At 66.5% G+C, this 56,115-nt stretch carries 56 protein-coding genes, 1 tRNA gene and 2 pseudogenes (2 of these 59 cut by a window edge); 33 read left to right on the top strand and 26 right to left on the bottom strand.

The annotated features are described in order from the left end of the window. Both SLQ30_RS19515 and SLQ30_RS19510 read left to right on the top strand, forming a co-directional pair. Window positions 1-355: the 3' portion of a TetR/AcrR family transcriptional regulator gene (locus SLQ30_RS19515; RefSeq protein ID WP_319447737.1), read on the top strand. 245 nt of this gene lie to the left of the window's left edge; only the last 355 of its 600 coding nucleotides appear in the window; its start codon lies beyond the left edge, outside the window; it ends in the stop codon at window positions 353-355. Further along, window positions 352-708: a DoxX family protein gene (locus tag SLQ30_RS19510; protein WP_319447738.1), complete on the top strand. Its 357-nt coding sequence runs from the start codon at window positions 352-354 to the stop codon at window positions 706-708. The genes SLQ30_RS19515 and SLQ30_RS19510 overlap by 4 nt, the downstream gene beginning before the upstream one ends. Here SLQ30_RS19510 and SLQ30_RS19505 read toward each other — a convergent pair. Then, on the bottom strand, window positions 699-1,913 hold the full coding sequence (locus tag SLQ30_RS19505; protein WP_319447739.1) for a cytochrome P450: 1,215 nt from the start codon (window positions 1,911-1,913) through the stop codon (window positions 699-701). The two genes, SLQ30_RS19510 and SLQ30_RS19505, sit on opposite strands and share 10 nt — an antisense overlap. 8 nt (window positions 1,914-1,921) lie before the next feature. Next, the gene (locus tag SLQ30_RS19500) at window positions 1,922-2,779 is read right to left on the bottom strand and encodes an SMP-30/gluconolactonase/LRE family protein (protein WP_319447740.1); all 858 of its coding nucleotides are present in this window, start codon (window positions 2,777-2,779) and stop codon (window positions 1,922-1,924) included. 254 nt (window positions 2,780-3,033) lie between these two features. Here SLQ30_RS19500 and SLQ30_RS19495 point away from each other — a divergent pair, with 254 nt between their 5' ends. Next, window positions 3,034-4,125 carry a phosphotransferase gene (locus SLQ30_RS19495; protein ID WP_319447741.1) on the top strand — a complete coding sequence of 364 codons (1,092 nt, stop codon included), beginning with the start codon at window positions 3,034-3,036 and terminating at the stop codon, window positions 4,123-4,125. Between the two features lie 32 nt (window positions 4,126-4,157). On the opposite strand, the gene SLQ30_RS19490 is transcribed toward SLQ30_RS19495, so the two are convergent. The 4 genes and pseudogenes from SLQ30_RS19490 to SLQ30_RS19480 all read right to left on the bottom strand — a co-directional run. After that, window positions 4,158-4,709: a TetR/AcrR family transcriptional regulator gene (locus SLQ30_RS19490; protein ID WP_319447742.1), complete on the bottom strand. Its 552-nt coding sequence runs from the start codon at window positions 4,707-4,709 to the stop codon at window positions 4,158-4,160. A gap of 42 nt (window positions 4,710-4,751) precedes the next feature. Further along, the gene (locus tag SLQ30_RS19485) at window positions 4,752-5,786 is read right to left on the bottom strand and encodes a spirocyclase AveC family protein (RefSeq protein ID WP_319447743.1); all 1,035 of its coding nucleotides are present in this window, start codon (window positions 5,784-5,786) and stop codon (window positions 4,752-4,754) included. A 100-nt stretch (window positions 5,787-5,886) separates the two neighbouring features. Beyond that, window positions 5,887-6,156: an AMP-binding enzyme gene (locus SLQ30_RS33145; RefSeq protein WP_413468097.1), complete on the bottom strand. Its 270-nt coding sequence runs from the start codon at window positions 6,154-6,156 to the stop codon at window positions 5,887-5,889. Between the two features lie 213 nt (window positions 6,157-6,369). Beyond that, window positions 6,370-7,362: pseudogene (locus SLQ30_RS19480) on the bottom strand (class I adenylate-forming enzyme family protein); the annotation flags it as partial. A 120-nt stretch (window positions 7,363-7,482) separates the two neighbouring features. Between SLQ30_RS19480 and SLQ30_RS19475 the strand changes: the two are divergent. After that, the gene (locus SLQ30_RS19475) at window positions 7,483-7,776 is read left to right on the top strand and encodes a hypothetical protein (protein ID WP_319447745.1); all 294 of its coding nucleotides are present in this window, start codon (window positions 7,483-7,485) and stop codon (window positions 7,774-7,776) included. Between the two features lie 17 nt (window positions 7,777-7,793). Then, the gene (locus SLQ30_RS19470; RefSeq protein ID WP_319447746.1) at window positions 7,794-9,347 is read left to right on the top strand and encodes an acyl-CoA synthetase; all 1,554 of its coding nucleotides are present in this window, start codon (window positions 7,794-7,796) and stop codon (window positions 9,345-9,347) included. Here SLQ30_RS19470 and SLQ30_RS19465 read toward each other — a convergent pair. The 3 genes from SLQ30_RS19465 to SLQ30_RS19455 are packed head-to-tail and all read right to left on the bottom strand — an operon-like array spanning window position 9,344 to window position 13,797. Then, on the bottom strand, window positions 9,344-10,246 hold the full coding sequence (locus SLQ30_RS19465; protein ID WP_319447747.1) for an SCO6745 family protein: 903 nt from the start codon (window positions 10,244-10,246) through the stop codon (window positions 9,344-9,346). The genes SLQ30_RS19470 and SLQ30_RS19465 overlap by 4 nt on opposite strands. Before the next feature lie 9 nt (window positions 10,247-10,255). Continuing rightward, entirely contained in the window at window positions 10,256-12,802 is a 2,547-nt protein-coding gene (locus SLQ30_RS19460) for a PEP/pyruvate-binding domain-containing protein (RefSeq protein ID WP_319447748.1), read from the bottom strand. After that, window positions 12,799-13,797 carry a hypothetical protein gene (locus SLQ30_RS19455; RefSeq protein WP_319447749.1) on the bottom strand — a complete coding sequence of 333 codons (999 nt, stop codon included), beginning with the start codon at window positions 13,795-13,797 and terminating at the stop codon, window positions 12,799-12,801. The genes SLQ30_RS19460 and SLQ30_RS19455 overlap by 4 nt, the downstream gene beginning before the upstream one ends. Before the next feature lie 74 nt (window positions 13,798-13,871). Here SLQ30_RS19455 and SLQ30_RS19450 point away from each other — a divergent pair, with 74 nt between their 5' ends. From SLQ30_RS19450 to SLQ30_RS19440, 3 genes are read left to right on the top strand one after another with little or no spacing between them, the layout of a single operon-like run. Beyond that, window positions 13,872-14,501: a TetR/AcrR family transcriptional regulator gene (locus SLQ30_RS19450; protein ID WP_319447750.1), complete on the top strand. Its 630-nt coding sequence runs from the start codon at window positions 13,872-13,874 to the stop codon at window positions 14,499-14,501. Next, the gene (locus tag SLQ30_RS19445) at window positions 14,501-15,130 is read left to right on the top strand and encodes a TetR/AcrR family transcriptional regulator (RefSeq protein WP_319447751.1); all 630 of its coding nucleotides are present in this window, start codon (window positions 14,501-14,503) and stop codon (window positions 15,128-15,130) included. Before SLQ30_RS19450 ends, SLQ30_RS19445 begins: the two co-directional genes overlap by 1 nt. Beyond that, window positions 15,030-15,899, top strand: a complete 870-nt coding sequence (locus tag SLQ30_RS19440) for a hypothetical protein (protein WP_413468096.1) — start codon at window positions 15,030-15,032, stop codon at window positions 15,897-15,899. Before SLQ30_RS19445 ends, SLQ30_RS19440 begins: the two co-directional genes overlap by 101 nt. Before the next feature lie 6 nt (window positions 15,900-15,905). Here the strand turns inward: SLQ30_RS19440 and SLQ30_RS19435 are convergent, their stop codons facing one another. Next, window positions 15,906-16,352 carry a hypothetical protein gene (locus SLQ30_RS19435; RefSeq protein ID WP_319447753.1) on the bottom strand — a complete coding sequence of 149 codons (447 nt, stop codon included), beginning with the start codon at window positions 16,350-16,352 and terminating at the stop codon, window positions 15,906-15,908. Between the two features lie 412 nt (window positions 16,353-16,764). Between SLQ30_RS19435 and SLQ30_RS19430 the strand changes: the two genes are divergently transcribed. Then, on the top strand, window positions 16,765-17,067 hold the full coding sequence (locus tag SLQ30_RS19430) for a hypothetical protein (RefSeq protein ID WP_319447754.1): 303 nt from the start codon (window positions 16,765-16,767) through the stop codon (window positions 17,065-17,067). A gap of 22 nt (window positions 17,068-17,089) precedes the next feature. Further along, window positions 17,090-18,379 (top strand): glutaminase A, encoded by a 1,290-nt coding sequence (gene glsA, locus SLQ30_RS19425; protein ID WP_319447755.1) that lies wholly within the window; start codon window positions 17,090-17,092, stop codon window positions 18,377-18,379. A gap of 2 nt (window positions 18,380-18,381) precedes the next feature. Here glsA and SLQ30_RS19420 read toward each other — a convergent pair whose 3' ends face one another. Beyond that, window positions 18,382-19,986, bottom strand: a complete 1,605-nt coding sequence (locus SLQ30_RS19420) for an adenylate/guanylate cyclase domain-containing protein (protein ID WP_319447756.1) — start codon at window positions 19,984-19,986, stop codon at window positions 18,382-18,384. Window positions 19,987-20,032: 46 nt separating this feature from the next. Here SLQ30_RS19420 and nucS point away from each other — a divergent pair, with 46 nt between their 5' ends. Further along, window positions 20,033-20,704 carry an endonuclease NucS gene (gene nucS / locus SLQ30_RS19415; RefSeq protein WP_319447757.1) on the top strand — a complete coding sequence of 224 codons (672 nt, stop codon included), beginning with the start codon at window positions 20,033-20,035 and terminating at the stop codon, window positions 20,702-20,704. A 19-nt stretch (window positions 20,705-20,723) separates the two neighbouring features. Then, window positions 20,724-21,017 carry a hypothetical protein gene (locus SLQ30_RS19410; RefSeq protein ID WP_319447758.1) on the top strand — a complete coding sequence of 98 codons (294 nt, stop codon included), beginning with the start codon at window positions 20,724-20,726 and terminating at the stop codon, window positions 21,015-21,017. 3 nt (window positions 21,018-21,020) lie between these two features. Here SLQ30_RS19410 and mce read toward each other — a convergent pair whose 3' ends face one another. Beyond that, window positions 21,021-21,497, bottom strand: a complete 477-nt coding sequence (mce, locus tag SLQ30_RS19405) for a methylmalonyl-CoA epimerase (protein ID WP_319447759.1) — start codon at window positions 21,495-21,497, stop codon at window positions 21,021-21,023. Between the two features lie 84 nt (window positions 21,498-21,581). On the opposite strand from mce, the gene SLQ30_RS19400 reads away from it, so the two are divergent. From SLQ30_RS19400 to SLQ30_RS19390, 3 genes are all read left to right on the top strand, one after another. Further along, the gene (locus SLQ30_RS19400) at window positions 21,582-22,763 is read left to right on the top strand and encodes an acetyl-CoA C-acetyltransferase (protein ID WP_319447760.1); all 1,182 of its coding nucleotides are present in this window, start codon (window positions 21,582-21,584) and stop codon (window positions 22,761-22,763) included. Between the two features lie 63 nt (window positions 22,764-22,826). Next, the gene (locus SLQ30_RS19395; protein WP_319447761.1) at window positions 22,827-23,201 is read left to right on the top strand and encodes a DUF3817 domain-containing protein; all 375 of its coding nucleotides are present in this window, start codon (window positions 22,827-22,829) and stop codon (window positions 23,199-23,201) included. A gap of 13 nt (window positions 23,202-23,214) precedes the next feature. Beyond that, on the top strand, window positions 23,215-24,111 hold the full coding sequence (locus tag SLQ30_RS19390; protein WP_319447762.1) for a tetratricopeptide repeat protein: 897 nt from the start codon (window positions 23,215-23,217) through the stop codon (window positions 24,109-24,111). Window positions 24,112-24,127: 16 nt separating this feature from the next. Here SLQ30_RS19390 and glgB read toward each other — a convergent pair whose 3' ends face one another. Continuing rightward, window positions 24,128-26,320 carry a 1,4-alpha-glucan branching protein GlgB gene (gene glgB / locus SLQ30_RS19385; protein ID WP_319447763.1) on the bottom strand — a complete coding sequence of 731 codons (2,193 nt, stop codon included), beginning with the start codon at window positions 26,318-26,320 and terminating at the stop codon, window positions 24,128-24,130. 4 nt (window positions 26,321-26,324) lie between these two features. Next, entirely contained in the window at window positions 26,325-28,415 is a 2,091-nt protein-coding gene (locus SLQ30_RS19380; RefSeq protein WP_319447764.1) for an alpha-1,4-glucan--maltose-1-phosphate maltosyltransferase, read from the bottom strand. Between the two features lie 179 nt (window positions 28,416-28,594). On the opposite strand from SLQ30_RS19380, the gene glgP reads away from it, so the two are divergent. The 3 genes from glgP to SLQ30_RS19365 all read left to right on the top strand — a co-directional run bounded on the left by glgP (window position 28,595) and on the right by SLQ30_RS19365 (window position 32,870). Next, window positions 28,595-31,204: an alpha-glucan family phosphorylase gene (glgP, locus tag SLQ30_RS19375; protein WP_319447765.1), complete on the top strand. Its 2,610-nt coding sequence runs from the start codon at window positions 28,595-28,597 to the stop codon at window positions 31,202-31,204. Continuing rightward, the gene (locus SLQ30_RS19370) at window positions 31,201-32,058 is read left to right on the top strand and encodes a virginiamycin B lyase (RefSeq protein ID WP_319447766.1); all 858 of its coding nucleotides are present in this window, start codon (window positions 31,201-31,203) and stop codon (window positions 32,056-32,058) included. The genes glgP and SLQ30_RS19370 overlap by 4 nt, the downstream gene beginning before the upstream one ends. A 95-nt stretch (window positions 32,059-32,153) precedes the next feature. Next, on the top strand, window positions 32,154-32,870 hold the full coding sequence (locus tag SLQ30_RS19365; RefSeq protein WP_319447767.1) for an MspA family porin: 717 nt from the start codon (window positions 32,154-32,156) through the stop codon (window positions 32,868-32,870). A 65-nt stretch (window positions 32,871-32,935) separates the two neighbouring features. Here SLQ30_RS19365 and SLQ30_RS19360 read toward each other — a convergent pair whose 3' ends face one another. The 3 genes from SLQ30_RS19360 to SLQ30_RS19350 all read right to left on the bottom strand — a co-directional run bounded on the left by SLQ30_RS19360 (window position 32,936) and on the right by SLQ30_RS19350 (window position 37,836). After that, window positions 32,936-34,372: a neutral zinc metallopeptidase gene (locus SLQ30_RS19360; RefSeq protein ID WP_319447768.1), complete on the bottom strand. Its 1,437-nt coding sequence runs from the start codon at window positions 34,370-34,372 to the stop codon at window positions 32,936-32,938. A gap of 70 nt (window positions 34,373-34,442) precedes the next feature. After that, window positions 34,443-36,452: an ATP-dependent DNA helicase gene (locus SLQ30_RS19355; RefSeq protein WP_319447769.1), complete on the bottom strand. Its 2,010-nt coding sequence runs from the start codon at window positions 36,450-36,452 to the stop codon at window positions 34,443-34,445. A gap of 43 nt (window positions 36,453-36,495) precedes the next feature. Continuing rightward, window positions 36,496-37,836 (bottom strand): nicotinate phosphoribosyltransferase, encoded by a 1,341-nt coding sequence (locus tag SLQ30_RS19350; protein WP_319447770.1) that lies wholly within the window; start codon window positions 37,834-37,836, stop codon window positions 36,496-36,498. A 54-nt stretch (window positions 37,837-37,890) separates the two neighbouring features. Between SLQ30_RS19350 and clpS the strand changes: the two genes are divergently transcribed. The 11 genes from clpS to SLQ30_RS19295 all read left to right on the top strand — a co-directional run bounded on the left by clpS (window position 37,891) and on the right by SLQ30_RS19295 (window position 46,348). Next, window positions 37,891-38,193: an ATP-dependent Clp protease adapter ClpS gene (gene clpS, locus SLQ30_RS19345; protein ID WP_319447771.1), complete on the top strand. Its 303-nt coding sequence runs from the start codon at window positions 37,891-37,893 to the stop codon at window positions 38,191-38,193. Between the two features lie 6 nt (window positions 38,194-38,199). Then, window positions 38,200-38,784 (top strand): DUF2017 domain-containing protein, encoded by a 585-nt coding sequence (locus SLQ30_RS19340; RefSeq protein WP_319447772.1) that lies wholly within the window; start codon window positions 38,200-38,202, stop codon window positions 38,782-38,784. Window positions 38,785-38,851: 67 nt separating this feature from the next. Continuing rightward, window positions 38,852-39,898, top strand: a complete 1,047-nt coding sequence (locus SLQ30_RS19335) for a P1 family peptidase (protein ID WP_319447773.1) — start codon at window positions 38,852-38,854, stop codon at window positions 39,896-39,898. A 59-nt stretch (window positions 39,899-39,957) separates the two neighbouring features. Beyond that, the gene (locus tag SLQ30_RS19330; RefSeq protein ID WP_319447990.1) at window positions 39,958-40,338 is read left to right on the top strand and encodes a M67 family metallopeptidase; all 381 of its coding nucleotides are present in this window, start codon (window positions 39,958-39,960) and stop codon (window positions 40,336-40,338) included. Window positions 40,339-40,358: 20 nt separating this feature from the next. Continuing rightward, window positions 40,359-40,631 carry a MoaD/ThiS family protein gene (locus SLQ30_RS19325; protein ID WP_319447774.1) on the top strand — a complete coding sequence of 91 codons (273 nt, stop codon included), beginning with the start codon at window positions 40,359-40,361 and terminating at the stop codon, window positions 40,629-40,631. A gap of 2 nt (window positions 40,632-40,633) precedes the next feature. After that, a complete protein-coding gene (locus tag SLQ30_RS19320; protein WP_319447775.1) occupies window positions 40,634-41,605 on the top strand; it encodes a cysteine synthase in 972 nt (323 codons plus the stop codon). Further along, window positions 41,596-42,243, top strand: coding sequence for a rhomboid family intramembrane serine protease (locus tag SLQ30_RS19315; RefSeq protein ID WP_319447776.1), 648 nt, complete (start codon window positions 41,596-41,598; stop codon window positions 42,241-42,243). Before SLQ30_RS19320 ends, SLQ30_RS19315 begins: the two co-directional genes overlap by 10 nt. Before the next feature lie 171 nt (window positions 42,244-42,414). Continuing rightward, a complete protein-coding gene (locus SLQ30_RS19310) occupies window positions 42,415-43,188 on the top strand; it encodes a cyclic nucleotide-degrading phosphodiesterase (protein WP_319447777.1) in 774 nt (257 codons plus the stop codon). Between the two features lie 18 nt (window positions 43,189-43,206). Continuing rightward, on the top strand, window positions 43,207-43,989 hold the full coding sequence (gene rph / locus SLQ30_RS19305; RefSeq protein WP_319447778.1) for a ribonuclease PH: 783 nt from the start codon (window positions 43,207-43,209) through the stop codon (window positions 43,987-43,989). Then, window positions 43,986-44,585, top strand: coding sequence for an RdgB/HAM1 family non-canonical purine NTP pyrophosphatase (gene rdgB / locus SLQ30_RS19300; RefSeq protein ID WP_319447991.1), 600 nt, complete (start codon window positions 43,986-43,988; stop codon window positions 44,583-44,585). Before rph ends, rdgB begins: the two co-directional genes overlap by 4 nt. A gap of 62 nt (window positions 44,586-44,647) precedes the next feature. Continuing rightward, complete coding sequence (locus SLQ30_RS19295) at window positions 44,648-46,348, top strand: MFS transporter (RefSeq protein WP_319447779.1); 1,701 nt, start codon at window positions 44,648-44,650, stop codon at window positions 46,346-46,348. Here the strand turns inward: SLQ30_RS19295 and SLQ30_RS19290 are convergent. From SLQ30_RS19290 to SLQ30_RS19280, 3 genes are read right to left on the bottom strand one after another with little or no spacing between them, the layout of a single operon-like run. After that, window positions 46,345-47,190 (bottom strand): GAF and ANTAR domain-containing protein, encoded by an 846-nt coding sequence (locus SLQ30_RS19290; protein WP_319447780.1) that lies wholly within the window; start codon window positions 47,188-47,190, stop codon window positions 46,345-46,347. The two genes, SLQ30_RS19295 and SLQ30_RS19290, sit on opposite strands and share 4 nt — an antisense overlap. Window positions 47,191-47,239: 49 nt before the next feature. Then, complete coding sequence (locus tag SLQ30_RS19285; protein ID WP_319447781.1) at window positions 47,240-47,620, bottom strand: DUF3817 domain-containing protein; 381 nt, start codon at window positions 47,618-47,620, stop codon at window positions 47,240-47,242. After that, window positions 47,617-47,997: a hypothetical protein gene (locus tag SLQ30_RS19280; RefSeq protein WP_319447782.1), complete on the bottom strand. Its 381-nt coding sequence runs from the start codon at window positions 47,995-47,997 to the stop codon at window positions 47,617-47,619. Before SLQ30_RS19280 ends, SLQ30_RS19285 begins: the two co-directional genes overlap by 4 nt. A 120-nt stretch (window positions 47,998-48,117) precedes the next feature. Between SLQ30_RS19280 and SLQ30_RS19275 the strand changes: the two genes are divergently transcribed. Next, a tRNA-Leu gene (locus SLQ30_RS19275) sits at window positions 48,118-48,201 on the top strand. Window positions 48,202-48,205: 4 nt separating this feature from the next. Here SLQ30_RS19275 and SLQ30_RS19270 read toward each other — a convergent pair. From SLQ30_RS19270 to SLQ30_RS19260, 3 genes are all read right to left on the bottom strand, one after another. Further along, window positions 48,206-49,060 carry an oxygenase MpaB family protein gene (locus SLQ30_RS19270; RefSeq protein WP_319447783.1) on the bottom strand — a complete coding sequence of 285 codons (855 nt, stop codon included), beginning with the start codon at window positions 49,058-49,060 and terminating at the stop codon, window positions 48,206-48,208. Between the two features lie 30 nt (window positions 49,061-49,090). Next, on the bottom strand, window positions 49,091-50,716 hold the full coding sequence (locus tag SLQ30_RS19265; protein ID WP_319447784.1) for an NAD(P)/FAD-dependent oxidoreductase: 1,626 nt from the start codon (window positions 50,714-50,716) through the stop codon (window positions 49,091-49,093). A 64-nt stretch (window positions 50,717-50,780) separates the two neighbouring features. Continuing rightward, on the bottom strand, window positions 50,781-51,041 hold the full coding sequence (locus SLQ30_RS19260; RefSeq protein ID WP_319447785.1) for a hypothetical protein: 261 nt from the start codon (window positions 51,039-51,041) through the stop codon (window positions 50,781-50,783). Between the two features lie 260 nt (window positions 51,042-51,301). Between SLQ30_RS19260 and SLQ30_RS19255 the strand changes: the two genes are divergently transcribed. The 3 genes and pseudogenes from SLQ30_RS19255 to SLQ30_RS19250 all read left to right on the top strand — a co-directional run bounded on the left by SLQ30_RS19255 (window position 51,302) and on the right by SLQ30_RS19250 (window position 53,651). Beyond that, the gene (locus SLQ30_RS19255) at window positions 51,302-52,345 is read left to right on the top strand and encodes a GGDEF domain-containing protein (RefSeq protein ID WP_319447786.1); all 1,044 of its coding nucleotides are present in this window, start codon (window positions 51,302-51,304) and stop codon (window positions 52,343-52,345) included. A gap of 85 nt (window positions 52,346-52,430) precedes the next feature. Then, a pseudogene (locus tag SLQ30_RS33140) lies at window positions 52,431-52,542 on the top strand (twin-arginine translocation signal domain-containing protein); the annotation flags it as partial. Between the two features lie 128 nt (window positions 52,543-52,670). Beyond that, on the top strand, window positions 52,671-53,651 hold the full coding sequence (locus SLQ30_RS19250; RefSeq protein WP_413468095.1) for an N-acetylmuramoyl-L-alanine amidase: 981 nt from the start codon (window positions 52,671-52,673) through the stop codon (window positions 53,649-53,651). A gap of 7 nt (window positions 53,652-53,658) precedes the next feature. Here SLQ30_RS19250 and SLQ30_RS19245 read toward each other — a convergent pair whose 3' ends face one another. The 3 genes in view from SLQ30_RS19245 to SLQ30_RS19235 are tightly spaced (each overlapping or abutting the next) and all read right to left on the bottom strand, a layout consistent with a single transcriptional unit that may run on beyond the window. Then, the gene (locus SLQ30_RS19245) at window positions 53,659-54,639 is read right to left on the bottom strand and encodes an acyl-CoA dehydrogenase family protein (RefSeq protein WP_319447787.1); all 981 of its coding nucleotides are present in this window, start codon (window positions 54,637-54,639) and stop codon (window positions 53,659-53,661) included. After that, entirely contained in the window at window positions 54,639-55,832 is a 1,194-nt protein-coding gene (locus tag SLQ30_RS19240; protein WP_319447788.1) for an acyl-CoA dehydrogenase family protein, read from the bottom strand. Before SLQ30_RS19240 ends, SLQ30_RS19245 begins: the two co-directional genes overlap by 1 nt. Further along, window positions 55,829-56,115 carry the final stretch of an acyl-CoA dehydrogenase family protein gene (locus SLQ30_RS19235; protein WP_319447789.1) on the bottom strand. It continues 652 nt past the right edge of the window, so 287 of the gene's 939 nt are visible here — the last part of the coding sequence; its start codon lies beyond the right edge, outside the window — the gene reads right to left on this strand; its stop codon occupies window positions 55,829-55,831. The genes SLQ30_RS19240 and SLQ30_RS19235 overlap by 4 nt, the downstream gene beginning before the upstream one ends.

Raw genomic sequence — 56,115 nt, 5'->3', positions numbered from 1 at the left:
GGTACCTCCGCTCACGAAGACCGAAGCGGCCGAGCGGCTCATCGCCACCGTCGAGCCCTTCGTGGCGTACTTCCAGTCGGACCGAGACCTCTACCGCGAGTACGCGGCAGTGGTCGCGCGCGGCAGGCACAGGTCCCGCACGTTCACCGAGCTCGCGGATGAGCTGGTCGCCGACTTCGAGCGCATCTTTCGAGCGGCCGGTCATGCCAATTCCGCGGCCGCCGCGCGCACGCTGTACCTCGCCTACATCGGCGTACTCCGCGCGACCTCTGGAGGCGCCTTCGACGAGTCCGCCGCACCGGGCCGCTTCGCCGAAGCGGTCGATCTCATCCTCGGAAATGGAGTTCCACAATGATCGACACCCCGCACCTGCCCCTGCTGACCGCCGCGCTCGCAGTGGTGCTGTTGGGCGACGCCCTGATGTCGATCCGTCCGCTCAAATTCATATGCGACTGCCTGGACGGAGTGCGTTTCCCCCGCGACTGGTGGTGGATCCTGATCGTGATCAAGCTGCTGGCGACCGCCGGGCTACTCGTGGGGCTGCACTACCCGGGTGTGGGCATCGCCGCCAACGTCGGCGTGGTCGCGTACTTCGTGTGCGCTGCGGTCGCCCATCTGCGTGCCAGATTCCTGAACTCCACCTTCTGGGTGAACTGCCTTGGCATGTTGGTGTTTTCGGCCGTCGTCCTCGCGGTGTCCTACGCGTAGGACGGCCATCGCAGCGGAAGGCAGTCGAGGCTGTAGACGCCGCCGGTGTGTTCGGTGACGGCTGACTGGTCGGCCACCTCGTAGTCGGGAATGAGCCGGTGCCATTCCTCTAGCGCGATGACCATTTCCTGTCGCGCAAGGTGAGATCCAAGGCAGCGATGCGGTCCTGCGCCGAAGCTGATGTGGCGCGGACGAGGCGCGTCGAAGTCGACCTGTCCGGCCCTGGGGTGTTCGGCCGGATCACGATTGGCCATGGCGAGCGGGAACGCGACCATGTCGCCCTTCTTGATCGGGCAGCCATGAAAGGTTTCGTCGGTCTGCGCGATGCGGGCGGTCTGCACGATGGGATGTGCCCGAAGGAGCTCCTCCACCGCGTGCGGGATGCAGGACGGGTCGGCTGCGATGCGTTGGCGGTCGGCGGGGTGGGTGGCCAGGTGATGGAACGCGTAGGAGAGCTGGGCGGCGACGGTGTCCAGCCCGGCCATGAACAGCAGCAGCATGCAGGAGAGCAGATCGTCGTCGGTGGGCTTGGCGCCGTCGAGCTCCCATTCCAGGGCATGGCTGACGATGTCGTCGCCACACGCGGCGGGATCGTTTCGCCTCTCGGTGATCAGCCCGCGGAAGTACTCCATCACCTCGAGCATTGCGCCCATGCCAGCCGTGCGGTCTGGGTCGCTTTCCGGAGTCGAGTGCAGAATCTTGTTCTCCCACACCAGGAATTCGTCGAGTTTGTCGATCGGCATACCCATGATGTTCAGGAAGATGGTGGTGGGAAAGACCGCGGCGAACTCCGCGTAGAAGTCGCAAGAGCCTTTGGCGCGCAAACCCTCGATGAGGTCGGCGGCGAAGGCACGTTGATCCTCTGCCAGGCGGTGGACCCGACCGGGGGAGAAGTACAGCCCCAGAACATGACGCCACTTGGTGTGCTCGGGCGGATCGAGCATCATCGGAATCCACCGGTACAGCGGCTTGGGCTCGATCGGCACTATCGCGGCATTCGAGAACAGATCCGGGCGTTGCAGGCCGTCGCGGATCGCTTCGTGGTCGGTGAGTACCCAGTACTCATTGGCAGGTCCGGCCGCGCGCAGGAACGGACGGTTACTCGCCTGTAGCGCATCCAGTCGGGCGAAGTTCGAGCACGCCGGATCGCCGCCCCGTATGTACTCGTATTCCTGGGCGCTGTCGGTCTTTTCAGTCGCAGTCATGGGAGCTCCTAGCTCGATCGGATGTCATTCGGGGCGGGGACTTCAACTCGTACGGTGTCGAGGCGGCCGTGTGAGTCGCCACGAAAGAAACGCCGCTGATCGGTGTCGGCGGTTGCCAAAAACAGCGTGTGGCCGTCCGGGCCACCCAGTGCCACCCCCGTCGCCCAACGCCCAGGCGTCGGGAGCACGTGAGTGACCTCGCCGCCCTTTCGGACACGGACGAACTTCTCCTCGGCGTAACAACCGACCCAGACCGCGCCGTCGCTGTCGACGGCAAGTCCGTCGGGATGTGTGCCCGGCAGTGCCGCCCACTTCCGGCGATTGCTCAACCGGCCGTCGGTGGTGATGTCGAAGGCGGTGACCCGTTCCGCGAAGGTCTCGTTGACGAGCAGCGTGGTCCCGTCGTGGGATATGGCCATTCCATTGGGAAACGCGAGGTCGCCCGCCTCGCGGGTGACCGTGCCATCCGGCGTGACACGCATGATCGCGCCGTCGCTCATGCGTTTCGCGTCGGCTGCGATCGTCCCGACGGCACCCACGTAGGCCGTTCCGTCGGCGCTGACTGCCATGTCATCGAGATGAACGTCGCTCCCGGCGCAGAGCTCCGCGTACACCTCGGGGTGGCCGTCCCGGATCGCGAAGAGCAGCGACGACGTCATACCGACCACCAGTGGCGTGCCGTCTGGAAGGAACCCAATTCCCCCCGGCATGTCGTCGAAGTGTGCGGTGGACTGAAGGATGCCAGCCTCATCAACGGTGCATACCCGGCGGCCGATCATGTCGGAGAACCACAACTGCCCGTCGTGCCAGCGCGGTGCTTCGGGGAACGCCAGGTCCGCGACGAACGGCGCGGAAAGCGCGGGCACGAGACTTCTCGGGGCAGGTGGCATGCAACTCATGAGCTCGGCGGGATCGAGGCTGAATATATAATTCAGTAGCCTAGATTATCGCCGCTCGCAAGGGTTCGGAATCGGCCAAGTCGAAGATCGGCGACTCGTGAACGGCGACGATTTGAGCATGCGCGCTCCGGGCGGCGCACGCGCCGCCATACACCCATGTATGGTCGCAGGGTGACGACGACGCAGATGTGCACGCCTCCGCGGGCACACGGATGATTTCGATGAGCAAGGTGAGGCTGCCGCGCGGGCCCGAGGAGCTCACTGCGGACTGGCTCACCGCCGCATTGCGGCCCCGACTTCCCGATATCGAGGTCGAGCGGCTCGACATCGTCGAGGTGATTCCGGGAACGGCAACGAAGATCCGGGTGCGTGTCGGTTACGCGGGCACACCTGGCGCCCGTCCGCCTGAATCACTTTGTATCAAAGGCGGTTTCGACCAGCGTTGGTACCGAAAGGGTGCCGGATCGGTGGTCAAGCGACTGGGTTTGATGGACGTCGCCCGCGCTTACCAACTCGAAGCCGCGTTCTACCATCACATTGCCCCGACCATGACTGCCACGTTGCCGAACTGCTGGTTTGCCGATGCCGACGATAGCGGTCAGGGGATCGTGATTCTCGACGATCTCGTCGAGGCGGGTGTGTCGTTCGGTGATCCGACGATGCCGTGGTCGGTCGATCGTGTCGCTGCTGCGCTCGAAGTCCAGGCGGCGTGGCACGCCGCGACGATGGGCAAACCACCAAGCGAATTCCCTTGGCTGCCACGGAAGTCGATCATCGGGGGGTTGACGCCGATCCTGTTCAGCGCCGTGCACTGGAATACCCACTTCAGATTCCCGCGAGCGCCGTCGCTGCCGTCGCCGCTGGATGATCGGCGCGTGGTACGCGCGGCGATCACCCGGATGTGGGAACGTCATGCGCGTGAGGCCATCTGCCTCACACACGGTGATGCCCACGTGGGCAACACGTACACCGCGGCGGATGGCCGGCCGACATTCTTGGACTGGCAGGCGGTGTGCCTGGGTCCGCCGTTGGACGATGTCGCCTATTTCGTGACCGGTGCACTGGAGCCGGCCGATCGGCGGGCCTCCGAGCGTGAGCTGCTGGGGCACTACCTGCGTGCGCTCGCGGCGCACGGGGGAGCGGCGCCCGGTCCGAACGAGGCATGGCGTGCGTACCGGTGCTACAGCGTGCATGGTCTGCTGTGGGCCGTTACTCCGCCGATGATGCAGTCGCGAGCCAATGTAGCCGCGATGACCGAGCGCCATGCCGCCGCGATCATCGACCTGGACGGCCTGCGTGCCGTGAGCGGATAGTCCTATGGGACGGTAAATGGTCCTGTGGAGCGTCAAGCAGGCGCCAGGTTCTTGCCGAGCGCCTGAGCGAGTTCGTCGTACACCTCGCGTAGTGAGGCGGGGTTGAAGGGACGCTGCGTCATCTGCATGCCGGTCAGCGTGGCGAGTGTGATGGTGGCGTAGATCTTCGCCTTCGACTCGGGGACGCCGTGTCGACGCAGGGATCGAACCAGGCTGCGATGCCTGATTCGATCCACCTTGCGCTGGGCGGCGGCAACACGCGGATTTATCGTTCCCCACGCGCGCAGCGCAGCCTCTGCGCCGTGGGGTAACGCGATAGCGAAGTCTGCCTGCAGGCGCACTTGCGTTGCGAGATCGGCGGATTCGGATTTGGTGATGAGGTCGCGGCTGTAGTGCTGCTCCCAATAGGCCAGGAGCCGGTCCACGAAATCATCGAAGCTGGTGAAGTGGTGGTAGAAGGAGCCGCGCGTGACGCCCATCCGTCCGCACAGTCCCGCGGCGGTCAGCGCCGGAAACCCAGATTCCTCGAGCACCGCCATGCCCTCGGCGAAATAGTCGGTCGCGGCGCGCCGTTCATTCGTCACTTCGTCAGTATGCCTGTGCCGCAGGTGGTGCGGCGATTAGCGCTACCGGGATGTCGGCGGTGTGCACGGGACATTGTCGGCGAGTCCGCACATTCCGTTGGAGAAGTAACTCGGAATGGACGGTGGCGTGGTGTCTGCGTGCTGGTTGACCACGTTGAATCCCATGTTGAAAACCAGCATCACCACGTTGAGCACAGCGGCCAGGGCCAGCACGCGCACGGTGCCGACCGTTCTTTTGTTGCGCAGCGTCTGGATCCCGGTGTCGGTGATCATGTAGCCGTCTTTCCTGCGGAGACAGTAGATGATCATGGCGATCACGCTGACGGTGCCGCCGAACGCCAACCCCTCGTAGATGGGGAATTGGGTGATCGTGCCGGTGAACAACGACCAATCATGGTTGACACGTGGATATGCCCACAGGCCCATCCGCTGGAAGATTTGTTCGACGACGAATTCGAGGAACGAGAACGTGACGAACATGAACGCGATCAGGCCCGCCCTGTTGATGCGGGGAACCGCTCGGCGCACAGCGGTGAGGAGCTTGTCGACGCCGAGCACACCCAGCGGAAAGAACAGCATGTAGGTACCCAGCCAGAACCAGATCGGCTGTGGGTTGGCACCGGCATGGTTGACCCATCCGGGAATGAACTGGGCCCATGTCCCTCGATTGAAGAACCCGCTGGTGTAGGAGAAGACCGGACGAATGTAGTTGACTCCGGGGTCCTGCCAAGCGGTCAACAGCCACGCAAAGACAACGACGCCCAATGCGGGAAGTGCCCCGTCACGTCGTGTCTTCCGAATGATCCAGCCGAGGAACACGATTCCGCCGACGATGCAGACCGCTTCCCACACGCGTATCCACACAAGCTCCGAACCGGGGATCGGATCGGCACCTGTTGGCGTGGAAACGAACTGGTTGGAGAAGATCCACCGGAGGTAGATGTAGGCCTGTATGACCACGAAGGCCGCGCCCAACCGAGCGAGCCACACGATGGGGGGCGATTCCGGCGGAAAGTCGGTCAGGCCGCGCGCGCCATCAGGGTGTCCTTGCGGCGACAGGAACTGCTCTGTAGTCATTGCCTCTCCAAGCCTTCGGACCATACATGGGTGTATGCAAGACAATACACAGATGTATGGTCGGCGGAAAGGCGTGACTCGCGCCTACGCGAATGACCCGTCAGCTGTTGGCGCCTTCCGCGGTGAGTTGCGCGACCAGTTCGCGGCGTATCACCTTGCCGGTGGCCGTGGTCGGCAACTCGTCGCGGAAGACCACGCGATCGGGCGTCCGCGACCCGCGCAGGTTTTCGCGGACGAAGGCGCGCAGGTCATCCGGATCGGGCCGGGAGCCAGGTGCTGGCACGACGGCCGCCACGATGATCTGACCCCACTCGGGATCATCCATGCCGATCACCGCCACCTCGTGCACTGATGGGTGCTCGACGAGCACGTCCTCGAGCTCGGCTGGCGCGATGTTCTCACCGCCGCGAATGATGGTGTCGTCGGACCGGCCCGCGATGAACAAGTAGCCGTCCTCGTCGACGGATGCGAGGTCCCGTGTGGGAAACCAGCCCTGCTCGTCCAACACCGAACCGAGCTCGGCATAGCGCCCGGAGACCTGATCCCCCCGCACGAAGAGTTCGCCGGTGTGACCGTGTCCCAACACGTTTCCTTCCGCCGAGCGGATCTCGAGCTCGATGCCAGGCACTGGTCTCCCGACGGAGTTCAGCCGTCTCGCGACGTCTTCATTGCCGGACCCGTGCGCCGTCCGGTGGTCCTCGGGCGTCAGCACGGCAATCGTCGAGCTGGTTTCGGTCAGCCCGTAGGCGTTGACGAATCCCACGTCCGGCAACAGCTCGAGCGCTCTGCGAACCAGTGGCTGTGGCGCCTTCGATCCGCCGTAGGCGAGGTTGCGCAGCGAAGGCAGCGGCGTGGGTTCGGTCTCCAGCGCCGCCACGATCCGATCCAGCATGGTGGGCACCACCGTCGCCGTCGTGATGGCCTCATCGCGCACGGCCTGGACCCAGGCCGCCGGATCGAACCGGCGCAGGTACACCGTCTTGCGGCCGGCATACAAGTTCGACAGGGCGGCGCTTACCCCGGCGATGTGATACGGCGGAACCGAAATCAGGGCCGCATCACCGGGATTGGCGGAGCAGAAGTCGACAGAACCCGTGATGTAGCTGGTGAGGTTTGCGTGTGACAACTCCACCGCCTTCGGCCGAGAGGTCGTGCCCGAGGTGAACAACACCACCGCCACGTCGTCGGGGTCGCACGACGCCGAGACCGGTTCTGCGGTACGGGCGGACGCGATGAATTCGTCCGTGTCCATTACGCATCCGTGACTCGGGTTCACGACGTCCCGATATTCTGGGTCGACGACGATGAGCGGCTCGGGCAGTCGATCGAGCAGCACGTTCAATGCGTCCGCGCTCAGCCGGTAGTTCACCGGCACGAATGGCCGTCCGGCCCGTGCCGCGGAGAAGAGCAACAGCGGCAACATGGCGCCGCCCATCCCGACGTATGCCACGCTGGCGCCGCCACGCGCAGTGACGACTCCGGCGCCGCGGTGGGCCCGATCATCGAGCTCGGTCGTCGTCCAGCGGGTGGTCTCACAGACAACCGCTTCGCGATCGGGGCCGCCCGATACGGCCATGTCCAACAGCAGTGAGACCGACAACGTGACTCCCTCTCATCCTGGCGCACGGCGCCAGCCGTGACAGTTTAGTTTATATCAGTATACTCTTTATCGAGAACGAGTCGAAGGAGCGGAATTGTGTCGTCAAAGCCTGGAACGCGGCTCATCACGCCGACATCAGCGTGCGAGGTGCTCATCGTCCGAGCCTCGTCGACGGGCGAAGTGCTGACGTGTGCGGGGGGCGAGTTGACCCCGGGTGGCGCGGCGGGCAATGACACCGGCACGGGTCCGACCATCCTGCTGGGCAAGCGCTATGCCGATGAAGCCTCCGGACTGGAGGTGTTGTGCGTCAAAGCCGGTACCGGACCGCTACGCCTCGGCGACCGGGAGCTTGTCGTGCGGGCACCCAAGCCACTTCCCGCGTCGGATTGATGCGAGCGGGATCAGCCATGTTTCCAGGTACTTTCGCGAATGTGACGCCCGAGAAGGCCGCGGTGATCATGGCCGGGTCGGGTCAGGCGCTCACCTATCGAGAGCTCGACGATCGTTCGATGCAACTCGCGCAACTCTTCCGCGACCGAGGGATCCGGCGGGGACAGGTTGTTGCGACCCTGTCCGAGAATCGACCGGAGTTCTTCGAAGTATATTGGGCGGCAATGCGATCCGCGCTCTACTTCACCGCTGTCAACACTCATCTGGCCGCAGAAGAAGCCGCCTACATCGTCGACAATGTAGACGCCGCCGCCTTCGTGGCCTCTTCGACGATGGCCGCGACCGCTTCTGCGATACCAGTGGGCGAATCCGCCGTCAAACTCGCGCTTGGCGGCGCGATCGCCGGGTTCGAGCAGTTCGACGAGGCGCTGCGCAGCCAACCGGCCACGCCGTTGCCCGTCGAGCGGCGAGGTGAGTTGCTGCTGTTCTCGTCGGGGACCACCGGACGTCCGAAGGGCATCAAACGCGCGCTCGCCGACCTGGCCATGGACGACCCGGCTGGTGCACAACTGTCGGCCATGGAGCGCTACCTCCTTGGTATGAACGAGGATTCGGTATATCTGAGTCCGGCCCCGCTGTATCACACCGCACCGCTGGGCTGGTCGACCGCGGTGCACGAACTCGGCGGAACCGTGGTGGTGATGGAGACCTTCGATGCCGAGAAGTTCCTGGCCGCAGTTGAACGCCACCGGGTCACGCACGTGCAGGTGGTGCCGACGATGTTCGTGCGGCTACTCAAGTTGCCTGACGCGGTGCGGACGCGCTACGACCTGTCGAGCCTCAAGGCAATCGTGCATGCCGCCGCACCCTGCCCCGTCGAGGTCAAGAAGGCGATGATCGACTGGCTGGGGCCGATAGTTCACGAGTACTACTCCGGAACGGAGGGCGTCGGGTTCACCTACATCGATTCACACGACTGGCTTGCCCATCCCGGCTCGGTCGGCAAGCCGATGGTCGGGATCCCGCACATCTGTGACGAGGCCGGTGCCGAACTGGGCACTGGTGAAGCAGGCCTGTTGTATTTCGAGTTGGCGGGCAGAGATTTCGAGTACCACGGTGATCCCGAGAAGACCGCGCAGAGCCGCCACCCCGACCACCGCAACTGGGCCACCCTCGGAGACATCGGCTACGTCGACGACGATGGCTACCTCTACCTGACGGATCGGAAGTCCTTCACCATCATCTCCGGTGGGGTGAACGTCTATCCCGCCGAGATCGAAGCCTGCCTCGTCATGCATCCCAGCGTGGTCGACGTCGCGGTGTTCGGCCTTCCCGACCCCGAAATGGGGGAGTTCGTGCAGGCCGTCGTTGCGCTGCAGCCCGATGTCGAGCCGTCGGCCGAGCTGGCCGAGGAGCTCCGCACCTATGCGCGCGGCCGGGTCGCCGGTTACAAGGTGCCGAGGGCCGTTGACTTCCGCGACGAACTGCCAAGGCTGCCTACGGGGAAGCTGGCCAAGGGAGGACTGCGAGCCGAGTACGTCGCCCGATTGGCCGCTGGCCAGCCTTCCTAGTCAGAGTCTCGCTCGACCAGCTTGGCGAGGTCGTGCGGACCTGCCTGCGGGTAGCCGCCTGCCGCTTGGATGGCGGCGCTCCAGCCGCGGAGTATGCGCACCAGCTCGTCGAGGTCGGAGCCGAGGTTGTCGACGATCCGTTGGCAGGCTTGGTCCGTCAGGACCTCGATGCGCTCGCGGACCGCGCGACCCTCATCGGTGAAGGCGCCGTCCGCGATGAACCCCCGCTCGACGAGCCGCGCCTCAGCGTCGTCGAGGTCCTTGGCCGACCACGCCCGGGACCGCACATAGGTGCGCATCGGCAACCCCCAATACAGCTCCGAGAGCAGCCCGATCTCGGTGGCGTCGAACCCCGCACTGAGCCATGCCGCGATGTGCGCGTCGCCCCGGAACTCCCGAAGCCGATCGGCCCACCGCCAGGCCTCGCCCAAGGGTGCGTCGGGCAGCTCTTGCGACAGGAGCCCGGCGAAGAGTGCGTGACCCTCGGGCCGCAACCCCGTGTTGGCCACCCGCAGTAGCTCGAGGCCGCGAGCCAAACCATCTGGCTGCTCGCCGAGGATCCGGCGCAGCTGCCCGACGGCGCCGTCGGTGCGAGCCCGCTCGATCGTGGCGGCGTCGGTCAGCGTCCACCCGTAAGCCACCGCGGGCACCACGACGGCCGGGTTGAAGACCCCGAACGCGGCGCTGACCACCTCGCCCGGCACCTGCCCCATGACCGACCCACGCGAGCAGAAGTAGGCGGGTCCGTCGGGGAGCGCGACTTCGCCCATCTTCGCGGGCGACGCCGCGAACCCGAGCGACACATATTTCTCATGACACTCAGGGGAGAAGTAGACCTGCCCGGCGAACGGTTCGAGGGCGGCCGCCAGGTCTCGCGCGGGTGTTCGCATTGTCGCCATGCCTTTACGTTATTCGGTGTCGGCGTCGAGCACTGTCACGGTCCCCGCCGAACCGTCGACCCGTACTCGGGTGCCGCTGGGCAGCAGGCCGAGCGCGCCGTCGACACTGGTCACCGTGGGGATCCCGTACTCGCGGGCGAGGATTGCGCCGTGGGACAGGATCCCGCCGGTCTCGGTGACCAGACCCGCGATCAGCGGGAAGACACTGGTCCAGCCTGGGTCGATGTTCGATGCCAGCAGGATGTCGCCCTGTTCGACCGAGGCTAGGTCGGCGAGTCCCGTGACCGACCTGACGACGCCCTCTGCGCGGCCTGCCGATGCCGCGAACCCCACCAGCGCACCGTCTGCGTTTACGTCGGGCGCGTCGCTCTTGCCCTCTGTCGGCACGCCGTCGAACAGATATGCGGCGGGCAGTCGAGACCCGTGCCGCTCACGATGGCTACGTGCCGAAGTAACCTCAGCGGCAACGGATTCGCGGTCCACGGCTCCCGGCCGGTCGACCACGTGCCAGAAGGTCTCGCCGCTGAGCAGGAACACGTCGGCGGGTTCGGCGAGGATGCCCCGCTGGGTCAGTCGGCGGCCCTGTTCGAGCAGTAACAGACGCAGATGGTCGAGGATGTAGTCGAGGTGGTAGCGCTGGTTTTCCCGGTAGACGGTGTATTTCTGCAGCCGGCGCAGAATCCCGCCCAGTACCGAGCGTCTCAGTGCGGCAACGGGACCGGCGCCGAGGCCGGCTTGGACACGCTGCTCTTCGTCCATGCGACGTCGCTGCGCAGCCGCCTCGGAATCGGCGGGACTGGAGCTCGGCTGCGCGGGCCGCACCTGGGCGCGCACCAGCGCCAGCACCATGTCGGGCTGCTCGTGCCAGCGTTGCACCGAGATCTCCCGGGTGGAGGACCGGTGCCCGTGCTCAGCCAGGAACGCGTCGAAACGACTCCAGAACGGCGAAGTCGCAGTGGCGCTTCTAATTTCGGGGTAGGACAGTTCGCTGCGCAGCGCGACCAGGAGCTCATCTTCGTTGCGCACCAGCATGCCCAAGTCCCAGATGTCGCGGTTGATCGCGGCGGTTCGAGTGCCCGGCAACCCGCTGATCAACGTCTGCAAGGTCTGAGCCGTGTCGGCGTCCGTCCAGCTGGTGAGCAGCTTTTCCAGCAGCACCTGCAGTACCGGGCCGTGCAGCCCCATTCCCCAGCGAATGACCCGGAAGTGGTCTTCGCCGAAGAGGTTGGCAGCGTCGAGCTGCGCACGCCATTGCGCGTCGGTCAGCGCGCCGTAATCCTGGCGAAGCTTGGGCACTAGCCGCTCGTCGAGGTCGCGGCAGTGCCGTTCGAGCGCGGTGAGGTTGCTCCGCAGCCCACCGCGCGGGCGATCCTTCAGCGGTGCCGTCAGCGTCCGCACCAGCAATCGCCGCTCGAACGGGACCGCCATCACGCGTTCGCGGAATATCGGGTCGAACCAGTTGGCCAGCGGGCTCTGCCCGCGTGATGCCACCGGCAGGGACCGGGCCATCTCGAGCGCGTAGTCGCCATTGAGGTAGATGTAGCCGTCGTGCCGTCGGAACTTCGGTATGTCCGTGAGCTCCGGTCGGCCCTGAAACACCGCGACCTCGTCGATGTTCGGCCCGACCAGCCAGGGGCCCATCAGCGCCCAGCCGAGTGGGCTGGTGTATTCGGCGAGGTACTCGTCGCCGAAACGCCTGCTGTAGACCTCGCGCGGTTGGTGGGGAGGAAGCCCGGTGATCGGCCGGTCCTGGAGTACGAACAGCCGGTCGTCGGCCAGTGCCCATTCGAGATCGCGACGCGGTCCGATTTTGGTCTCCACCTGTGCAGCCAGTTCGTGCAGCGCTTTGAGGTGCTGGTCGCTCAGACAGCGCACGGTCCGTCGCTCGTCGGGTACGGCCCGCTCCACCAGTCCGTTCGCCCACACGGTCTCGACCTGTTTGGCCCCGATCCGGGACCGCAACTCCTCGCCGGTGGCCCGGTCGAGCACCACGTGATCGGGATCGGTGCGGCCGGACACCACGGCCTCGCCGAGCCCCCATGCCGCGTCGACCACGACCTCCCCGTCGAACGGTCGCAACGGATTCTCGGTGAGCATCACCCCGGCGACATCCGCCTCGGCCATCCGCTGCAGCACCAGCGCGATGCCGGCTTCGGAGTCCATGCGCTGGGTGTCGAGGTAGCTTGCGGCGCGGTCGCCGCTGACCGACCCCCAGCACTTCTCGACCGCGCGCACCAGCGCGTCGGCCGAGTCCACACCCAGCACGGTCTCGTAGACCCCGGCGAACGACGCGCCTTCGAGGTCTTCGGCCACTGCGGAACTGCGGACCGCCCATCGGCTGCCAGGGAACGCGGCGGCATTGTCGGCCCACCACAGCGCAAGCCCGGTGTCGAGGCACTCCTTTACGCGGGCGGCGTCGAGGGACACGTCCGCGGGGATCACCCATGCCTCTGGCACGTCGAGCCCGGCAGCCATCAGACGCGCCAACCCCGCTGCCTTACCGCCGATCCGGGCGAGCTCGGCCGGGGTGCGGTCAGTGAGCCGTTCGATGGTCATCGCGAATTCCTCAATGCCATGGCGGCCAGTTGCAGGAGCCGGGGCAGCCGCACGGCCAGCCCCGCAGCGCCGACGTGATAAGCGTGCTCGACGACGCCCAACCCCTCGCGTACGTCGTCGCCCGTGCGGCACTCGAACGCGAATTGCGTTTCCTCGATGAACAACCCGCTCTTGAACAGGGGGGCGCGGGCGCGCGCCCTTCCGGTGATCACGTAGGTTCCGCCGTCGGTGGTCTCCACGTGGATGAGCGCCGTCTGCGGGCGGTGCGGATCCGCTCCGCCGTACTCGACGTCCACCGTGCGGACCTTGTGTGTGGTGCCGTTGTCGAACACGAACCCCACCGGCGTCTGCGTACCGTTGACGTCGGTCAGGGTTGCGTTGAAGCTCAGGTCCTCCCCGAACTGGCCTGCGATCCATTCCCAGCCGCGAACCCCGTTCCAGTCGCGCACTCCCCACGACTTGTCGCGCTGGCCCAGCCCGGTGATTCGGCCGCCGCGGTGGTTGACCACGACCTCACCCTCGACCCGGCCGGATTGCTCGAAGTGTCGCTGCACCTCGTCTTCGGCGCCAGGAAAGCCCTCATGGAAGTCAACGGCGGGGGTGAAGGCCCGCCAGAGCAGATCGAGGTGGTTACGGCCACGCAGCTGGATCCGCCACGCGCCCAATGGTTCGACCATCGTGTAGGTCAGCGCACCGACGGTGAGCCCGTCGCCGACGGACATGCTGCGCACGTTCGGCGGCAGTGCCTTTCCGATGGCGGCGTAGACGAATTCCGGCTTGCCGTCCTGCAGCATGACGACGACGGCGTCGGCCTTTCCTGCCGCGCGGTTGAGCCCGATCCGGGTCAGGCCGAAGGAACGCCCGTCGTCGGAGGACCAGTTGAAGTAGTAGCTCTCCTGCCAATGGGGGCTCGTCCCTGGAGCGTGCAGCTCCTCATCCAGTTCGGTGATCAGCGCACTGTCCTTTCTCGCGGGCCCATCATTGGTCGCAAACATGACAGCTGTCAGGTTATGCTGGGCTGGAATTCGACTTCAACTCGCATTTCATCAGCGGGATCAGGAGGGACGCGATGCCCGTCAAACTCGTCGCTGGCAAGCGGAAACCACCGCAACAGCAGCGTTCGGCGGCCATGGTCGAGCGGATCGTCGACGCAGGTGCTCGAGTTCTGCTCGGATACGGATACGACGCCACGTCGACCAACAAGATCGCCGCCGAAGCCGGGATCAGCCCCGGCTCGCTCTACTACTACTTCGCCGACAAGGACGACGTGCTGCGCAGCGTCCTGGATCGGTTCCTCGCCCTGCTCAACACGACGCTGTCGAGCACGACGGCTCGCCTCGACCGCGTGGACCGCTCGGTGTTCCAGCACGCCGCCGACCACGTGATCGGCGTGCTCGAGGAGAACCGGCGGCTGCTCGACACGGTGGTCAACGAGGCGCCGCACCTGGTCAGAGCCGAGACCCGCCACGGCGTTGAGGAACGTCTGCACGAGCACATGCGCACCGCCTTCGTATTGCTGAAGTCACCGTTGCTCGGCGCCGACCTCGAGGCCGCGTGCTGGCTGGCCAGCCAGTTGTGCCTGACCGTGCCAGTGCGTTACGTGCTGAGCGAGCCCGCCATCAGACGCAGCGCCGTGATCGATGGGCTGGCCGACCAGATCGCCACCCTGGCGCGCATCCCGCGCCCAACGGCACAGTGATGCGCCCACGCCTCGTCCACGACGACGCCCTCCTTGACCTGATGCTGGCGGCCTTCGCCGACCTCGGCTACGACGGCACGTCGCTGAGACAGCTGTGCCGCCATCTGGGTGTCAATCACAACCTGATTTACGAACGCTTCCAGTCCAAGGAGGGCGCATGGACCGCGGCCATCGACCACGCATTTCAACAGGTGGACGCGCGGGTCTTCCAACCGCCTGTGGAGAGCCAGGAGCTGGTCGACTCGATCCGCACGCTCATGCGTCGATGGGTGGACGTGACGATCGAGCAGCCGGCGCTTGCGCGCATCATCCACCAGGAGTCGGCACGGCCGGGGTCGCGGTTCGACTACCTGCGCGACACGTACATCGTCCCCGTCCAGGAGCAGGCTCGTGTCGCGCTCACACTCGGCCAGGAGCGAGGCGTCTTCCGCGAGGGCGCGATCGCGGCGGCCTACTTCTTCCTCAATACCTGGGGCGTCGGCGGAATCGCGGCGTCACAGGAGCTGGCGCGCAGCGTAGGCCCGCGGGATCAGGATCCTCGCGAAACGGCTTACCTCGCCATCGACATCGTGCTCGATGGTTTGCGCGTGGGCACCGAATCTCGCCGGCGCCTCCGCGACGGGCGATGATGTACCGATGAGTCTCATCTCGCTGCCGACAGCCACCATCGATGATTCCGACGTGGCGCGCGTGCTCCTGCGCGCGGTCGGCATCATCAACCCGGTGCTCGACTTGCTGGCAGGCGTCGACCTACTCGGTTTGAAACGGCGCACCTACGCACTCGGCAGCTCTGATGCGGCGACTGCCAAGGTGCTGGACGCGGCGGCGTGGCTGCTCAACACCGTCGACGTTCCTGGAACCAAGTCATGGGAAGATCTGGACCTCGACGAGCGCGTCAACTGGTGGGTGAAACGGGTCGGTGCGGTGGACACGATCGCCGTGGCGTTTCCCGGCGCCTTCGGCGTCGTCGCCGACCGGCTTCCCGTGCAAGACCTGCTTGGATTCGTCAGCCAGTCGATCGTGTTGTGCGCGGTGGCGCGGGAATTGGGCGTCACCGATCGCAGTCAGCAAGTCCGCCTCCTTGGCGCGGTCATGTGCGATCGCGAGCTCGGCGGCCAAGCCGGTCAAGGCGACGAGGACACGTCCGACGAGGCGCCATCGGTGGACTGGACACCCATCGGCCTCGGAAAGGCGCTGTGGCAGCTGGCGGGGCTCATGCGCGCGATCGGTGACGAGCTCGTCAAGCGGCCACGTCCACGAAGCGTCTTCCGCTACCTCGGCATGCTGCCCGCAGCAGGCGCCGTTGCCGATTACCTCGGCGAGTACGGCGCTCTGGTGCGCGCGTCCAAGGAGGGGCGGCAGTGGATCTCCCAGCATCCGGTTGCCGCCCGAGCCTGAATCGCGTCAGTGCGCAGGAGCCGCCGACGGTGATTTAGCCGCCGCTGCGGCGGCCGAAGAGGACGCGGCCGCAGCTGCGGATGACGCCGCCGCCTGCCCGGCAGGGCTACCGAGCGAGTTTCCTGGCGACTTCGCCGACGCCAGCGCGGCCTCGCAGTTCAAGGACAGAAGCGTCTGATTGGTCGCGCTCGCGGCGGTGTTCTCCGGTGGCGGGACGGACTGGTCGACCTGGTTCGTCACGAGGCAGTCCGGGCGCGCGACCTTGTCGCCGACGGTGGTGGACACGATGGGCGTGTATCCGGCGGACGTCAGCGTGCCTTGCGCGGCGGAGTACTTCTGCCCGACGACATTTGGCGACGAAGCGGCCTGGGCGGGGCCGGCCGCTTCCACGATCGCCGCCGCGGCTGCGCAAGCAACTGCCGATCCGATGGCCAATGCCCTGATCCGCGCCATCCAGCTACCCGTAAGGGGTCGGCTTCGGCAAGCGGATGGATCAGGCTGCACTGCAAGTGATTCCATGAACATATGGTGGCGCTCAAGATATGACGGCACCATGAACACCGCCTGTCAATCTATATGACGTTCCCTTCGTGATCGGTGCCAGAATCCAGTTCGCTCTCAGCAACGCTGCGCCGTTCGTAGTGAATTCCGTTGTACAGCAGCGCATATAGATGAAATCCGCCGACGGGTTGCCTGGTGAGCAGCTTCGCATATGCGTAGACCCTGGTAGGAAGCATTGACGTCGAGAACGCGGCATCGGTAAGACGTAATAGGAACTCGACGACGTGCTCTCGCTGATGATTCGGCTACGGCGTCGGCGGCGGTGAGCGGCGCGCACTTACTGGTTCCTCGAGGAGGTTTTTGCATGAACGTGTTGCGCATCAGGGCAATTGGCGGTCTGATCGGTGGGCTTGCCTTTGGTGCCGCATTCGTGGTGTGCCTTTCTGCCGGACCGTCCACCCACGCCGTCGCAGGCGGCTCGGGCGATTCACCGACGTCGGCGCAGTACACGTCGCCAGTCGTTCCGGCCATGTCGGTCAATCCCACGGCCATGAAGCTGGGCGCTACCGCCACGGCTTCTGCACCCGCGACCACGCTGGCCGAGGCGTCGCCGACCTTGAAGGCAACCGCTGCGGCCGGATGCGTCAACAACGGCCAGTGCCCGTGATGGAGCACTTAGAATCCGAGGCGTGGCCGCACTGGTGCAGCAGTATCTGGACCGGATTCGGCTCGAACACGTCGACGTCGACGATGGCGTGCTGGCCAGCTACATCCCGGAGTTGACGCGGGTGGACCCCAACGGGTTCGCGCTCTCGCTGTCGTCGTCTGATGGATTCGTCTATGAATCCGGCGACGCGGGAGTCGAATTCACGATCCAGTCGATCTCGAAGCCGTTCACCTACGCACTGGCCCTCTACTCGATCGGCCAGGCCGCCGTCGACGCCAAGATCGGAGTCGAGCCGTCTGGTGAGGCGTTCAACGAGATCAGCGTCGACCGCACGACCAAGACGCCCAAGAATCCGATGATCAACGCCGGGGCGATCGCCGCGGTGTCGTTGGTGCCGGGGTCGACACCGGACGAACGGTTCGGCCTGATCCAGGACTTCTACTCGGCGTTCGCAGGCCGTCGCCTCGAACTCGATGACGAGGTGTATGCCTCGGAACTGTCGACTGGCAGCCGCAATCGCGCGATCGCGTACATGCTGCAGAGCTTCGGCGTGCTCGACGGCGACCCCGACGAAGTGCTCGACGTGTACTTCCGCCAGTGTTCGTTGAAGGTGACGTCGACCGACTTGGCAAGAATGGCGGCCACGCTGGCACGGGGTGGCGTCAATCCCATGACGGGGCGGCGGGTGGCGGACGCCGGCGTGGTCAAGCGCACCCTGTCGGTGATGGTCACGTGCGGCATGTACGACGCCGCGGGGGACTGGGTCAGCGCGGTCGGCATGCCCGCCAAGAGCGGGGTGGGCGGCGGCATCGTCGCCGTGCTGCCAGGTCAACTGGGCATCGGCACCTACTCGCCGCTGCTGGACGCCAAGGGCAACAGCGTGCGTGGCGTTCGCGTATGCCGCAGCCTGTCCGAACAGCTTGGGCTGCACTTCCTTTCGGTTTCCCGCGACTCTCGCGCCACCCTGCGCGCCGTCTACGAGCCGCTCGACAACATCCGCGTCTACGAAACCCACGGCGACCTGTTGTTCAGCGGCGCCGAGCAGGTGGTGCGCACGGTCGACCGGGAGCGCGACAAGTTCGCCGTGGCGATCCTCGACGTGACCCGGGTCGACGACATCGACGACGCCGCGCGTGCCCTGCTGACGGGGATGAGCGCGGCGCTGCGGGCACAGGGCAAGGACGGCTACCTCGTCGACCCCGATGGCATCGTCATCAGGACCGAGTCGGAGTTCGAAGCGTTGCGGTTCTACAGCGTCGAGGATGCGGTTGCGGCGGCCCAGAAGGCGCTACGCGGGGGCTTCTCCAACTAGCGTCAGACCGGGGTGGCCAACCGGGTCGGCTCGTCGTGGCCCCGCAAGGTCACCGAGTCGCCCAGATGCCAACGGGCCCGCTCGGATTCGGTCGCATTGGCGACGGTGTCCGACGATGCGACGAGGTGGCCCGGCACGTTCTTGGACAACTCGCACAAGCGGGCCGCCTCATTGACGGGTTCCCCGATGACCGTGTACTCGAAGCGATCCTTGGCGCCGACGTTGCCTGCCACCACCTGGCCTGCCGCCACCCCGATGCCGGCCCGGCACTCGGGCACCTCCGCCCGCAACCGTTGTGCCATCGCCCGTGCGGCCCCAAGTGCCTCGTCCTCGGCGTGCTCGAGTGACACCGGGGCGCCGAAGACCGCCAGCACGGCGTCGCCCTCGAACTTGTTGACCAGCCCGTGGTGGTTGTCGACCTCGTCGACGACGACGGCGAAGAACCGATTGAGCAGGTGCACGACCTCGACGGCGGGTCGGCTCGTCACCAACTGTGTCGAGCCGATGATGTCGACGAAAATCACTGCGGCGTGGCGTTCCTCGCCGCCGAGCTGAGGTCGTTCCTGCTCGGCGAGCTTTGCCACCTCGCGCCCGACGTGCTGACCGAACAGATCCCGCACCCGTTCGCGTTCGCGCAGCCCCACCACCATCGAGTTGAATCCCCGCTGCAGTTGGCCGAGTTCGGTGCCGTCGAACACGACCAGTTCGGTGTCGAAGTCTCCCTGTTCGACGCGGTTGAGTGCGGCGCGCACCACTCGTACCGGCGTCGCGGTGAGCCAGGACAGGATCCACATCAGGATGAAGCCGAACACCAGCGCGAAGAGCGCGAGCACGATGACGGCATAGGTGAATTGGGTGGGCGTGACGTTTCGCAACACCAGCGTGAGGATCGCGGCCAGCAGGATGCCGAGTACCGGCACACCCGATCCCAGCGCCCACACGGTCAGCGTGCGGCCCATGATGCCTGGTGCGATCCGTCGCGGCGGCGGCCCGACTTCCAACGCCTGCGCGGCGAACGGGCGCATTGCGAATTCGGTGAACAGGTAGCAGCTGGCCGACACGACGATTCCGGGAAAGCTGATGCCTAGCAACGCCTTCGGGATGAAGCTGCTATCGACGAGCCCATAAGAGGTGGTGATGAGGATCGTGCCAACTCCCCAGAGGATGAGCAGCACGCGGGTGAGCCGCCATGGCGCGAAGAAGGTGTTGCGTTGGTCCTTTGGTGTCGGTTCGCGCGCCTCGAGCGACCACCGGACGTTGTTGATGACGCGGTGCGTCGCCCAAATCACGCCGACGATCAGAGCGCAGCCGATGTAGACGGGCGCCACGATGAAGGTGACCCACACGGCGTCGTCGTCGAACACGCTCGGGGTGGGGAACGTGACGGTGACGACCAGAAGCGAAACCGCGATCCCGATGAGGTTGGACACCACCACGAAGGTGGTGAGGATGACCTGAATGCGGATCCGACGCCGGCGCTGACTTTCCGAAACCTGGCCCAGGATCCACGAGCCGAATTCAGGGGTGGCCGGTACGCGACTGCTCTGGTTGGTGACCTTCTCCAGCACCGTGCCCAGGCGCTGGGCCGTGGTTCTCTTCTCCGTCATCGTGGCGCCAGCCTAGTAAGCCGCAACCGACCTCTATGGTTGTTCCGTGCGGCTCGTCATTGCCCAGTGCACCGTCGATTACGTCGGTCGCCTTACCGCCCATCTCCCGTCCGCCAGGCGGCTGCTGCTGTTCAAGGCGGATGGGTCGGTCAGCGTTCATGCCGACGACCGCGCCTACAAGCCCCTGAACTGGATGAGCCCGCCGTGCTGGATGACCGAGCAGGACGACGGTCCCGCACCGGTGTGGGTGGTGGAGAACAAGGCCGGCGAGCAGCTGCGCATCACCGTCGAGGACGTCGAGCACGATTCGAGCCACGCGCTCGGGGTGGACCCCGGACTCGTGAAGGACGGCGTGGAAGCGCACCTGCAGGAGCTCCTGGCCGAGCACGTCGAATTGCTCGGAGTCGGGTACTCGCTGGTTCGTCGCGAGTACATGACGGCGATCGGGCCCGTCGACCTGATGTGCCGCGACGAACTGGGCCGATCGGTGGCTGTCGAGATCAAGCGGCGCGGCGAGATCGACGGCGTCGAACAGCTGACCCGCTACCTGGACCTGCTGAACCGGGACACCGTGCTGGCACCGGTCAGCGGAGTCTTCGCCGCCCAGCAGATCAAGCCGCAGGCGCGCACGCTTGCCATCGACCGCGGGATACGCTGCGTGACACTCGATTACGACCAGATGCGCGGGCTGGACAGCAACGAGTTCCGGCTGTTCTGAGCGGCCTAGACTGGTCGGCATGGTCAGGCGTCGCTCCGTACCGCGTAGGCAGGGCGTGCGGCCGCTGCCCGCGGAGCGTCGCATCGAGGTGGGCCCCGACGGCTACGAGTGCGAGGTGCGACCGGTCGCGGGCACACGGGCCACCAAGACCTACCGGTGCCCGGGGTGCGATCACGAGCTCAAACCCGGCATCGGGCACGTGTTGGTCTGGCCCGCGGACGCGGGGGAGTCAGCGGTCGAAGACCGACGGCACTGGCATACGCAATGCTGGGCGAACCGCGCGACGCGGGGACCTACGCGGAGATGGAGCTAAGGCTCAGTGCTCGTCGTCGTCGGCAGGCTGGACGAGCTCGACCAGCACCCCACCGGCATCCTTCGGGTGGATGAAGTTGATCTGGGAGTTCGCGGTGCCCCTGCGGGGCACGTCGTAGAGCAGCCGGATGCCGTCGGCGCGCAGCTTCTCTGACAGCGCCTCGAGGTCGCTCACGCGGTAGGCGAACTGCTGCAGGCCGGGGCCGCGCTTGTCGAGGAACTTGGCGATCGTCGACGTCTCGTCGAGCGGGGCCATCAGCTGCACCTGGGCGCTGCCCTTGGCCGCGCCGCGCACCGAAAGCATGGCCTCGCGGATGCCCTGGTCCTCGTTGACTTCTTCGTGCAGCACGATCATTCCGAGGTGGTCGTGGTACCACTTGATGGCGACATCTAGGTCGGGGACCGCAATCCCGACGTGGTCGATCGCGGTTACCAGTGCACTTGCGAGCGCGGGACGTGCATCAACCTGCTCGGTAGTCATAACGTAACGGTAACCTTTACCCGAATGTTTGCGGAATGTGTGATCGGCCACACAGTGCCGCCACAAGCCCCTTGGAGGTAGTAGATGACAACGTCGGTGATCGTTGCTGGAGCCCGCACTCCGATAGGCAAGCTCATGGGTTCGCTGAAGGACTTCTCGGGCAGTGACCTGGGCGCCGTCGCCATCAAGGGTGCACTCGAGAAGGCGGGCGTTCCGGCGTCCGCGGTCGAGTACGTGATCATGGGCCAGGTGCTGACGGCAGGTGCGGGCCAGATGCCCGCTCGTCAGGCCGCCGTGGCCGCGGGCATCGGGTGGGACGTGCCGTCGCTGTCCATCAACAAAATGTGCCTGTCCGGCATCGATGCCATTGCGCTGGCCGATCAACTGATCCGGGCCGGCGAGTTCGACGTCGTGGTCGCAGGTGGCCAGGAGTCGATGACGCAGGCACCGCACCTGCTGGTGAACAGCCGGGCCGGATACAAGTACGGCGACGTCACGGTGCTGGACAGCATGGCGTACGACGGGCTTCATGACGTGTTCACCGATCAGCCGATGGGGGCGCTCACCGAGCAGCGCAATGACGTCGACAAGTTCACTCGCGCACAGCAGGACGAGTTTGCTGCGCGGTCGCATCAGCTGGCTGCGGCGGCGTGGAAGGACGGCGTCTTTGCCGACGAGGTCGTGCCCGTTTCCATCCCGCAGCGCAAGGGCGACCCCATCGAATTCAACGAGGACGAGGGCATCCGGGCCAACACCACCGCAGAATCTCTGGCCGCGCTCAAGCCGGCGTTCCGCAAGGACGGCACCATCACCGCCGGGTCGGCGTCGCAAATCTCCGACGGCGCATGCGCAGTGGTCGTGATGAACAAGGCCAAGGCCGAGGAACTCGGGCTGAGCTGGCTGGTGGAGATCGGCGCGCACGGTGTGGTTGCCGGGCCAGATTCGACACTGCAGAGCCAGCCGGCCAACGCCATCAAGAAGGCCATCGCCAAGGAAGGCATCACGGTCGACCAGCTCGACGTCATCGAGATCAACGAGGCCTTCTCGGCCGTGTCGTTGGCCTCGACCAAGGAGTTGGGCGTCGACGCAGACAAGGTCAACATCAACGGCGGCGCCATCGCGGTCGGTCACCCGATCGGAATGTCGGGTGCCCGCATCACCCTGCACGCGGCCCTTGAACTGGCCCGACGCGGTTCGGGTTATGCCGTCGCGGCCTTGTGTGGCGCCGGTGGGCAGGGCGACGCACTGGTGCTGCGCAGGCCCTGACGCCGACTCGGCCGAAAACGACGCCGTGTAGTAGCTGGGGTCACGTTCAGGCACAATGAGGCCATGACGAGCAGTTTTGACCGGGCCAGCGGCGCGGCGTGGTTCCGACTCATCGCGTTCGCGGAAGCGGTCAGCTGGGTCGGGCTACTGGTCGGGATGTACTTCAAGTATCTGGGCACCCCGCGGACCGAGGTCGGCGTGAAGGTCTTCGGCATGGCGCATGGGCTCATCTTCATTGCGTTCGTGGTGACGGCGGTGCTCGTCGGCATCGCGGCGAAATGGAGCGCGCGCACCTGGTTGCTGGCGTTGCTGGCGAGCATCGTGCCATTGGCCAGTGTGATCTTCCTCATATGGGCTGATCGGACCGGCCTATTGGGTGTCGGCACCGGCTCCGCCGGGCTCGCGGAGGCGCGCGCGTCGGGCTCCGAATCGACGTGACAAACTTGTTCGTGTGACACGTCCACGCCCTTCCGCCGGCCCAGTGATGGCCGGTGCGGTTGATCTCTCGGTCCTCAAGCAGCCACCCGCTTCGCCCGACGGGCCAGCTGGCGGTGGCACCATTTCTGGGGGTGTGGAAGTCACCGAGGCCAACATCGAAGCCGAGGTGCTGGCCAAGTCCAATGAAGTGCCGGTCGTCGTGCTGCTGTGGTCACCGCGAAGCGCGCCCAGCCTTGAGTTGGGCGAGGACCTGGCCGCGTTGGCCAACGCCGACGGCGGCAAGTGGACGCTGGCGACGGTCAACGTGGACACCACGCCGCGGGTGGCTCAGATGTTCGGCGTGCAGGCCGTCCCGACGGTCGTTGCGCTGGCGGCGGGGCAACCGCTGGCCAGCTTCGAGGGTGGGCAGCCTCCTGAGCAGTTGCGCCGCTGGGTCGACTCGCTGCTGAACGCGACGGCAGGCAAGTTGAGCGGCGGACCGGAGGACGCGGCCGAAGAGGTCGACCCCGAATTGGTGCAGGCGCGAACGTATCTCGACGACGGCGACTTCGACGCGGCGCTGACCGCTTACGAGGCAATCCTCGAGGCCAAGCCCGGGCATCCCGAGGCCAAGGGTGCAATACATCAGATCGTCTTCCTCAAGCGCGCGACTGCGCAGCCGCGGGACGCCGTCGCGGTCGCCGATGCCGCGCCCGGTGACATCGACGCCGCGCTCGCGGCCGCCGACGTGCAGATGCTTCAGCAGGACGTCGCCGGCGCCTACGACCGGCTGATCGCATTGGTCAAGCGCACCGCGGACGACGATCGCACCACCGTACGCACGCGGCTGATCGAGTTGTTCGACCTGTTCGACCCGGCCGATCCCGCAGTCATTGCCGGCAGGCGCAACCTCGCCAACGCGCTGTACTAAGGCCGGCGGGGTCGGGCTAGGCGGGCTCGAACCAGAGTGCGGCCAACGGCGGCAACACCATTACCGCCGATGCGGGCCTGCCGTGCCAGGGTTCGTCGACTGCCTCGACCGCGCCGTAGTTGCCGATTCCTGCGCCGTTGTAGACGTCGGAGTCGGTGTTGAGCACCTCGCGCCACGTCCCCGTGTGCGGGAGTCCAAGTCGGTATTGACCGTGTTCGGAGCCGGAGAAGTTGAACACGCACGCCATGATCGAACCGTCGTCACCGAAGCGCAGGAAGCTCAACACGTTGTTGGCGGAATCGTTCGCGTCGATCCACGAGTAGCCGTCCGGTGTGCTGTCGCGTGACCACAGTGCGCGTCGCGTTCGGTAGACCTCGTTGACGTCGCTCACCATGCGTTTGATGCCGCCGGAGAAGCCGTTTTCGCCCAGCTGGAACCAGTCCACGCCGCGCTCCTCCGACCATTCCGCGCGCTGGCCGAACTCCTGGCCCATGAACAGCAACTGCTTGCCAGGGTGCGCCCACTGATAGGCGATCAGGCCGCGTAGCCCGGCCGCCTTCATGTGGTCGTTGCCCGGCATGCGGTCCCACAGCGTGCCCTTGCCGTGCACGACCTCGTCGTGGCTGATGGGCAGCACGAAGTTCTCGCTGAACGCATACAGCAACGAGAACGTCATCTCGTGATGGTGGTAACTGCGGTGGATGGGATCACGCTCGATGAACGCCAGCGTGTCGTTCATCCAACCCATGTTCCACTTCATCGAAAAGCCAAGCCCGCCAAGGTTGGTCGGGCGGGTGACCCCTGGCCAGGACGTCGACTCCTCGGCGATGGTCACGATGCCGGGCGTGACCTTGTGGACGGTGGCGTTCAACTCCTGCAGGAATTGCACGGCCTCGAGGTTCTCGCGTCCGCCGTAGATGTTGGGCGTCCAACCGTCGGCTGGACGCGAGTAGTCCAGGTAGAGCATCGATGCGACGGCGTCCACGCGCAGCCCGTCGATGTGAAACTCCTGCAACCAATACAGCGCGTTGGCCACCAGGAAGTTGCGCACCTCGGGGCGGCCGAAGTCGAACACGTATGTGCCCCAGTCGAGTTGCTCGCCGCGCCGAGGATCGGAGTGCTCGTAGAGCGCGGTGCCGTCGAACCTACCCAGCGCCCAGGCGTCCTTCGGGAAGTGTGCAGGCACCCAGTCGACGAGCACGCCGATGCCGGCCTGGTGCAGACGGTCGACCAGGTATCGAAAATCGTCAGGAGTTCCCAACCGCGACGTAGGCGCGTAATACGACGTGACCTGATAGCCCCAGGATCCGCCGAACGGATGCTCTGCCACCGGTAGCAATTCGACGTGTGTGAAGCCCTGCTCGACGACGTAATCCGTGAGCTCCGTGGCTAGTTCGCGGTAGCTCAGGCCGGGTCGCCAGGACATCAGGTGCACCTCGTAGGTGCTCATCGGCTCGAAGACCGGATTGCGCAGCGCGCGTTGCGTCATCCAGTCGGCGTCACTCCACGTGTAGTCGCTTTTGGTGACGCGCGAGGCTCTTTTGGGTGGCACTTCGGCGGCGAACGCCATCGGGTCGGCCCGCTCGGTGACGACGCCGTCCGCACCATGCACGCGGAACTTGTAGAGCCCGTCGGTCGGGAAGTCGGGCCAAAACAGCTCCCACACCCCCGCAGAGCCGAGCGTGCGCATGGGAGCCCCGGTGCCGTCCCAATGGTTGAAGTCACCAATCAGGCTGACTCCCTTGGCATTCGGCGCCCATACGGCGAAGGTCACGCCGTTGACCACACCGTCGGCCGTGGTGAAGCTGCGTGGGTGTGCGCCCAGCACTTCCCAGAGCCGTTCGTGGCGGCCCTCGGAGAACAGGTGCAGGTCCACCTCACCAAGACTGGGCAGGAAACGATATGGGTCGGCCGCGGTGATCACGGCGCCGTCGTCGTAGCTCACTTCGAGTCGGTAGTCGATCAGGCCGGTGAACGGAACGGCGACGGCGAAAACGCTGGATTCGACGTGGGAGAACGGGTAGCGCTCGCCTCCGATGAGCGCGACGACTTGCTTGGCCCACGGGCGCATGACGCGGATGACGGTGTGGTCGCCGTACTCGTGTGCACCCAGGATCGAGTGCGGGTCATGGTGCACCCCGGCGAGGAGTCGTTGCAGCGCAACAGCATCCGGCCGCATGTGGTCGCTGGTGATGTCGGTGCGGGTCATGCAGTCATTCCCTCCGCAGCAGTTCGAGCCGCTTGTCAGATGCGATCTGCGGCATGTTCAGGATGTGGGCGACGGACCTGACCGGGTCGAGTCGGACGTAGTTCGACTGACCCCACTGGTATTCGTCGCCGGTGATTTCGTCGCGGACCCAGAACCGGTCATACGGTTCCAGCCCCAGCTCGGCCATGTCGAGCCAGATGGTGGCTTCCTCTGGGCCGAAGGCGTTCAACGTGACCACCACCAGTACACAGTCGCCGGTGATGGGATCGAACTTGCTGTACGCGAGCAGCGCGTCGTTGTCGATGGTGTGGAACTTGATGGTCCGCAGCTCACTGAGCGCCGGGTGCAGCCGACGAATCTCGTTGAGCCGCGTCAGGAACGGCTCCAGCGAGGCGCCGCTGGCCAGCGCAGCCTCGAAGTCGCGGGGCCGCAACTGGTACTTCTCGGAGTCGAGATACTCCTCGCTGCCTGCACGTACGGCCTGGTGTTCGAACAACTCGTACCCGGAGTAGACGCCCCATTCCGGACTCATCGTCGCGGCCATCGCTGCGCGGATGGCGAACATCCCGGGGCCGCCGTGCTGCAGGCTCTCGTGAAGGATGTCGGGCGTATTGACCCAGAGGTTCTGCCGCGCGTAGTCGGCGTGCTCCGCGATCGACTCACCGAACTCGGTGAGCTCCCACTTGGCGGTGCGCCAGGTGAAGTACGTGTAGGACTGCGTGAAGCCCAGCTTGGCCAGCCCGAAGAGCCGGGCGGGCCGGGTGAACGCCTCGGCCAGGAACAAGACGTCGGGATCGTCGTTCTTGACTTCGCCGATCAGCCAGGCCCAGAAGTTGGGCGGCTTGGTGTGCGGGTTGTCGACCCGAAAGACCTTGACCCCGTGCGAGACCCAGAACCGCACGACCCGCAGCACCTCTAGGTAGAGGCCGGCCGGATCGTTGTCGAAGTTGATCGGGTAGATGTCCTGGTACTTCTTGGGTGGGTTCTCTGCGTAGGCGATGGTGCCGTCTGGCAACACGGTGAACCACTCGGGATGCGCCTTGGCCCACGGATGGTCGGGTGCGCACTGCAGGGCCAGATCGAGTGCGACCTCGAGGCCCTGGTCACGCGCGGCGCCGACGAAGTCGTCGAAGTCCTCGATGGTGCCCAGCTTGGGGTGCACCGCGTCGTGCCCACCCTTTTCGCTGCCGATGGCCCACGGTGAGCCCACGTCCTTGGGCGAAGCGGTGACGGTGTTGTTCTTGCCCTTGCGGTGAACCTTGCCGATCGGGTGGATGGGGGGCAGGTAGACGATGTCGAAGCCCATCTTCGCGATGCGGGGCAGGGCCTTGGCCGCGGTCGCGAACGTGCCGTGGACGGCGACTCCCTTGCCGTCCCAGCCGCCGGAGGACCGCGGGAACATTTCGTACCAGGCGCTGAAGCGGGCCAGCGGGCGATCGACCCACACTCCGTATTGCTCACCACGCGTGACCAATTCGCGCAACGGATACTTGGCAAGCAGCTCGGCCAGTTCGGGTGCCAGCGCTGCGCCCACCCGGGTGAACGGATCGCCGGGCGCGCGCAGCTTTGCGGCGGCCTCGATGAGTGGATGGCGCTCCTGGCGCGGCGCCCCGGTCGCGGCCCGTTCGAGGAGTTGCGCGCCGACCAGGAGGTCGTTGTTCAGCTCGGACTCGCCCTGGCCGGCCTCGAGTTTGGCGGTGACGTTCTTGCGCCACGTGGCCAGCGGATCGCCCCAGCCGTCCACCCGGTACGTCCATAGCCCGACTGCGTCGGGAATGAAGTGGCCGTAGAGCACGTCGGGGGTTACCCCGGGTGCCATCGGCAGCGACTGGGGCCTGCGCGCCTTCGCGGGCGCGCCGACGACCTGTTCGATCGGCACCGCCTCCACCTGCGGCGCGGCACCGACGGGCGCCTTCGCCAGCCGCGGATAGGACGGACCGTGGTACCGCACCACCAGCGTGGCCGACAGTGCGTCGTGGCCTTCCCGCCAGACCGTCGCGGTGACCGGAACTACCTCGCCGACCACGGCCTTGGCCGGATATCGCCCACCGGAAACCACGGGCGCGACATCATCGATCTCGATACGACCGGCCACTACCCACTCCTCACGCTCGCGGCTCGCGTCCGCGTGCTGTCGTCGTTTCGTTTCAAGCCCGTTTCCAGGCCGCGTGGCGCCTTATACCCACCGTAGTGGCCGGCTCAACCAAGCGTGGCCGATGCACTGGTCACAATTCACATTGCGCAGTCCGTAAGGTGAATTCGTGTGATGGCCCGATGAAAGCTCTACGCCGGTTCACCGTCCGCGCCCATCTGCCGGAGCGACTTGCGGCGTTGGAACGCCTTTCGGTGAATCTGCGGTGGTCATGGGACAAACCGACTCAGGACCTGTTCGCCACCATTGATCCCGACCTGTGGGCGCACTTTGGATCCGACCCCGTCGCGTTACTCGGCGGGGTGAGTCCCGGGCGTCTTGACGAGCTTGCCGTCGACGAATCCTTCCTCGGTCGGCTCGACCACCTGGCCGGTGAGCTCGACAATTACCTGAGCAGGCCGATGTGGTACCAGGAACAGGTTGCCAACGGCATTCCGCTACCGACGGGCATCGCGTACTTCTCGATGGAGTTCGGCGTGGCCGAGGTGCTTCCGAACTATTCGGGCGGGCTGGGCATCCTGGCTGGCGATCATCTGAAGTCAGCATCCGACCTCGGGTTGCCGCTGATCGCGGTCGGGTTGTGGTACCGGTCCGGCTACTTCCGCCAGTCGTTGACGGCCGACGGGTGGCAGCAGGAGACCTACCCGGCGCTGGACCCCCAGGGGTTGCCGCTGAGGCTGCTGGCCGACGAATCTGGCACGCCGTTGCTGGTGTCGCTGGCCATGCCGGACCACGCCGAGCTCAAGGCTCGCGTGTGGATCGCGCAGGTCGGTCGAATCCCGTTGTTACTCTTGGATTCCGACATTCACGAGACCGAACACGACCTGCGTAGCGTGACTGACCGGCTGTACGGCGGCGACCAAGAACACCGAATCAAACAGGAGATTCTGGCGGGTATCGGCGGGATCCGGGCGCTTCGCGCATTCACCGCCGTGGAGGGGTTGCCGGAGCCGCAGGTGTTCCACATGAACGAGGGTCACGCCGGCTTCCTCGGGGTGGAGCGCATCCGCGAGCTCGTCACCGACGGCGGGTTGGACTTCGACACCGCGCTGACTGTGGTGCGCTCGAGCACGGTGTTCACCACCCACACTCCGGTACCCGCGGGGATCGACCGCTTCCCGGTGGACATGGTCGAGCGCTACTTCGCGAGTGCGCCCGATGGTCCGTCGGCAGCGACGTCGCGCCTGGTGCCCGGTGTTCCGCTGGACCGCATCGTCGCGTTCGGCGCGGAGGACGATCCGTCGAAGTTCAACATGGCCCACATGGGGCTGCGGCTTGCGCAACGCCACAACGGGGTGTCGCTGCTGCACGGCCGGGTGTCGCGCGGCATGTTCAACGACATGTGGCCGGGCTTCGACGAGTCGGAGGTGCCGATCGGGTCGATCACCAACGGCGTGCACGCACCGACGTGGGCGGCGCCGCAGTGGATCGAACTGGCGCGCGAACTCGTCGGCGAAGACCTCGGTTCGCTGAGCGAGGCGGACACGTGGCAGCGGCTTCAGCAGGTCGACCCAGGCCACCTGTGGTGGATCCGCTCGCAACTGCGCGAGCTCCTGATCGGCGACGTCCGCGCGAGGGTGCGTCGTTCCTGGCTGGAGCGCGGGGCGTCGGACGCGGAACTGGGCTGGATCGCAACGGCTTTCGATCCCAATGTGCTGACCATCGGATTCGCGCGGCGAGTGCCGACCTACAAGCGGCTCACGTTGATGCTGCGCGACCCGGAGCGGTTGGAGCGGCTGCTGCTCGACGAGCAGCGCCCGTTGCAGCTCATCGTGGCGGGCAAGTCGCACCCCGCCGACGACGGCGGTAAGGCCCTGATCCAGGAAGTGGTGCGGTTCGCGGACCGGCCGGAGGTGCGCCACCGCATCGCGTTCCTCCCTGACTACGACATGTCGATGGCGCGGTTGCTCTACTGGGGGTGCGACGTGTGGCTCAACAACCCGTTGCGGCCGCTGGAGGCATGCGGAACGTCGGGCATGAAGAGCGCGCTCAACGGCGGGCTCAACCTGTCGATCCGCGATGGCTGGTGGGACGAGTGGTACGACGGCGAGAACGGCTGGGAGATCCCCACGGCAGACGGACTGGCCGACGAGTCCCGTCGCGATGACCTGGAGGCCGCGGCGCTGTACGACCTGCTCGAGAAGTCCGTGACACCGAAGTTCTACGAACGCGACGATCACGGCATTCCCCGGCGCTGGGTGGAGATGGTGCGCCACACGCTGCAGGTACTCGGTCCGAAGGTGCTGGCCTCGCGGATGGTGCGGGACTACACCGAGCAGTACTACGCGCCCGCCGCGCAGTCGCTGCACCGCACCATCGAACCGGTCGACGGAGTGCCGTTCGGGGCCGCCCGCCAACTGGCCTCCTACTGTGAACGGGCCAGGGACGCGTGGCCGAAGATCCAGATCACCGACGTCGACAGCTACGGGCTTCCCGATACTCCGCTGCTCGGGTCGGAGTTGACCCTGACGGCCACGGTCCAACTGGCCGGCCTTGCGGCCGCCGAAGTGGTGGTCCAGGCGGTCGTCGGCCGGGTCGATGCCAGCGATGCTCTGCTGGAACCGCAGACCGTGCGCATGGCACACACCGGGACGTCCGACGGTGGCAAGGAGGTGTTCTCGACGACGACGCCGCTTCCGGTGGCCGGACCCGTCGGTTACACCGTGCGGGTGCTCCCGCACCATCCGCTGTTGGCGGCCGACAACGAGTTGGGGCTCGTCACACTCGCGTGAGCCGCATTCTCGAAGTCGCCGTCGACGGCGGGCCCTACGCGTTGACGGCGGGGCCCGACGGCGCGATGTGGGTGACCCTCGTCCACGGTGGCGCGATCGCGCGAGTGGGCCTCGACGGGTCCTTGCGGGTCCATCCCGTTGCCCCCGACGCCAAGCCGTCGCTCATCACCGCGGGTCCGGACGGTGCGTTGTGGTTCACCCGCGCAGGTGACGACCGCATCGGCCGCATCAGCACCGCCGGTGAACTCTCGGCATTTGAATTGACAAGTGGCAGTGCGCCATTCGGCATTACCACCGGCCAGGACGGCGCGCTGTGGTTCACCGCGATGGGCTCGGGGTGGATTGGGCGGATCACCGTCGATGGCGCGGTCTCCCAGGAGGCCGTCGTGGGCGGCATGCCGTCGATGATCACCGCTGGGCCCGACGGCGCGTTGTGGTTCACGCTGAATCAGGCCAACGCAGTTGGCCGGTTGGACCCAGCGGGCGGCGTCACGATGAGGAAGCTGCCGACGCCGAATGCCGGGCCCGTCGGCATCGCCGCGACGCACGACGACGCGGTGTGGTTCACCGAAATTCGCGCCGAGCGGCTCGGACGGATCCCTATGAACGACGCCATTCAGGAAGTCGACCTGCCGGGCAAGCCGCACGCGGTGGTCGCAGAGCCGACCGGCGGAGTGTGGGTCAGCCTGTGGGGCGCCGATCAGATCGCCAGGGTAAGCGCGGACGGCGACGTCGACACGATCGACCTTCCCGCTGGTAGCGAGCCACACGGGCTCGCCATCGGACGCGACGGCGCGTTGTGGGTGGCGCTCGAGGCCGGTTACGTGTTGCGTCTGCCGACGGCCTCTGATTGACGCCGTTTCGCAACATTTCGGGTTAGGGGTGTCGCCCCGGCGGGGACCTTTTCGCGGGTTATCTTCCGAATATCGTCACGTTCAGGGGGTCTGCCATGCCATTTCGCTGTGCCACCCTGCTGACGGTGTGCGTCGTCGCCGGCGCGCTGAGTGCCCCGGCGGCCTCGGCGGATCCCGAACCGTCACCCGTGATCGAACCCGTCGCGGCACAGCCGATGCCAGCTGGCGACGGCCGAGTTCCGTCGCCACCGGCCCAGACGATCAACACGCCTGACGGCTGGACCTTGTCGCTGTCCGCGAAGGACGAGACGCAGGTCGCCAACGCCCCGCTGACGACTGCGCTGTCATCGCGTGAGTACGTCGTCGGCGGCATGTACGACGGCACCCTGCGGGGACCCGATGATCCCGAAATCCCCCGCGGCACAATGGAGGTCGGCTACCAGATCGGCTGTGGCATCGACATGAGCACGTCGAACGGCGTCTCGCTGACCGGCACCATGGGCGTCACGCCGTCGGTCGGGCTCGGCGGCGTGGACGTCGCATCGCCGCTGCCGGAGGGGTTGTTGCCGGTGTTGTCGACTCCCGTCAGCGGCGGCGTCACGGTCGGCTTGAAACCCGGCCTCATCAACATCGTTCCGGTGACCAAGAAGCAGTACGAGGGCTTCGACCCCTGGGTGATGATCAGTAACTTCCACGTCAAGATCGACGGCTGCGTGGGCCAGTCGTTCATTCGGTCGTATGCGTTCCTGACCCGCTCGACGAAGATGTCCGACGCGATCGTGGCGTACTACGGCGAGACCAAGGTCGTCTAGCGTTTTCGGCGCGCATTTCCGGGGTGAGTCCCGAAAAGCGCGCCGAAATCGCAAAGGGGAGTGGGCTAGGCGAAGCGCTTGAAGCAGCGCTCCTCATTGCCGAGCACACCGATGCGGAACGCGTCGATGCGCGAGAAGCCCGATGGCACCGTGTCCCCGTTGACGTCACTGGCCGCGTACCCATTCACCAGCAGCCCCGAGACTGCCTCGTCGACGTCACCCGCCGTCAGCGTGATGGTGGTGCCGTCTGGCGTCGTCACTCCCGAGGTCATCTTGGCGGTCGCGACCCCGGTGAGACAGGCGGTGCGCAGGGCGGTCACGGCGTTGTCGAGTGCACCGCCACGCTGGTGCTGCAACGCCGTCATGAAACGCGACACCACGACGGAATACCCGGTGTTGTCTCCGGTGGCCATCCCGTGCTCGCCGTCATCGGGCTTGGAGCCAAGCTTCTGTAGCGCAGGTAGGTCGACCAGGATGGAGTTGTTCGAAGGGCAATAGACCGCGGGCGCTTTGCTATTCGAGTCCGGACAGTGGGCACCCTCGGGGTCGAAGACGAGCGCAGGGGGACGTGGTGGGGCGAACGCGGTGTCCATCGCGGCGACGATGTCCCGCACCGAGTTCTCGGTGATCTCCACCTCGCCAGTTTCGCGCTCACGCAACAGCACCGGTAGGTCGCCGCGACGCTGATCGATCTCGGCCTGGTCGATTGCGGCGCAGGACGACGCTCCGTCGGTGAAGCCGAACTGGAATGCAGAGACCCGCTCGAACGCCGAGCCATGGGGATTGGCAACGGTTTCGGTGTCCTCCTCGTTGAGCAGCGGGTCGCGAAACTCGATCATCGCGGCGAGCAGATTGTTCAGCCCGTCAGCGGTGCTCAGCGTGAAGCGCGGCGAATTGCCTTCGGCCACCCATCGCATGTAGACGCCGGCCAGACAGTCCGCCTGTTGTTCGGCGACCAGGGTGGTGGTCTTCTTGTTCGCGATGCCGGCCTGGCGGGCTACCGCGTGGCCGTATTCGTGAGCCAGCACCATGCTGACGGCCATGTCGCCATTGGCGGCGCGCAAGGACGGCATCAGTTCGCCGCGGTCCCAGCCGATCGTGTTGTCCTCGAGGCAATAGCCGGCGTTGACCAGGCCCACGGTGTCGCCGCCACAGAATTCGGAGTTCGTGCCGTTGGAGTCCCATGACAAGACCTCGTCGACGGGCTTGAAGTCGCCGTGGAACGTCTGGCCGTACGCATCCGCCCAGAACTCTTCGATGTCGCTGACGGAACTGGCCCCGAACTCGTCGACCTCACCGCCGTCGGTCCCGATGACGACCCGCGACGGTGCCGGCGCGTCAGTGCGTAAACCGGTGTCACCGTTGACCGCAGGCATCCCGGCGACCTTGAACGGGTCGGCGAATATCGAGACCGGTTTGCCCGCAACGGTCGACGAGCACGCCGAGCCGAGCATGGCGGCACATGCCGCGAGCGCGAGAGCGGCAAGGAGTCTGGAGCGCATGACGGCCGCCCCCTTCGGTATTTCGTTAGATCGTACTGAGGCTTTGGCGCACGTCAGCCGATTCGATACCTCATGCCGAGCGCAGCCGCTCCAACGCCTTTCGGACCTGGCCTGCGTCCGTGGTGGGCCAGAACGGCGGCAGCGACGCCCGTAGGTATCCCGCGTAGCGGGCAGTGGCCATCCGGGAGTCGAGCACGGCGACGACACCCCGGTCATCGACGCGGCGCAGCAGCCGTCCGGCCCCCTGGGCGAGAAGCAGCGCGGCATGGCTGGCGGCGACGGCCATGAAACCGTTGCCGCCGCGCGCGGCGATTGCCCGCTGCCTCGCGGTGATCAGCGGATCGTCGGGGCGCGGGAACGGGATGCGGTCGATGATCACCAGCGACAGCGACGCGCCCGGTACGTCGACGCCCTGCCACAGGGACAACGTTCCGAACAGCGAGGTGGCGTCGTCCTCGGCGAAGCGCCGGACCAGTGCCGAGGTGGTGTCCTCGCCCTGGCACAGAACGGGCGTCTCGAGCCGTTCGCGCATCACCTCGGCGGTTGCCTTGGCTGCGCGCATCGACGAGAAGAGCCCGAGCGTGCGCCCGCCGGCGGCCTTGATGAGCCCCTCGATCTCGTCGAGTTGCTCGGTCGACCCGGCACTGTCGCGCCCGGGCGGTGGCAGATGGGCGGCGACGTAGAGGATGCCCGACTTCTCGTGCGCGAACGGCGAGCCGACGTCGATCCCGCGCCATCCCGGCGCTGCGTCGTCGTCGGCGCCCGCGGTGAGTCCCCACGCACGCGCCATCGCGTCGAACGTGCCGCCGATGGTCAGCGTCGCCGACGTGAGAATCACCGTCGAGCGTTCGAACATCCTGCCGCGCAGCAGGTTTGACACCGAAAGCGGCGCCACCCGTAGCACGGATCGTCTGCCCGCCGAGCCCCCGCGGACCTCTTCATGGTCGAGCCACACCACATCGCTGCGGTCGGGAATGGCGGGGCCGAACGACGTCAACACGCGCGTCGCCGTGTCGCTGACGTCGGACAGCGCGGTGACCGCCTCGTTGCGTGCGGCAGCGGCCTTGGGGTCGGTGGGGGCGGTGTCGATGGAGGAGCGGACGCGATCGGCGGCGTCGCGAAGCGCGGTCAGGTAGGTCGCCAGCTCGTCGTCGAGGGCGTCGATGCGGCCGGGTTCGGCGTCGTGGATCGCCGAGGAGAACGTGGCGATGACGGCTTCTAGACGTTGTGCGAGTTCGGGTTCGACGAGCCTGCCCACGCGGCGGTGGGCGGCGCCAAGCGAGCTGGCGGTCAGTTCGCCGGTGGCGACGCTGGTGACGCGGTCGACGAGTTCGTGCGCCTCGTCGACGACGAGCAGGTCGTGTTCGGGCAGCACGTTGACGTCGGCGATGGCATCGATGGCGAGCAGCGCGTGGTTCGTCACGACGACATCGGCGTGGCCGGCCTTGTCGCGGGCCTTCTCGGCGAAGCAGTCGGTTCCGTATGGACAGCGGCTGGCGCCGAGGCATTCGCGGGCGGAAACGCTGACCTGGCCCCATGATCGGTCGGGCACACCAGGCACGATTTCGTCGCGGTCGCCGGTTTCGGTGTCCGACGCCCATTCGGTGAGGCGCTTCACGTCACGGCCGATGGCCGTCGTCGCCACCGCGTCGAATAGCTCCTCTTGGGACGCGTCATCCGGCTCGGCACTGGCGCCGTTGTGGATCTTGTTGAGACACAAGTAGTTACTGCGTCCCTTGAGCAGTGCGAAGTCGGGCCGGCGTGGCAGGGCCGGGGCGAGAGCGTCGGCGAGCCGGGGGAGATCCCGGTCGACCAGTTGGCGCTGCAGCGCGATGGTCGCGGTGGACACCACGACGGGCTGGTGGGTGATGATCGCCCGCGCGATCGCAGGCACCAGGTAGGCCAACGACTTGCCGGTGCCGGTGCCCGCTTGGACAGCGAGGTGCTCGCCGGACTCGAAGGCATGCTCGACGGCTTCGGCCATCTCGACCTGGCCGGTGCGTTCGGTGCCACCGAGCGCCGTGACGGCGGTGGCGAGCAATTGGGTGACGCTGGCGGCGCCAGCGGAAGCATCGGTCAAAGTGCCTGCCTTGGAGCGACAGCGCCGTCGATGTGCACGATGTCTAGTGTGCGGGCCGGGCCGACGAAACCATGCGGGTGCGGATGGCCGGCTCGCCCCGCGACAGCTTCAATCCGTCCCAGGGCAGGCTGCGCAATCCGGCGGCGACCAGCTTGCGCGCCGCCGCCATGTCGAATTCGGCGACGGGCGAACCTGCCCTGACCAGCGGCACCGACAGTGCGTGGGCGGACAGGCCGGGCGGTTCGGCAGCCGGTTCGTCGAACGGGTGGACGACTTCTTCGACGACGGTTCCCGTCGACTTGGCCAACCGGTGGGCCTGCTTGCGGCCGCCGTGGGATTCCTTGTGGGCACTGCGCTTCTCGACGGGGATGCCGTCGACCTCGACGAGCTTGTAGACCATGCCCGCCGTCGGCGCACCGGACCCGGTGACCAACGACGTGCCTACCCCGAAGCTGTCGACGGGCGCGGCCTTCAGCGTCGCGATCGAGAACTCGTCGAGGTCACTCGACACGACGATCTTCGTGTTGGTCGCGCCGAGGCCGTCGAGTTGGGCGCGGACCTGGTGGACCAGGACGCCGAGGTCGCCGGAGTCGATGCGGACCGCGCCGAGTTCTGGGCCGGCTGCCGCGACGGCATTGGCCACTCCGGTCGTGATGTCGTAGGTGTCGACGAGCAGCGTTGTTCCGACCCCGAGTGCGGCGACCTGCGCGCGGAATGCGGCGGGCTCGTCGGGCCCGTCGGCGGTGGCGTGAAGAAGCGTGAACGCGTGCGCGCTGGTGCCAAGTGCGGGTACCCCGTAGCGGCGCTGCGCCTCAAGGTTCGACGAGCCCGCGAACCCGGCCAGGTAGGCGGCCCTGGATGCGGCGACCGCGGCTTGCTCGTGGGTGCGCCGGGAGCCCATTTCGATCAGTGTCCGGCCCTCTGCCGCGCTCACCATCCGGGCCGCCGCCGAAGCGATGGCGCTGTCATGGTTGAAGATCGACAGCGCCAGCGTCTCGAGGATCACGCTCTCGGCGAACGTGCCGCGTACCGACAACACTGGCGAGCCAGGAAAGAACAACTCGCCCTCTGCATATCCGTCGACGTCTCCGCTGAACTTGTAGTCGGCCAGGTAGCTCATGGTGTCCGGATCGAGGAAGTCCTCGAGCATGGCCAGTGTGTCGTCGTCGAACCTGAACTGCGGCAACGCTTCCATGAACCGGGCCGTGCCCGCGACGATTCCGTATCGGCGGCCCTCCGGTAGGCGCCGGGCAAACACCTCGAACGTGCTCGACCGGTGCGCGGTCCCGTCGCGAAGGGCGGCGGCGAGCATGGTCAACTCGTACTTGTCGGTGAGTAGCGCCGTGGTCGCATACTCCTTGAGCAAGCGGTCGTCGGTGGTCACACTGGCAACCGTAGCCGTTCGCGATGCGCATACTGCCCCGACTATTCTGGCCACATGGTTACCCCAGCGCGGACCCGTCCGGGAACTCGCGAGGAGCGTTCGGTCGCGACCGCCGACAAAACCGACAGTCCCTGGGTAACCATCGTCTGGGACGACCCGGTGAATTTGATGTCGTACGTGACCTACGTCTTCCAGAAGCTCTTCGGATACAGCGAGCCCGACGCCACCAAGCTGATGCTCGAGGTGCACCACGAGGGCAAGGCCGTGGTTTCCTCGGGTAGCCGCGAATCCATGGAGGTCGACGTGACGAAGCTCCACTCCGCAGGCCTGTGGGCCACTATGCAGCAGGACCGCTGAATAGTCGTGCGCAAGTGGAAGCGGGTCGACACCGCTGAGGGCCCCCGCTTTCGTTCGGCACTCGCGGCGCATGAGTCGGCGCTGTTGCGCAGTCTGGTCACGTCGCTGCTCGACATGCTCGACGACCGCGAAACATCTTCGCCCACAGATGAACTCGAAGAGTTAACCGGGATGAAGACGGGCCATTCGACGCCGCCGACCGACGATACGATGAAGCGGCTGCTTCCCGACTTCTATCGTGCGCAGACCGACCACCCGGCTGGTTCGGGCACGGCGGAGAGCCTCAACAGTGCGCTGCGCAGCCTGCACGAGCCGTCCATCATCGACGCCAAACGCGAAGCGGCCCAACGCCTGCTGGACACCCTCCCGACCGCGGGCGGCAAGTTCGAACTCACCGAGCCCGACGCGCACTGCTGGGCCGCGGCGGTCAACGACGTCCGCCTTGCGCTTGGCACGATGCTCGAGATCAGCCCCACCGGACCCGAGCGCCTGCCCGAAGAACATCCGATGTCGGGCCACCTCGACGTCTACCAGTGGTTGACGGTGTTGCAGGAGTACCTGATCGTCGGCCTGATGGACAAGCGCTCATGAGCGATTTCGGCGTGCTGGGTCGCGCTCACCGCAACTGCGCACGCCGAAATCGCGAAAAGGGTGGGGCATGAGCGGCTCCATCACCGACGTCTCCGGCATCCTCGTCGGGCACCACCACAGACTCGATCCCGACGCCACCTTGGGCAGTGGCTGGGCGTGCGGGACCACCGTCGTGCTGACCCCGCCTGGCACCACGGGCGCGGTCGACGTTCGTGGTGGGGCGCCGGGCAGCCGCGAGACCGAGCTCCTGGATCCGTCGAACAGCGTGCGCTATGTCGATGCGGTGGTGCTTACCGGCGGCAGTGCCTACGGCCTGGCCGCGGCCGATGGCGTGATGCAGTGGCTCGAGCAACACGACCGCGGCGTGGTGATGGACGGAGGGGTGGTCCCGATCGTTCCCGCGGCGGTGATCTTCGATCTTCCGGTCGGCGGTTGGCAGTGCCGCCCGACCGCCGAGTTCGGGTATCAGGCGGCGGATGCGGCCGGAGTCGTCGTCGAAACGGGCACCGTCGGCGCCGGCGTTGGCGCGCGCGCAGGCGTGCTCAAGGGTGGGCTCGGCACCGCGTCGATCCGGCTCGACGACATCGGGGTCACGGTCGGCGCGATCGTCGCCGTCAACTCGGGAGGCAACGTCGCCGACCCAGCCACGGGGCTGCCATGGCAGGCCGATCAGATCGCCGAGTTCGGGCTGACCGCCCCACCCGCTGATGAGCTCGATGCGTTCCGCGCCCGCGACTCCGAACTGTCGCCGCTGAACACCACGATCGCCGTCGTCGCCACCGATGCGCTGTTGAGCCCGGCGGCCTGCAGACGCGTCGCCATTGCCGCTCAGGACGCGTTGGCGCGCACCATCAGGCCCGCACACACCCCGCTGGACGGCGACACCGTTTTCGCGCTGGCCACGGGCGCCATCGAAGTCGCCCCGGCCGCCGACACCCCCGCCGCGATGTCGCCGGAGACCAAACTGACCACCGCCATCGGCGCAGCCGCGGCCGACTGTCTGGCCCGCGCCGTGATGGTCGGCGTGCTGGCTGCCGAGTCGGTCGCCGACATACCGACCTACCGCGACATGTTGCCCGGAGCGTTCACCGAGGAGGGCCCGGCGCGTGGGTGACCGTGAACCGAGGAAGGAGCCGTGACGTGCTGGTGATCCGCGGTGATTTGGTCGACGCCATGGTCGGCCATGCGCGCGCCGACCACCCCGATGAAGCGTGCGGCATCATCGCGGGCCCCGAGGGCTCCGACCGTCCGGAGCGATTCATCCAGATGCTCAACGCGGAGCGGTCGCCGACGTTCTACCGGTTCGATTCTGGCGAGCAGCTCAAGGTGTGGCGTGCCCTGGACGATGCAGGCGAAGCCCCGATAGTCATCTACCACTCGCACACGGCCACCGAGGCCTACCCGAGCCGCACCGACATCTCCTACGCCGCCGAGCCGGACGCCCACTACGTGCTCATCTCCACCCGGGAACCCGACGACCACGAGTTGAGGAGCTATCGCATCGTCGACGGCGTCGTCACCGAGGAACCCGTCACAATCGTCGAGCAGTACTGAATCCGAAGGAGCCCGCCACCATGCCCGTTTCTGTGTCCATCCCGACCATCCTGCGCACCCACACCGGCGGCGAGAAGCGCGTGACCGCCTCCGGTGACACGTTGCAGGCGGTGATCAGCGACCTGGAAGCCAACCACCCCGGCATCACCGAGCGAATCGTCGACGGCGACAAGCTGCACCGCTTCGTCAACATCTACGTCAACGACGAGGACGTGCGGTTCTCCGGCGGACTGGCCACCGAAATCGCCGACGGTGACGCGGTGACCATCCTGCCCGCCGTGGCCGGAGGCTGAGGTTGGCCCGCTACGAGTCGCTCATCGAAGCGCTCGGCAATACCCCGCTCGTCGGCCTGCAGAACCTCTCGCCGCAATGGGACGAGAGCCCAGCAGGCCCGCACGTGCGCATCTGGGCCAAGCTCGAGGACCGCAACCCGACCGGTTCGATCAAGGACCGGCCCGCGCTGCGCATGATCGAGCAGGCCGAGCGCGACGGGCTGCTTGCACCCGGCGCGACCATCCTGGAGCCGACGAGCGGCAACACCGGGATATCTCTTGCGATGGCGGCCCTACTGAAGGGCTACCGAATGATCTGCGTGATGCCCGAGAACACCTCGATCGAACGGCGTCAGCTGCTCGAGTTGTACGGCGCGAAGATCATCTACTCCCCGGCCGAGGGTGGGTCCAACACCGCGGTGGCGCAGGCGAAGGCGCTCGCCGAGGAGCATCCCGAGTGGGTGATGCTCTACCAGTACGGCAACCCGGCCAACAGTGCCGCGCACTATCACGGGACGGGTCCCGAATTGCTCGCCGACCTTCCCGAGCTCACCCACTTCGTCGCGGGACTCGGCACCACCGGCACGCTCATGGGCACGGGACGGTACCTGCGCGAGCACGTGCCGGACGTCCAGATCGTCGCGGCCGAGCCGCGCTACGGCGAAGGCGTGTACGCACTGCGCAATATCGACGAGGGCTTCGTGCCGGAGCTGTACGACCCCGAGATCCTCACGACTCGCTTCTCCGTGGGGTCGTTCGACGCGGTCAAGCGAACCCGCGAGCTGGTGCAACGGGAGGGCATCTTCGCGGGCATCTCGACGGGTGCGGTGCTCCACGCCGCGCTTGGCATGGCCACCAAGGCACGCAAGGCCGGGGAACGTGCGGACATCGCATTCGTCGTCGCAGACGCTGGTTGGAAGTATCTGTCGACCGGTGCGTACGCCGGTAGCCTGGATGACGCGGAGGATGCGTTGGAAGGGCAGCTATGGGCATGAGTGGACCAGGGTTGACCCCGACTGTCGAGCCGAAGAGGCCGGCCACCTGGAAGGTCGGCGGGGCCACGATCCTCGGTCTCGTCGCGTTGATGTACGTCGTCGAGGCGGTTGACGCATTCCTGCTGCACGGCCGACTCGATTACGACGGCATTCACCCGCGTGAGTTGGACGGGCTCTGGGGCATTTTGTGGGCGCCGTTGTTGCACGGCGGCTGGGATCACTTGAACGGCAATGCCCCCTTCGCCCTCGTGCTTGGTTTCCTGATGACGCTCATCGGCATGGGCCGGTTCGTCGCCGCCACCGCGATCGTCTGGATCCTCGGTGGTCTTGGCACTTGGGTGATCGGTAGCGCGGGTTCCACGATCGGCGCGTCTGGCCTAATCTTCGGCTGGTTGACGTTCCTCATCGTGTTCGGGTTCTTCACCCGCCAGGTGTGGCAGATCGTCGTCGGAATCATCGTGTTCTTCGTGTACGGCAGCGTGCTGCTGGGCGTGTTCCCCGGCACGTTGGGGGTGTCCTGGCAGGGGCACCTTTGCGGGGCGATCGCGGGCGTCGTCGCCGCGTATTTGCTTTCCGGTCGGGAGCGCAAGGCTCGGGTGCGACGCAAGGCGGGCGTGCCGCCGCAGCTCGCCGCATGAGCTTTGCTAAACCACGATTCCAATGAGGTGTCCGCCACATGCAGCTCCAATACGGTCGACCGTCTCAACGACCGTCCACCCTGGTCACACCTCACTGATGCGTCAGAAGATGAAACTTGTCGCTGAAAGCTGTGATGTTTTCGCCAGAGCCTTATGGGGCATGGCAAGCTAGTGAGCGTGCGAGTCACCGTACTGGGATGTTCCGGCAGCGTCGTCGGGCCAGATTCGCCAGCCTCGGGCTATTTGGTGACCGCACCCGATACACCACCGCTGGTGATCGACTTCGGCGGCGGGGTGCTCGGCGCCTTGCAACGGCATGCCGACCCGGGGACCGTGGGGGTCCTTCTTTCGCACCTACACGCGGACCATTGTCTCGATCTTCCCGGCCTCTTCGTGTGGCGGCGGTATCACCCGAATCCGCCCAAGGGGCGCGCGCTCATGTACGGGCCCGACGCGACGTGGGCGCGACTCGGCGCGGCGTCGTCGCCAGAGGGCAAGGAAATCGACGACTTCTCTGACATCTTCGACATCCATAAGTGGGTCGACAAGAAAGCGGTCCAGATCGGCGAGCTCACCGTGGTGCCGCGGCTGGTGTGCCACCCGACCGAGTCGTACGGCATGCGCTTCACGGACCCTTCTGGCGCGACGTTCGTGTACAGCGGCGACACCGGCTACTGCGACGCGCTCATCGACCTGGCGCGGGACGCCGACGTGTTCCTGTGCGAAGCGTCGTGGACGCATTCGGCCGACCGCCCGCCGAAGCTACACCTGTCGGGTACCGAGGCCGGCCGGGCCGCTGCGAAAGCCGGTGTCCGCGAACTGCTCTTGACGCACATCCCGCCATGGACGTCGCGCGAGGACGTGATCAGCGAGGCGAAGGCTGAGTTCGACGGACCGGTGCACGCAGTGGTGTGCGACGAGTCCTTCGACGTCGCGCGTCCATAGAGCCGTTAGGGTTGGCGGGTGTCCAGACGAGAAGACGGCCGCCTCGATGACGAGATGCGCCCGGTAACCATCACGCGCGGCTTCACCAACCATCCGGCCGGATCGGTGCTCGTCGAGTTCGGCCAGACCCGAGTGATGTGCACCGCCAGCGTCACCGAGGGAGTCCCGCGGTGGCGCAAGGGGTCGGGGTTGGGCTGGCTCACGGCCGAGTACGCGATGCTCCCTGCCGCCACGCACGACCGGTCGGACCGCGAGTCGGTCAAGGGTCGCGTCGGCGGCCGCACTCAGGAGATCAGCCGCCTGGTCGGGCGCTCGCTGCGGGCGTGCATCGACCTGGCCGCGCTGGGGGAGAACACCGTCGCCATCGACTGCGACGTGCTTCAGGCCGACGGCGGCACGCGGACCGCGGCCATCACGGGCGCGTACGTCGCGTTGGCCGACGCCGTGACGTACCTGGCGGCCGCTGAGCGCTTGAAGGACCCTCGGCCGCTGTCGTGTGCGATCGCCGCGGTGTCCGTCGGTGTGGTCGACGGCCGGGTGCGAACCGACCTGCCGTACGAGGAGGACTCGCGCGCCGAGGTGGACATGAACGTCGTCGCGACCGACACCGGAACCTTGGTCGAGATTCAGGGCACCGGCGAGGGCGCGACGTTCCCGCGTTCGACGTTGGACAAGATGCTCGACGCGGCGTTGGCGGCCTGCGAGCAGCTGTTCGTCGTCCAGCGCGAGGCGTTGGAATTGCCGTACCCGGGAACGTTGCCAGAACCGTCGTCGCCGTCGAAGAAGGCGTTCGGAAGCTGACCGACCTGCTGGTGGCCAGCCGCAACCCGAAGAAGCTGGCGGAATTGCGTCGCGTGCTCGACGCGGCAGGGGTTTCCGGCTTGCGACTGCTTTCACTGGACGACGTCGCCCCGTTCGACGAGGCCCCGGAGACGGGTGCGACGTTCGAAGAGAACGCGTTGGCCAAGGCGCGCGACGGATTGACGGCGTCGGGGTTGGCCTGTGTCGCCGACGATTCCGGGTTGGCCGTCGACGCGTTGAACGGGATGCCAGGCGTGCTGTCGGCCCGGTGGTCCGGGGTGCACGGCGACGATGCGGCCAATACGGCCCTGTTGTTGGCGCAGCTGCGGGACGTCCCGGCCGAGCGGCGCGGCGCGGCCTTCGTGTCGGCGTGTGCGTTGGTGTCCGCGTCGGGCGAGACGGTGGTGCGGGGCGAGTGGTCGGGTGCGATCGCGGGCGAACCGCGTGGCGACGGGGGATTCGGATATGACCCGGTGTTCGTGCCGCTCGACTCCGAACGCTCGGCGGCCGAGTTGAGTCCAGCGGAGAAGGACGCGGCGTCGCACCGGGGGCGGGCGCTGGCCTTGCTGGTACCCGCCCTGCGCGCACTTGCCTGAGCGCGCCGTTGAGCGCCGACACGCATGACGCATAGTTGAACTAATCAATGTACATTCGGCAAATGAGACGTCAGGGGTCCGTGTCGCCATTGGCGTTGACACCGACGGCTCACCCGACCGTGCTGGTCGCCGTATTGTCGGCGGCGGGCATCAGTGTGTCGTTGATGCAGACCCTGATCGTGCCGCTGATCCCCGAGTTGCCAAATCTGTTGCACACCAGCCCATCCAACGCGTCGTGGGCAGTGACGGCGACGCTGCTGACGGCGGCCGTCGCCACGCCGGTGTTCGGTCGGCTAGGCGACATGTACGGCCCACAGCGGATGCTGAACACCTGCGCGGTGCTGTTGATCGCCGGTTCTCTGCTGGCAGCGTCGACAACCACGCTGCTTCCACTGATCGTTGGCCGCGGGCTCCAGGGCTTCGGCATCCCGATCATCCCATTGGGCATCAGCGTGCTGCGCTCTTGCGTCCCGGCCGAAAGGGTCGGCAGCGCAATGGGATTGATGAGCGCGTCGTTGGGCGTCGGCGGTGCACTCGGACTCCCGCTGTCCGCGGTGATCGCGCAGCACTTCGATTGGCGCGTGCTGTTCTGGTTCGCCACCGCACTCGGAATCGTGGCCCTGGTGATGTTCGTGACGCTGGTTCCCGAAGTGCCGCCACGTTCGGCCGATCGATTGGATCCGCTTGGCGCGCTGCTCTTGGCGGGCGGGCTAGTGACGCTGCTGTTGGGCATCTCGAAGGGGCAGAGCTGGGGCTGGGCGAGCACCTCGACGCTGTCGATGTTCGGCTCGTCCGTACTGATCTTCGCGGTGTTCGGATGGTGGCAGCTGCGTATCTCGTCGCCAACTGTCGACCTGCGGACCACGGCCAAACGCGCGGTGCTCACGACCAATGTGGCATCGATCGCCGTCGCGTTCGGGATGTTCGCCCTCTCGTACGTGGCGCCACAAATTCTCGAGCTGCCCAAGGCAACCGGGTACGGACTGGGGCAGTCGTTGCTCTGGACCGGGCTGTGGCTGGCGCCCGGCGGGCTGGCCATGATGGTGACGTCGCCGATCGCGGCCCGGATCTCGGCGGTGCGCGGTCCTCGATTCACGCTTACCGTCGGCGCTGTGATCATCTGCGGCGCGTACCTCGCCGGCCTGTTTCTGCTGGCCGCACCGTGGCAGATCATGCTGCTCAACGTCATGGTGGCGATCGGCGTCGGCTTCGGGTACGCATCGATGCCCGCACTCATCAACGCGGCGGTTCCGGTGTCCGAGACGGCGGCGGCCAACGGCATCAACGCGCTCGCACGCTCATTGGGGACGGCCATCTCGAGTGCCGTCGTGGGTGCGATCCTGGCCGGGATGACGGTGTCGTTCGCGGGTCGTGACATCCCCACGCTGGCGGGGTTGCGGTTGGCCTTGGTGGTGGCCGCGGGTGCGGCCGGGCTCGCCGCGCTGCTCACCCTGCTCATCCCGAAGGCGACGGCGGTCGACGCGTCGCTTACGGAGTTGGACGCGCCGCAGCCGCAGCCCTCGTTGGAGCACAGCGCCTTCGTGATGTGCGACCACATCGAAGAATCGGGCGACGTGACACTGGGGCAGCTAGCCGACCAGTTCGAGATCGACGTGCCCACCGCCAGTCGGCACGTCGCCGCGCTGCTACGCGAGGGCTTGGCGACGGGCACGGGACGCGGTGACACGTTGTCGTTCTCGTTGACCACGCGCGGGCGTGACCGGCTCTACCAGGAACGCGCGCACGAACTCCGCCAGAACTAGCCAGACGACCCGTTGCTTCCGTTGGAACTCGCCCCGGTGGGCCGGCTGAGTCGCTGCACCAGGTCGCTCGCGATGACGTGCAGCCGGATGTTCTTGGCCTGGGATTCCTGGCGCAACATGTCGAAGGCGGCGCCGGCGTCGATCCCGTGAAGGGCCATCAGCATGCCCTTGGCCTGTTCGATGGCTGCCCGGTTTTCCAGGGCGCCCTGGATCGTCTCGGCGACGCGACTGGCTGACTTGTAACGTGCGAAGTCGCCGATCGTGCGGGAGACCGTCGTGGTGAGCAGGTCCAGGATCTCCGCGTCGAGGCTGTCGAATGCCGCGGGGTCGCGGCCATAGAGGTTGAACGAGCCGACGGACTGCTCGTTGGTGAACAACGGCGCGGCGAGGAAACTTCGAATGCCCTGCGCACGGGCCGCCGCACAGAATCGCGGAAACTGTTCCCGGGCCTCCTCGGCGTCCACCAAGACGACCTCGCCGGTCCTGGCGGCGTGCAGGCACGGCCCCTCGTTGGCGTCGTACTGCTCGGTGTCGACCTTCAGGGTGCGCTCATCGGTGTGGACGGCGGTATACGTGCGACCGCCCATGTCGATGGTGACACCGGAGCTGTCGGCGCCGTCGATGGCCTCGTGCGCGATCTCGACGACCTGCTGCAGCAGTTCCAACAGGTCTTCCTCGTCGACGACGCTGCGGCCGATGCGGACCAGCATCCGACCCAGCTCGGCAGGTGTCAGCTGACGGGTTTCGGTGCCAGCCACGACCAAGTCGGCCACCATCTCGGTGGCATCGTCCGGCGCGTCGGCGAGGATCGAATTCTCGACGCGTGAATCCTGGTTCGTCATGTCGGGTTCATTTTGACACGGGTGTCATGACCCGACTCGATGTTGCCGTTCAGAGGTCATGGATGGCCTTGAGCTGCTTGGTCTGAAAGTGCTCGACGATGATGCCGAGCAGCGGGATGGTGCCTGCCAGCAGCACGCCAATGGTCTTGGCGATGGGCCAGCGCACCTTCACGGCGAGGTTGGCGGTGAAGAGCAGGTACACGAAGTACACCCAACCGTGGACGATGCCGATCCAGCTCGGCGGATCGTCGACCTTGACGATGTACTTCAGCACCATTTCGTAGCACAGCGCGATCAGCCAGATACCCGTCGTCCACGCCATGACGCGGTAGCCGAGCAGCGCCTTGCGGAGCGACTCCTTGGGAACCTGCGGCGACGGGTCGTCGGCTTGCGGCGCGCCGGCGGGGGCTTCGGGATCCGGGCTGCTCATTTCGAGGTCCTGTCGTCATTGTTGGCGTCGGCCTTGGCCAGTTCGGCGAGATAGGAGTTGTAGTCGCGCATTTCAGCGTCGTCTTCGGTGTGCAGGGCGGCCTTGGGCCGTTCGGGGAGCAGGCCGTCCGGAAGTTCGGTGAGTTGGTCCCCGCTGGCCTTCGGCGGCGGGGCCTCTTCGTAGCGGACGAACTTGTAGTAGGCGTAGAAGCAGAACCCGGCGAACATCGGCCACTGCAGGGCGTAGCCGAGATTCTGGAAGCTGCCGGACGTGGACTCGTAGCGCGTCCACTGCCACCAGGCCAGCACCAGGCAGCCCACGGCGCCGAGGCACACCAGCGCGATGAGCGCGGGCCTCCTACGCCGTGTAGTGGACATTCGTCCACGGTACCGCGCGGTCCTTGGGCCCGACGAACTCGTCAAGTTGGGCGTTGAACTTCGTCGAACTCTCCTGCGGACCGCACCCGGCACCCCCAACCCGGTACCATCGAGTCGCTTGCGGGCGTGACGAAATTGGCATACGTGATGGCTTTAGGTGCCATTGTCCTTATGGACGTGTGGGTTCGAGTCCCACCGCCCGCACTCTTCAACCCCGGTTGAGCGCCCATCTGATGCCACCGACCAGGGTCCGCCCGGCCAGTCGCACCGCAGTGGCCTCCACCGGCGGCAGGTAGGGCAGCCGCAGCGGCAGCCGCGCCCACGCAGGCAGCATGGCTACCGAGGTGGCGGCGAGCACCGCATACGGCGGCCTGGCAAGCATTGGTAGCGGGGGAGTCAGCAGCAGGAACTTCGCAGCCTCGCGTGCGGCCGGGGTGCTGCTCAGCTCGGGCCGGTACGCGGCGATCCGCTCCTTCAACTCCCGATGGGTGCGGGGCGGATCGATCACCCCGAGCGCGGCGGCGACTCTGGCCGTATCGGCGACATAGCCGTCGCGGCCCTCCTGATCGAGCGGAGCGGCCCCGTAAAGCTGGTGCGCGAGAAGGAAACTGTCGACTTCGGCGATGTGCACCCATTCCAGCAGGTGCGGGTCGGAGGCTTCGTAGGGTCGTCCGTCTGGCGCCGTCCCGTGTACCCGCCGATGGATTCCGCGCACCTTGTCGACGGCGCGCTGGGCATCCTCGGCCGGGCCGAACGTGGTGACCGCAAGAAACGTGCTCGTGCGCTGCAGCCGTCCCCACGGATCCCCGCGGTAGTCGGAGTGCTCGGCCACACCCGCCATCGCCAACGGATGCAGCGACTGCAACAGCAGCGCGCGCAACCCGCCGACGAACATCGACGCGTCGGCGTGCACCCGCCGGATCGGACGGTCTTCGGCGAACCAACGGGGACCGGGTGTTTCGTGAATTCGGGCGCGATTGGCCGGGCCGTCGGGGCCGGCGACCAGTCCGAACAACCGCTGACCCAAGCCGTCGCGAACGGTGGTCAATCCTGGTAGCGCCACGTCACCGACACTACGCGGCGGCGCGCGGCGTCAACCCAGCTTGAAGCCCGAGTAGCCGCCTGCGGCGATCTCGTCGCATTGCCGTCGGTACTCCGGGATGCCTCCCACGTAACCCATGTACAACCGCTTCTTGCCCGGCACGTTGCCGCCGTTGTACCAGGAATTGCAGGACGGATGAACGAGCACCGTCGGGGCGACCAGTGCCGCGGTGTGATCGATCCATTCGCTCTGCGCCGAGGGCAGCGCCTCGATGGTGCGGTGTCCGTTGGCGCGCAGGTACGTCAGGCACGCGGCGATCCACTCGACATGTTGCTCGAGTGCGGCCACGAAATTGGTGGCGGCGGCCGGAGCACCGGGGCCTTGCACCGTGAACAGATTCGGGAAGCCGGCCACCGCCAGCCCGAGGTAGGAGATCGGCCCCTCGGTCGCCCAGTAGTCCCTAAGCAGCACACCGTCGCGACCGCGTACGTCGATGCGCGTCAGCGCGCCCGTCATCGCGTCGAAGCCGGTGGCATAGACGATGACGTCGAGTTCGTGGAAGCCCTGCTCGGTTTGGATCCCCGTCGGCGTCACCGAGGTGATCGGCCCCTTGCGCAAGTCGACCAGGGTGACGTTGTCGCGGTTGTAGGTCTGGTAGTAGCCCTGGTCGATGATCGGACGCTTGCATCCGAACGGGTGACTCGGCACCAATGCCGCTGCGGTCGCAGGGTCTTCGACGATGCGGGCGATCGCCTCGCCGTACAGCGTGGTGGCCATCTGGTTGGCTTCGATGTCGAAGAAGATGTCACCCCAGTCGAGCGCGCCCATCACGCCGTGCTCGGAGATGGCGCGCAGTTGGTCCGCGCGCGACGACGTCTTGATCGGCGGGCGGCTGAGCATGTTGATCAGCACTGAGAAGGCTGACAGCCGCGCGGCGCCGACGGGGTGTTCCCTTTGAGCGGCCCGGATTTCGCCGTAGTTCGCCTTGAGCTCGTCGAGCTCGCCTGGCTCGAACGGACGCACCTCCCACGGCAAGGTGTAGGCGGGGGAGCGCTGGAACACTGTCAGTTGTGTGGCCTCCTTGGCGACCACCGGGATCATCTGCACACCCGTGGAGCCGGTTCCGATGACGCCGACGCGCTTACCGGTGAAGTCGAAACCCGCTGCGGGCCAACGGCTGGTGTACAGCGACGGGCCGGTGAACGCATCCATGCCTCCGATGTCGGGTTCCAGTGGCACCGAGAGGATGCCCGACGCCGCGACGACGAAGGGTGCGACGTAGGTCTCGCCCCACTCGGTTTCGAGCAGCCATTCGGAGGCATCCTCGTCGAACGTCATCGTGACGACGTGGGTTTGCAGACGGATGTCGCGGCGCAGGTCCAACCGATCGGCGACGAACTGGAGATAGGCCTCGATCTCAGGTTGGGCTGGCATCGACTCCGTCCAGACCCACTCCTGCTGAATCTCGTCGGAGAAGCTGTACGAGTACTCGATGCTCTCGATGTCGCAACGCGCCCCCGGATAGCGGTTGAACAACCAGGTGCCGCCGATGTCGTCGGCCTTCTCCAACACACAGGTGCGCAGGCCGCGGCGGCGTAGCTCGTGCAGCATGTACAGGCCGGAGAAGCCCGCCCCGATGATCACCGCGTCGAACCGGGTGTCGTGGTCGACAGCCATGAAGTCCTCCCTTGGAGCTAGTGAGCCCACCCTATCGAAAGGGCTACAGTATGCACCAGGGTTATCAGTATTGGCGGCCTGCTCGCCGTCCTTCGGTCATCGCGAGCTGCGCCAATTCGGCAGCGGTGACGAGCCGCTCGTTTCTGGCCCGATAGCGTCGGGTGCGCACGGGATGACAGATCAGCAACAGCGCGATGCGTGCGGTCCGGGGCTGCAATTTCTTGTTGGCGTACAAGGGCTTCACTCCTATCCGCGGGTGGGCGCACGCCACCGGTGGTACCGGTGTTTGCTCCCGACTCGGGTACCAGTGCGCTGGGGCACTCACGTCACCCTGAAGACTTTGAACGACGGCAGTCACGTTTCGAGCACGGCTCCGTCACGACTTTCTTCCTATGGCGCGGCTATCAGTTGTCGGCCGACTACCTGTGAAAAGGTGCGCCGAGCGCGCGACAGCGTCTACGGCAAAAGTTAGCTCGCGCGCAGAAGCGTACCGGCTAAGGTGATGGACTTATGTTGCTAAGAGTCGGTTCCGGTTGGGGACGCAGCGAATACCGTTTCGCGACCGCTGCGTTGCGTGAAGGCCGCATGATGCGATTGTTTGCGCGGATGGTGGCCGCTTCCTGCCTGGCCTTGGTCGTCATTGGTGCCATCGTTCAATTTCATCCGGATGGCCCGAGCGGCGTAGCCGCCCGCACTGCGCAGATTGTGGTCATGTTGTCGAGCGTGCTGGTCGCGTTGCGCTGGTGGTTTGGCCCGTGGCCGGACCATGCCCGAGCGGTGGGCTTCGTCATTTGGGCAGACTGCGCGCTGGCGGTTGTCGCCGTCACCATGTCGACCCCGGAATCACGGTTGTGCGCGACCTTGTACCTCGGATTGGTCGGCGTGTTCGCGGGGTTCCTGCTCGGTGGGCGAATTCTCGCGGTGCACTGCGCTTTCGGTGCGGCGACGATCGGCGGCATCGTGGGCCGGGCCACGTTGTTCGATGGGGCCGACCTATTCCAGTTGTTCATCTACATCATCCCGGCCGTGACGTGGGTCGTTGTAGTGCCGCTCGGCGGCGGTCTCGGGCTGATCACCGCCGGACGGCTCGCGATCAGCAGGACCGCCCGTTGGGCACTCTACGATCCGCTGACCGGTCTGCGTAACCGGCGCGGGATGTACGCCGCCGTCGAAGCGACACTGGCCGGTCGGACGCCTCCCGCGACGGTCGTCATGGCGGTGTGCGATATCGACAGCTTCAAACAACTCAACGATGGGCAGGGCCACGCCGCGGGCGATGCCGCACTGATCGCGATGGCGCAACAGCTGAAAGCCGTTGCCCGGCAAGATGAGATCACCGCGCGGATCGGTGGTGACGAACTCGTTCTCGTCGCGTTCGGTGCGGACGAGCGCCCGGTAGACGACGTGTTGAGCAGGCTGGCGTCGATGACCCGGGTGGACGTCGACGTGGTCGCCGCAACGGCGAGCGTCGGCATCGCGTCGAATAGCACCGCCGATCCGCACTTCGACATCGACGATCTGCTGCGTCATGCCGACGCTGCCATGTACGAGGCCAAACGGGCCGGTGGCGCTCGCGCCGTGAGTTACCGTCCGGCGGGTGCGGTGCCCGAGGCGCTCGGGGTGAACTGACAGCTTCGCTGTGTCGGAGCTGTGAATAGCTGTGTGGCCCGCGCGTCAACCCTTTGGTCGGCCCATCGCGAGTTACGTTGTCGCCGTGCGTTGTCGATGCTCATCCGGACCTCAGGGCTCCGTGTCGCGTCGCGACGTGCTGAAATACGCTGTGGCCGCGCCGATCGTACTGGGTTTGGGTGCTTCGTCGAACGGGTTCGGCCCCACCGGTCAAGCGCTCGCCGACACCGTATTCTCGTCCGCGGCACCGGGTTTGGATCAACCGGTCAGCATAATCGGACGTGCACGCTGGGGGGCGGACGAATCGCTGCGACGCGGCGGCCCAGTGTACGACGACGCCGTGCTGGCGGGGGTCGTCCACCACTCCGCCACCGGAAATGACTATGCGCCGCAGGATTCGGCGGCCATCGTCCGTTCGATCTACACGTATCACACCCGCGATTTGGGCTGGGGTGACATCGCCTACAACGCCCTGGTGGACAGGTACGGCCAGGTGTTCGAAGGCAGGTTCGGTGGCATCACCAAGCCCGTACTCGGTAGTCACACCGGAGGTTTCAACACCGACACGTGGGCGGTGTGCATGATCGGCAACTTCGACAAGGAGCCGCCGCCGCCGGTGCAACTTCGAGCCGTCGGCCAATTGTTGGGCTGGCGGCTTGCGCTCGCAGGCGTCGATCCGAAGGCCGCGACCATGCTGAGGTCGGCGGGCGGCCCAGATACCCGTTTCCCCGCGGGGGCGACGCCGAAGTTGCCCACCATCTTCGCGCACCGCGACGTCGGTGCCACCGAGCGCCCGGGCAACGCGGGGTACGCATTCCTGGACCGCATCCGCGACATCGCCGCCCGGTTCAACCAACCGCCCAACGACCAGGACGTGTCCGAGATGCTGAGGGGAGGCGCCATCGACGCGCGGTGGCAGGCCCTCGGCGGTAAGAGCGGCCCGCTCGGCTCGCCTATGTCACCGGAGGCGCAGGCCGACGGCTCGACCCGCTACGCCGTGTTCGAGAAAGGGGCCGTCTACTGGTCGCCGCCCACGGGAGCGCAGGCGGTCAGCGGAGCGATCTACGACGCCTGGGCGACGCTGGGATATGAACGCGGCAGGCTCGGACTGCCGACCAGCGGCCAACTCCAAGAACCGGAGTGGATCGTGCAGAACTTCCAGCACGGCACCCTCAACGTCGACCGGCAGACCTCCGAGGTCACCAGCGTGATGGACGGGGTCCCGGCGATCGTGCCTGCGCCGCCCCCGGGCGGCCCGCCGGCACAACTGGAGCGGTTCTCGCCGGCCCGTGACCGGACCGCGTAGCGGGTGTTCAGTATCGTGCGGCGAGCCGTTGCCGGTGTGCGGCGGGCGAGCCGAAGAGCGCACGGTTCAGCATTGCCCTCTTGAGGTAGGCGTGGACGCCGCTCTCCCAGGTGTAGCCGATGCCGCCATGCAACTGCATCGCCTTGCCGACCACCTCGACAGCTGCGCCGCAGGCATACGATTTCGCCATCGCCACCGCGATCGTCGCGTCGGACCCTTCGGCCACTCGTGCTACGGCCGCGTTCACCAGGTGCCGCGCGACGGACGTCTGGACCAGCATGTCGGCGCACGCGTGCTTGACCGCTTGAAACGAGCCGATGGGGCGCCCGAACTGCTGTCGCACCTTGACGTAATCGACTGTCGCAGAAAGCATCGCCTCAGCAACCCCGAGGCTGTCGCACGCCACCGCGACGGCGGCCCGGTCATGCAATGCCGAGGGATCGACCGGCAACGGCCAGGCCTGCGACACCGCCGCGCCGTCGGCAGTGACGATCGCCAACCTGCGGCTCTCGTCGAGCACCGGCTGGGCCACGACGGTCAGATTGGGCGAACTGACGATGACGGGTGCGCCGCCGTCGTCGGCCAGCAGCAGGACGGTGTCGGCGCCCTCGGCATCCGGTACGAACTCGGCGCGGCCCGAGACGAGTCCGCCAGACACGGTGAACCCCGACGCGAACGCGGCAGGGGCTCCAGCGCCGACGCGCTCCAGCAGTGCATCGCGAGAATCGCTGGGCGACAGCGCAGTCAACGCACCGACCGCAAGCGCGTGGCCGAGATAACGGCTCCGGACCGCAGCGCGGCCAAGCTCCTCGAGCACGATGGCCGTCTCCGCGAACGAGGCGCCTGCCCCGCCGAGTTGTTCGGGGACTTCGAGGCCCGCCCAACCGGCGTCCGCGACCTGTCGCCACTGAACCTCGTCGCCGGCCTTGTCGAGTTGCTCGCGGGCGACGGCCCGCAGTTCGTCGTGGAACTCCTGCATTTCCGACATCACGCGCTCGCCGGTTCCCGAGGCAGGCCCAGACCCCGCTCGCCGATGATGGTGCGCTGGATCTCGCTCGCCCCGCCGGGAATCGTCCACTCCCACGACCCGATGAAGTCCAGGGCCCACGCGCCTGACTCCCAGCCGCTCGACGTCGACTTGGTCAGCACAGTGTGGGCGGGCAAGCCGCCGACCTCCACACCGAAGTCGGTCATCCGTTGCAGCAGTTCGCTGTAGAACAGCTTGACGATCGAGGGGTCGGCGGGGCCGACCGAACCGCTGTCGTGGCCCTCGACCACCTTGCGGCACAGTCCACGCAGCCCGGCCAACTCGATTTCGAACTGCGCCAGCCGGTCTCGCACCACGCCGTCGTCGAGCGGGCGCGTCCCGTCGGGCCGCGATCGGGCGCATTCATCGACCAGCCAACCGAATCCGGCGTTGCCGAGCCGCTCGGCCAACTCGAGCATCGTCATGCCCCGCTCGGCGCCCAGCGTCTCCTGGGCCACCTGCCAGCCATGGTTTTCGGCGCCGATCAGGTTGGCGGCGGGAATCGGGACATCGTTGAGGAACACCTCACAGAAGTGCGAGTCACCGACGGCGTTGCGGATCGGGCGCACGTCGATGCCCGGTGTCGTCATGTCCAGCAGGAAGTAGGAGATGCCCTTGCGCTTGGGCGCATCGGGGTCGGTCCGGGCCAGCAGCAGACACCAATCGGCATGCGCGCCACCACTGGCCCACAGCTTCTGGCCGTTGACGATGAACGTGTCGCCGTCGCGGTGGGCCGTGGTGCGCAGTGACGCCAGGTCCGAGCCGGCCTCCGGCTCCGAGAACCCCTGCACCCAGAGCTCGCCGTCGAGGATGGCGGGCAGATGCCGCTGGCGCTGCTCGTCGGTGCCAGCGACCAGCAGCGTGGACGCGGCGTGGTGAATCCCCACGAACGCCAATACGAGTCGCGGCGCGTCGGCGGCGGCCAGTTCCTGATACAGCACGATCTGCTCGCCGACCGACATGCCGCCGCCCCACTCCCGGGGCCAGTGCGGCACCGCGAATCCGGCCGCGTGGAGTTCGGCGAACCACGCCTTCTGGAACGCGGCGAACTCGGCGTCGCTCACTGAAGTCTGCGCGGTGCGCCAGTCGGCGGGCACGTGATCGGTACACCACTGCCGCACCCGAGCCCGGAACTCGGCGAGGTCGTCGCTCACGAAACGGTCGCTCGGTCGGTGCTGAACAATCCGGTGAGGCCATTGTGGCCGATGCGTCGCGTGAGGACGTCCCGGGTGGCGGATAGTCCAAACGGCAAGCGGCGCAACGGCTGACTGTAACGCGACAGCCAAGACAGAGTGGTCTCGTTGCAGAAACCGACGGCACCGTGCAGCTGATGGGTGACTCGGAACACCACTTCGGCCGCCTCAAGCGCGGCCATCCGCAGCGCGAGCGCGTCGTCGATGGCTTCGGGGCGATCTTGGCCGACGCTCCACAACGCGT

This window comes from Mycobacterium sp. RTGN4 (genome assembly GCF_033804635.1).
Taxonomy (GTDB): domain Bacteria; phylum Actinomycetota; class Actinomycetes; order Mycobacteriales; family Mycobacteriaceae; genus Mycobacterium.
This window is presented reverse-complemented; position numbering and strand designations above follow the sequence as displayed.

Coding starts and splice junctions, on each gene's coding strand:
- SLQ30_RS19510 (WP_319447738.1), top strand. CDS start 352: ATGATCGACACCCCGCACCTGCCCCTGCTGACCGCCGCGCTCGCAGTG.
- SLQ30_RS19505 (WP_319447739.1), bottom strand. CDS start 1,913: ATGACTGCGACTGAAAAGACCGACAGCGCCCAGGAATACGAGTACATA.
- SLQ30_RS19495 (WP_319447741.1), top strand. CDS start 3,034: ATGAGCAAGGTGAGGCTGCCGCGCGGGCCCGAGGAGCTCACTGCGGAC.
- SLQ30_RS19485 (WP_319447743.1), bottom strand. CDS start 5,786: ATGACTACAGAGCAGTTCCTGTCGCCGCAAGGACACCCTGATGGCGCG.
- SLQ30_RS19470 (WP_319447746.1), top strand. CDS start 7,794: ATGTTTCCAGGTACTTTCGCGAATGTGACGCCCGAGAAGGCCGCGGTG.
- SLQ30_RS19465 (WP_319447747.1), bottom strand. CDS start 10,246: ATGGCGACAATGCGAACACCCGCGCGAGACCTGGCGGCCGCCCTCGAA.
- SLQ30_RS19460 (WP_319447748.1), bottom strand. CDS start 12,802: ATGACCATCGAACGGCTCACTGACCGCACCCCGGCCGAGCTCGCCCGG.
- SLQ30_RS19455 (WP_319447749.1), bottom strand. CDS start 13,797: ATGTTTGCGACCAATGATGGGCCCGCGAGAAAGGACAGTGCGCTGATC.
- SLQ30_RS19450 (WP_319447750.1), top strand. CDS start 13,872: ATGCCCGTCAAACTCGTCGCTGGCAAGCGGAAACCACCGCAACAGCAG.
- SLQ30_RS19445 (WP_319447751.1), top strand. CDS start 14,501: ATGCGCCCACGCCTCGTCCACGACGACGCCCTCCTTGACCTGATGCTG.
- SLQ30_RS19435 (WP_319447753.1), bottom strand. CDS start 16,352: ATGGCGCGGATCAGGGCATTGGCCATCGGATCGGCAGTTGCTTGCGCA.
- SLQ30_RS19430 (WP_319447754.1), top strand. CDS start 16,765: ATGAACGTGTTGCGCATCAGGGCAATTGGCGGTCTGATCGGTGGGCTT.
- SLQ30_RS19420 (WP_319447756.1), bottom strand. CDS start 19,986: ATGACGGAGAAGAGAACCACGGCCCAGCGCCTGGGCACGGTGCTGGAG.
- SLQ30_RS19410 (WP_319447758.1), top strand. CDS start 20,724: ATGGTCAGGCGTCGCTCCGTACCGCGTAGGCAGGGCGTGCGGCCGCTG.
- mce (WP_319447759.1), bottom strand. CDS start 21,497: ATGACTACCGAGCAGGTTGATGCACGTCCCGCGCTCGCAAGTGCACTG.
- SLQ30_RS19400 (WP_319447760.1), top strand. CDS start 21,582: ATGACAACGTCGGTGATCGTTGCTGGAGCCCGCACTCCGATAGGCAAG.
- SLQ30_RS19395 (WP_319447761.1), top strand. CDS start 22,827: ATGACGAGCAGTTTTGACCGGGCCAGCGGCGCGGCGTGGTTCCGACTC.
- glgB (WP_319447763.1), bottom strand. CDS start 26,320: ATGACCCGCACCGACATCACCAGCGACCACATGCGGCCGGATGCTGTT.
- glgP (WP_319447765.1), top strand. CDS start 28,595: ATGAAAGCTCTACGCCGGTTCACCGTCCGCGCCCATCTGCCGGAGCGA.
- SLQ30_RS19365 (WP_319447767.1), top strand. CDS start 32,154: ATGCCATTTCGCTGTGCCACCCTGCTGACGGTGTGCGTCGTCGCCGGC.
- SLQ30_RS19360 (WP_319447768.1), bottom strand. CDS start 34,372: ATGCGCTCCAGACTCCTTGCCGCTCTCGCGCTCGCGGCATGTGCCGCC.
- clpS (WP_319447771.1), top strand. CDS start 37,891: ATGGTTACCCCAGCGCGGACCCGTCCGGGAACTCGCGAGGAGCGTTCG.
- SLQ30_RS19335 (WP_319447773.1), top strand. CDS start 38,852: ATGAGCGGCTCCATCACCGACGTCTCCGGCATCCTCGTCGGGCACCAC.
- SLQ30_RS19330 (WP_319447990.1), top strand. CDS start 39,958: ATGGTCGGCCATGCGCGCGCCGACCACCCCGATGAAGCGTGCGGCATC.
- SLQ30_RS19325 (WP_319447774.1), top strand. CDS start 40,359: ATGCCCGTTTCTGTGTCCATCCCGACCATCCTGCGCACCCACACCGGC.
- SLQ30_RS19315 (WP_319447776.1), top strand. CDS start 41,596: ATGGGCATGAGTGGACCAGGGTTGACCCCGACTGTCGAGCCGAAGAGG.
- SLQ30_RS19295 (WP_319447779.1), top strand. CDS start 44,648: ATGAGACGTCAGGGGTCCGTGTCGCCATTGGCGTTGACACCGACGGCT.
- SLQ30_RS19290 (WP_319447780.1), bottom strand. CDS start 47,190: ATGACGAACCAGGATTCACGCGTCGAGAATTCGATCCTCGCCGACGCG.
- SLQ30_RS19285 (WP_319447781.1), bottom strand. CDS start 47,620: ATGAGCAGCCCGGATCCCGAAGCCCCCGCCGGCGCGCCGCAAGCCGAC.
- SLQ30_RS19280 (WP_319447782.1), bottom strand. CDS start 47,997: ATGTCCACTACACGGCGTAGGAGGCCCGCGCTCATCGCGCTGGTGTGC.
- SLQ30_RS19265 (WP_319447784.1), bottom strand. CDS start 50,716: ATGGCTGTCGACCACGACACCCGGTTCGACGCGGTGATCATCGGGGCG.
- SLQ30_RS19255 (WP_319447786.1), top strand. CDS start 51,302: ATGATGCGATTGTTTGCGCGGATGGTGGCCGCTTCCTGCCTGGCCTTG.
- SLQ30_RS19245 (WP_319447787.1), bottom strand. CDS start 54,639: ATGTCGGAAATGCAGGAGTTCCACGACGAACTGCGGGCCGTCGCCCGC.